Annotated in this window: 44 protein-coding genes (1 of these 44 running past the window's edge); all 44 read right to left on the bottom strand. The window is 34.3% G+C overall.

What is annotated here, in order from left to right; all coding sequences use genetic code 11:
- Positions 1-415: the beginning of a transposase gene (locus DFR79_RS04875; protein WP_133514387.1), read on the bottom strand. Its footprint begins 722 nt before the window's first position; the window shows 415 of its 1,137 coding nt (coding positions 1-415); it begins with the start codon at positions 413-415; the stop codon falls past the left edge of the window.
- A gap of 50 nt (positions 416-465) precedes the next feature.
- Positions 466-948, bottom strand: a complete 483-nt coding sequence (locus DFR79_RS04870; RefSeq protein ID WP_133514386.1) for a transposase — start codon at positions 946-948, stop codon at positions 466-468.
- A 362-nt stretch (positions 949-1,310) separates the two neighbouring features.
- Positions 1,311-1,985: a hypothetical protein gene (locus tag DFR79_RS04865; RefSeq protein WP_243727711.1), complete on the bottom strand. Its 675-nt coding sequence runs from the start codon at positions 1,983-1,985 to the stop codon at positions 1,311-1,313.
- A 177-nt stretch (positions 1,986-2,162) separates the two neighbouring features.
- Positions 2,163-2,543, bottom strand: a complete 381-nt coding sequence (locus DFR79_RS04860; protein WP_133514385.1) for an aldo/keto reductase — start codon at positions 2,541-2,543, stop codon at positions 2,163-2,165.
- Positions 2,544-2,643: 100 nt separating this feature from the next.
- Entirely contained in the window at positions 2,644-5,268 is a 2,625-nt protein-coding gene (locus DFR79_RS04855; RefSeq protein WP_133514384.1) for an endo-1,4-beta-xylanase, read from the bottom strand.
- Between the two features lie 150 nt (positions 5,269-5,418).
- A complete protein-coding gene (locus tag DFR79_RS04850; protein ID WP_133514383.1) occupies positions 5,419-6,318 on the bottom strand; it encodes a carbohydrate ABC transporter permease in 900 nt (299 codons plus the stop codon).
- 18 nt (positions 6,319-6,336) lie between these two features.
- Positions 6,337-7,257: an ABC transporter permease gene (locus DFR79_RS04845; RefSeq protein ID WP_208107496.1), complete on the bottom strand. Its 921-nt coding sequence runs from the start codon at positions 7,255-7,257 to the stop codon at positions 6,337-6,339.
- Positions 7,258-7,373: 116 nt separating this feature from the next.
- Positions 7,374-8,990, bottom strand: coding sequence for an extracellular solute-binding protein (locus tag DFR79_RS04840; RefSeq protein ID WP_133514382.1), 1,617 nt, complete (start codon positions 8,988-8,990; stop codon positions 7,374-7,376).
- 78 nt (positions 8,991-9,068) lie between these two features.
- Entirely contained in the window at positions 9,069-10,190 is a 1,122-nt protein-coding gene (locus DFR79_RS04835; protein ID WP_133514381.1) for a glycosyl hydrolase family 8, read from the bottom strand.
- Between the two features lie 102 nt (positions 10,191-10,292).
- On the bottom strand, positions 10,293-11,288 hold the full coding sequence (locus DFR79_RS04830; RefSeq protein ID WP_133514380.1) for a LacI family DNA-binding transcriptional regulator: 996 nt from the start codon (positions 11,286-11,288) through the stop codon (positions 10,293-10,295).
- 193 nt (positions 11,289-11,481) lie between these two features.
- A complete protein-coding gene (gene xylA / locus DFR79_RS04825) occupies positions 11,482-12,801 on the bottom strand; it encodes a xylose isomerase (RefSeq protein ID WP_133514379.1) in 1,320 nt (439 codons plus the stop codon).
- A gap of 159 nt (positions 12,802-12,960) precedes the next feature.
- On the bottom strand, positions 12,961-14,103 hold the full coding sequence (locus tag DFR79_RS04820) for a sugar ABC transporter permease (RefSeq protein ID WP_133514378.1): 1,143 nt from the start codon (positions 14,101-14,103) through the stop codon (positions 12,961-12,963).
- Complete coding sequence (locus tag DFR79_RS04815) at positions 14,096-15,625, bottom strand: xylose ABC transporter ATP-binding protein (protein WP_133514377.1); 1,530 nt, start codon at positions 15,623-15,625, stop codon at positions 14,096-14,098. The genes DFR79_RS04820 and DFR79_RS04815 overlap by 8 nt, the downstream gene beginning before the upstream one ends.
- Before the next feature lie 64 nt (positions 15,626-15,689).
- A complete protein-coding gene (gene xylF, locus DFR79_RS04810) occupies positions 15,690-16,724 on the bottom strand; it encodes a D-xylose ABC transporter substrate-binding protein (RefSeq protein ID WP_133514376.1) in 1,035 nt (344 codons plus the stop codon).
- Between the two features lie 224 nt (positions 16,725-16,948).
- Entirely contained in the window at positions 16,949-19,300 is a 2,352-nt protein-coding gene (locus tag DFR79_RS04805) for a glycoside hydrolase family 3 N-terminal domain-containing protein (protein ID WP_133514375.1), read from the bottom strand.
- Positions 19,301-19,339: 39 nt separating this feature from the next.
- Positions 19,340-20,164 (bottom strand): carbohydrate ABC transporter permease, encoded by an 825-nt coding sequence (locus tag DFR79_RS04800; protein WP_133514374.1) that lies wholly within the window; start codon positions 20,162-20,164, stop codon positions 19,340-19,342.
- Between the two features lie 9 nt (positions 20,165-20,173).
- Positions 20,174-21,061: a carbohydrate ABC transporter permease gene (locus DFR79_RS04795; RefSeq protein ID WP_133514373.1), complete on the bottom strand. Its 888-nt coding sequence runs from the start codon at positions 21,059-21,061 to the stop codon at positions 20,174-20,176.
- Between the two features lie 85 nt (positions 21,062-21,146).
- Complete coding sequence (locus DFR79_RS04790) at positions 21,147-22,427, bottom strand: extracellular solute-binding protein (protein ID WP_133514372.1); 1,281 nt, start codon at positions 22,425-22,427, stop codon at positions 21,147-21,149.
- Between the two features lie 279 nt (positions 22,428-22,706).
- Positions 22,707-23,603, bottom strand: a complete 897-nt coding sequence (gene dapA / locus DFR79_RS04785) for a 4-hydroxy-tetrahydrodipicolinate synthase (RefSeq protein WP_133514371.1) — start codon at positions 23,601-23,603, stop codon at positions 22,707-22,709.
- Positions 23,604-23,630: 27 nt separating this feature from the next.
- Positions 23,631-25,385: a dihydroxy-acid dehydratase gene (gene ilvD, locus DFR79_RS04780; RefSeq protein ID WP_133514370.1), complete on the bottom strand. Its 1,755-nt coding sequence runs from the start codon at positions 25,383-25,385 to the stop codon at positions 23,631-23,633.
- A complete protein-coding gene (locus DFR79_RS04775; RefSeq protein WP_133514369.1) occupies positions 25,385-27,373 on the bottom strand; it encodes a right-handed parallel beta-helix repeat-containing protein in 1,989 nt (662 codons plus the stop codon). Before DFR79_RS04775 ends, ilvD begins: the two co-directional genes overlap by 1 nt.
- 95 nt (positions 27,374-27,468) lie before the next feature.
- Positions 27,469-28,893, bottom strand: a complete 1,425-nt coding sequence (locus DFR79_RS04770) for a family 43 glycosylhydrolase (RefSeq protein ID WP_133514368.1) — start codon at positions 28,891-28,893, stop codon at positions 27,469-27,471.
- Between the two features lie 164 nt (positions 28,894-29,057).
- Positions 29,058-30,671, bottom strand: a complete 1,614-nt coding sequence (locus DFR79_RS04765; RefSeq protein WP_133514367.1) for a response regulator transcription factor — start codon at positions 30,669-30,671, stop codon at positions 29,058-29,060.
- A gap of 45 nt (positions 30,672-30,716) precedes the next feature.
- Positions 30,717-32,567, bottom strand: coding sequence for a sensor histidine kinase (locus DFR79_RS04760; RefSeq protein WP_133514366.1), 1,851 nt, complete (start codon positions 32,565-32,567; stop codon positions 30,717-30,719).
- A gap of 189 nt (positions 32,568-32,756) precedes the next feature.
- Positions 32,757-34,031 (bottom strand): family 43 glycosylhydrolase, encoded by a 1,275-nt coding sequence (locus DFR79_RS04755; RefSeq protein WP_243727710.1) that lies wholly within the window; start codon positions 34,029-34,031, stop codon positions 32,757-32,759.
- 16 nt (positions 34,032-34,047) lie between these two features.
- Positions 34,048-34,884 (bottom strand): carbohydrate ABC transporter permease, encoded by an 837-nt coding sequence (locus DFR79_RS04750; RefSeq protein WP_133514365.1) that lies wholly within the window; start codon positions 34,882-34,884, stop codon positions 34,048-34,050.
- Complete coding sequence (locus tag DFR79_RS04745; protein WP_133514364.1) at positions 34,884-35,789, bottom strand: carbohydrate ABC transporter permease; 906 nt, start codon at positions 35,787-35,789, stop codon at positions 34,884-34,886. Before DFR79_RS04745 ends, DFR79_RS04750 begins: the two co-directional genes overlap by 1 nt.
- A 110-nt stretch (positions 35,790-35,899) precedes the next feature.
- Positions 35,900-37,174: an ABC transporter substrate-binding protein gene (locus DFR79_RS04740; RefSeq protein WP_133514363.1), complete on the bottom strand. Its 1,275-nt coding sequence runs from the start codon at positions 37,172-37,174 to the stop codon at positions 35,900-35,902.
- A 240-nt stretch (positions 37,175-37,414) separates the two neighbouring features.
- Positions 37,415-38,746: a sn-glycerol-1-phosphate dehydrogenase gene (locus DFR79_RS04735; RefSeq protein ID WP_133514362.1), complete on the bottom strand. Its 1,332-nt coding sequence runs from the start codon at positions 38,744-38,746 to the stop codon at positions 37,415-37,417.
- Positions 38,747-38,913: 167 nt separating this feature from the next.
- The gene (locus tag DFR79_RS04730; protein ID WP_133514361.1) at positions 38,914-40,512 is read right to left on the bottom strand and encodes a xylulokinase; all 1,599 of its coding nucleotides are present in this window, start codon (positions 40,510-40,512) and stop codon (positions 38,914-38,916) included.
- A 398-nt stretch (positions 40,513-40,910) separates the two neighbouring features.
- Positions 40,911-41,987: an alcohol dehydrogenase catalytic domain-containing protein gene (locus DFR79_RS04725; protein WP_133514360.1), complete on the bottom strand. Its 1,077-nt coding sequence runs from the start codon at positions 41,985-41,987 to the stop codon at positions 40,911-40,913.
- Positions 41,988-42,012: 25 nt separating this feature from the next.
- Positions 42,013-42,984 (bottom strand): ABC transporter permease, encoded by a 972-nt coding sequence (locus DFR79_RS04720; protein WP_133514359.1) that lies wholly within the window; start codon positions 42,982-42,984, stop codon positions 42,013-42,015.
- A complete protein-coding gene (locus tag DFR79_RS04715) occupies positions 42,968-44,479 on the bottom strand; it encodes a sugar ABC transporter ATP-binding protein (RefSeq protein ID WP_133514358.1) in 1,512 nt (503 codons plus the stop codon). Before DFR79_RS04715 ends, DFR79_RS04720 begins: the two co-directional genes overlap by 17 nt.
- 69 nt (positions 44,480-44,548) lie before the next feature.
- Positions 44,549-45,430: an ABC transporter substrate-binding protein gene (locus tag DFR79_RS04710; protein ID WP_133514451.1), complete on the bottom strand. Its 882-nt coding sequence runs from the start codon at positions 45,428-45,430 to the stop codon at positions 44,549-44,551.
- 451 nt (positions 45,431-45,881) lie between these two features.
- Positions 45,882-46,463, bottom strand: coding sequence for an ANTAR domain-containing response regulator (locus tag DFR79_RS04705; RefSeq protein WP_243727709.1), 582 nt, complete (start codon positions 46,461-46,463; stop codon positions 45,882-45,884).
- Between the two features lie 13 nt (positions 46,464-46,476).
- Positions 46,477-48,315 (bottom strand): ATP-binding cassette domain-containing protein, encoded by a 1,839-nt coding sequence (locus tag DFR79_RS04700; protein ID WP_133514357.1) that lies wholly within the window; start codon positions 48,313-48,315, stop codon positions 46,477-46,479.
- A 20-nt stretch (positions 48,316-48,335) separates the two neighbouring features.
- Complete coding sequence (gene araD, locus DFR79_RS04695; protein WP_133514356.1) at positions 48,336-49,034, bottom strand: L-ribulose-5-phosphate 4-epimerase; 699 nt, start codon at positions 49,032-49,034, stop codon at positions 48,336-48,338.
- Positions 49,035-49,260: 226 nt separating this feature from the next.
- Positions 49,261-50,757, bottom strand: a complete 1,497-nt coding sequence (araA, locus tag DFR79_RS04690) for an L-arabinose isomerase (RefSeq protein WP_133514355.1) — start codon at positions 50,755-50,757, stop codon at positions 49,261-49,263.
- Positions 50,758-50,930: 173 nt separating this feature from the next.
- Complete coding sequence (locus tag DFR79_RS04685) at positions 50,931-51,923, bottom strand: substrate-binding domain-containing protein (RefSeq protein WP_208107494.1); 993 nt, start codon at positions 51,921-51,923, stop codon at positions 50,931-50,933.
- A 63-nt stretch (positions 51,924-51,986) separates the two neighbouring features.
- Complete coding sequence (locus DFR79_RS04680; protein WP_133514354.1) at positions 51,987-52,955, bottom strand: ABC transporter permease; 969 nt, start codon at positions 52,953-52,955, stop codon at positions 51,987-51,989.
- A gap of 21 nt (positions 52,956-52,976) precedes the next feature.
- Complete coding sequence (locus DFR79_RS04675) at positions 52,977-54,479, bottom strand: sugar ABC transporter ATP-binding protein (protein WP_133514353.1); 1,503 nt, start codon at positions 54,477-54,479, stop codon at positions 52,977-52,979.
- A gap of 10 nt (positions 54,480-54,489) precedes the next feature.
- A complete protein-coding gene (locus tag DFR79_RS04670) occupies positions 54,490-55,566 on the bottom strand; it encodes a GntR family transcriptional regulator (protein ID WP_133514352.1) in 1,077 nt (358 codons plus the stop codon).
- Between the two features lie 187 nt (positions 55,567-55,753).
- Complete coding sequence (locus tag DFR79_RS04665; protein ID WP_133514351.1) at positions 55,754-57,112, bottom strand: PFL family protein; 1,359 nt, start codon at positions 57,110-57,112, stop codon at positions 55,754-55,756.
- 68 nt (positions 57,113-57,180) lie between these two features.
- Positions 57,181-57,450, bottom strand: coding sequence for an ACT domain-containing protein (locus DFR79_RS04660; protein WP_133514350.1), 270 nt, complete (start codon positions 57,448-57,450; stop codon positions 57,181-57,183).
- Positions 57,451-57,671: the final 221 nt, after the last annotated feature.

Genomic DNA, 57,671 nt, shown 5'->3' with positions numbered 1-57,671 from the left:
TATAACACTGCTGTACTCCATTATGTTTTGTAGTCATTATTGATGATTCGGGATCAGTAAAGTTGATTTGAGTTTTATTAGGTATCTTAGTATTGCCATTTTCCTTTTTCCAGTTTTCTTCTAAAAGTTCTTTTGAATTTTTCATTTTTTCAAAACGAACAGCTTTAAATCCTATGGAGTCCATAGTTTCTTTGACATCTTCTTTATTATTACAATTTACTCTGTTCAGTATTTTTGAATCCTGTTTAGGATTATTTATAGTTGAATTTTGCTCTTGTTTTCCACTAAATAAAGCAATCTTTTCTTCTTTTAATTTTTTAAGATGTTGAGCTTTAGTATCTTGATATATTTTCTTGGATTCTGAAAGAATTAATTCTTTTAATTCTTTATCGCTAAGTTGATCATAGTTATCCATAAAAGCAAATACTTCTTTTATTAAATCAGAGATCTGTTCTTCGCTTTTATCTATTTTTTACACATATATTCATAACTCATAGCTTTATGTTTAGAAGCATTGGCCTTAGTTTTTGTTCCATCAATATACATTCTTTCTTGACCAATGAGATTAAAGGTATGGCAGAGACAGATGACCTGCTCAAAGATAAGTTCAATGTTATCAAGGATATCGGCTATCACCCGAGAAAGAGTCTTTGCAGAGGGGAGTGACATCTTCCCTAAAATCCAGATGGCTCCTAAATTTTCTTTTGCAAATTCAATCATCTCTTCAGGAGTAAACTGACCTTTGTATAAACTATACAGGATTAATGCAACCAGTGTTGGTCTGTCATATGGAGGTGTACCCTGATATTCAGTCTCATAAAAAGGAAGATATAAAACACTGGCTATGTAAAAGAAAAAGCGAGCAGCATGTGGTTTGTTCTCAATTCTATTCTTTACTAATTCAGGAATTAAAGATATTTGATTTCGAGATGGTGATCTGCGACTCATTTTAGACCACCTGCCAGAAATTTTACTGGATTTTTGTCTGTTTTATGTGATATAATTGTAATCAATGAAAACACCCCTTTTTTTGGTTTTTGCTATGATTCAATTATATCATAAAAGGGGTGTTTTTTCTATTGTTTTTAAAACTTTTTTCCTTGATATGACAGTGTTTTTGAGGTTATATCAATATATAGTATTATATATTATTTTTGTTATATTCTGGGGTTTATGACATATTATTTCTGTCTGAGGCTCCTAGGCCCACAGGACCGTCGCAGCAAAGCGAATTAATAAGCTGGCGACTAATTTTATGGTTTAAATCAGTCATCCATCTCTGCTCTTTGTCATTAATATTTTTAATAGCTTTAACCTTTTTTAGATTGACCCAGTTTTCTTCTTAACATACGATACTTTTTGCGGATAAAACCTGCCTGTTTACCATTGTGGAATTGGCGATTAATTTCTTTGCCTTGAGGGTTTTTAACACTGGCAACAGCTAATTGGCGAAGCCCTATGTCAATTCCCATTAAATTAGAGTTAGTGGTTTTCTTATCAGCAATTTTAATTGTTACAGCAAAATACCATTTGCCTCTTTTGTAGAAGAGACTGGCTTTACCCAATTTGCAACCATTATCGATATACTGCTGCAGATTTTCAAATCTTTCAGTCTGTTTAACAGGGAAGGCAAATCTTTTGCATTTGTTGGTATAAAGAGGGATTGAAATTATATGGTGATCAATTTTATAATTTTGATTATTATAGCAAATGGGCTGGTTAGCTTTGAATTCTATATTATCTTTATTAGAACCAGACTTTAAGAATAGTTTGTAGAGAGCTTTAACTTCTCTAATATTCTGATTTTTAACAGAAGAGGGGAGATTTATCTCTTTAAAGTCAGCAGAACTTAACTTAGCTTTCCCTGCTTTAAGTTTATCAGCAATAGCCTGACGATTCTTAACTACTTCAGCAATGTTATTTAAGAATATATTTTCTTTTCTTTTAGTTGGTTTTAATAACTCCAGCACATATGTTAATTGCATATCAAACACCTTTTTCAATAATTATTAATATCAATGATATTTTAATACAATGCAAAAAACTTTATTACTAAATATATTATACCACTAAAAGAACAAACGTTCAACAAATATAAAGCTTTTTCAACTATAAATTAGCCGATTCATCCCCGCCTATTAGCATAAGCGAGGCTTTCTCGGCTAAATTCGGTAAAGATCAAGAAAGTCAGTGCCCAGTCTTTCTAAACTTTTGTGACACTCTTCTTTGATCTGTTCTTTACTGCTTCCATATTCTGTGCCGGGATAGGGAAAGCCAACTTTGGAAGCTATAATTACATCCTCTCTATTATTTCTCTCCTTCAGCCATTTACCAATCATCTTTTCACTTTCTCCACCCTGAGTCTGATCACTTATCCAGTGAGAATACATATTGGCAGTATCTAAAAAATTTCCGCCAGCAGCAAGGTACTGATCCATTCTTCTAAAGGATTTCTCTTTACTGTCTCGGGCACCAAAATATAAACAGCCTAAACCCATCTGACTGACTTTAAGACCTGTCTTTCCAAGCTGAACTTTTTTCATGCTTAAACCCTCCTTTTATATCTATTATATTACATATTTGTACCCGGTCCAAAACAACCTTTTTGGACCGGGTACAAGTGAATATTATAACAACACTAAGCTATTTTACAAAAATCAGGTTCCCAAGTCCGGACATATTTCTCCAACCTTCTCCACTCTGATCATTCCAGATAGTTACTCCGTCTCTAGTGCCATCACCATTTCCATCATCATTAACCTGGAAATCAAAGCCAATAATCTGGCCTTCCTCTGCAGTGATTTCTACAAAAGGTACAGCAGCTTCAACAACATAACCGGTTTCAGTTACTCGGGTGGCTGTTTTTAAGCCTTCCCGTTCGGGATTAAATGACTGCTGATTTAAATAGTTTATTCTATACTGAGTATCATCTGACTGATATTCAGTACTTTTATCATTATTTTCGTCGACAAATATCTCAACAGAATCCTCTTCATGTACCTGCTCACCGGCCAGGCTGAGGGCTGAATCTTTTACTTCAGCAAAGATGTATAAAGTATTTTCATCCCACATGGTCTTAACTTCAGCAGTAGCTGGATTTTCACCGGAAATTATTTTCTCCGTTTTGATTGTGTTAGCATCTTCCCAGCTCTCATCCATTTCAGCATCAATTTCTGCTTGACCGTAAACTGCTTCTGTAATTACGGGTTCTTCTTTTAAATTTAAAGTCCCGTAATTCTCTGCACTTTCAGTCTGCTTTTTAGTAAAGTCATTCCAGATAATAGAAGTTTTAGATTCTGCATCATTAATTTTAAGATCAAATCCAACTTGATCTCCAACTTTTAAATCCCGACTTTCTACCGGTATAACTGCTTCAATCAGATAAGACTTATCTTTTTCTACTGCTGCAGTTTTTAAATTGGATTCTCCACTTCTTTTAATCTGGTAATGTTTTAGTCCTTTAGAATTAGCTGTTTTTGCATTTGACTCATCTACAAATATTTCTAAAGTATCTTCAGCATTTTTACTCTCATCTTCAATCTGAGCATAAAGATAGATGTTTTTTTCATCCCAGCTCAACTTAACTTCTCCACCGAGATATTCATTTTCTTCTAAATCCAGAGTCTCTCCGGTATTCTGCCAGATCAAATCACTTTCAGCATCAATCGCTGGGCTGCCCTGAGAAATATCAAATTCTTTGGTGATTACAGGTAGTCTATCCGGATCAACAACTCCCCAGAATGCTGGTTTAGCTTTTAATGACTGGTCAAATAAGAGAGGCCAGTTATTTCTTTCTACCGGGAAACCTGTTAACCAGGTATGATCATCCACAATTCCCCAGAGAGTAACATTGGTAATTGAATCAGAATATTGTTTAAAGAGATTAAAAATCTCACGGTAGCGGTGTCCCTGCTTAACAGCTAGCTCCTTACTAAAGCTGTCATAACTCTGATTATTATTTGTATAGACACTCATGTCGAGCTCAGTTATCTGGAGATCTACTCCCAGAGAAGCAAATTTCTCTAAAGTTTTCTCCATTGCAGCAATTGAAGGTGATTCAATATTAATATGACCCTGCATTCCTATCCCATCAATTGGAATCCCTTCAGCCAGCAGTTCTTTAACAACTCTATACATAATATCTCTTTTAGCCGGATCTGATAAAAGGCTGTAATCATTGATATATAATTTAGCCTCTGGATCAATTTTATTAGCATGAATAAAGGCCTCTTTAATATAATCAATTCCCGCTATCTGATACCACTTACTATTTCTTAGTCCACTGGTCTCAGTTGAAGCAGGATCAATCGCTTCATTTACAACATCCCAGCTGTCTATATCACCCTTATAATGCTCCATGGTTTTTTCAATATGTTTTCTCATTCTATCTAAAAGAACTTCTTTAGAAACTAAATTACCTTCTTCATCTTCAAAAAACCATTCTGGAACCTGACTGTGCCAGACTAAGGTGTGGCCTCTCATTACCATCTCATTTTCTTTAGTAAATTTGCGAATCTTATCACCACCAGTAAAATTAAATTCGCCTTCTTCTGGCTGTACTGTCTCTGGTTTCATTACATTTTCTGCAGTCAGACTGTTGAAGTGCTTTTTTAATATTTTGCCGTGTTCTCCCTCTAATTGATAAGGCTCAACAGCTGCTCCGATCTTAAAATAATCTGCATAAGCCTCTTTTAAAGAAGGAATGTCTGCTTCCATCTTCTGCACGATTTCACCTTCCTTTTTAATAACAAGATCGTCAATTAAAAATTCTAATTCGGCATTAGCTGATTCCGCATAGAGAGTAATCCTATCCAGACCTGAATTAATTAAATAATTTCCACTCAGTTCAACCCATTTATCAGCAGTAACTTCTGCACTGGTTACATTATCCCAGGAATTGCTGCCATCCTTATTATTTTCTGTACTTAAAATAATTGTTGACTTCTCAGAACCTTCCACAAGTTTAACCATCATTGAAAAATTATACTCTTTATTTTCTTCAACAATATTATGAATGTCAAGACTTGGTCCATTCCAATTTTGAGTTCTGCCTCTGACCAACAGACTCTGACTGCCGCTGGCTGCAGCAGAATCAGTGATTTCCAGTTCTACTCCTTCACCTCTTGGCTGCCAGTTACCAGCACCAGCTTCAAAATCAGTTTGATAGACTACTTCGGCAGCTGCTGAAGCTGAAAATAATACAGCAGAAAGTAAAATTAAAATTGTAACTAAAAACACATCCTTTTTGATTTCTCTTATAAAGTTCATTTAAATCCCCCTGATTAGAATTATTTCTTAACTTAATTTTCGCAATATTTATCTATATTAAAAAGAGAAAACTTATAAAAAGCAAATTTAATTCTGCTTCAATAAGCTTTCTCTTAAGTTGTTAAGAAAATATTAAACTTTAAATCTAATTTATTCTTTTACTCCACCAAGGGTCAGACCATGGACAAAGTATCGCTGCAGAAATGGATAAACAACTGCAATTGGCACTGTAACAATAATAGTCATGGTTGCTCTAATGGCACGCGGAGTAATCTGAGCAGATTGGGCTGAATTTGCTAAAGCCTGCTGCATTGAGCCTGACATTGAATTGGCGGTAGCCAGAACTTTCATCAGCTCATACTGTAAAGTTGCGAGAGCTGGATTGGATGAGTTATAGAGAAAAACATCCCACCAGGCACTCCAGTGATAAACAGCTGTAAAAATAGCAATTGTTGCCAGCACTGGTTTACTTAAGGGCATAATTATTTTTAAGAAAATAGTAAATTCCGAAGCACCATCAATTTTTGCTGATTCGATTAAACTTTCTGGTAGACCATTGATATATGTTCTAACAATAATTAAATTAAAGGCAGCCACCAGTCCGGGCAGTACATAAACCCAAAAGTTGTTGGTTAAACCAAGCCGCTGGTAGAGGAAATAAGTCGGAATTAGTCCACCCTGAACATACATTGTTAAAACATAGATAAAGGTAATAAATTTTCTTAAAACAAAATCTTTGCGGCTGATTACATAAGCCAGCATCGCTGTTAAAAAAGTTCCAAAAACTGTTGTCAAAACAGTTCTGGCAATAGAAACACCTGCTGCATGAAAAATTTGTTGATCTGTTAATAATGATTCATAATTAAAAGTTGTAAATTCACGCGGCCAGAGATAAATCCCACCTTTTATACTGTCTCTTCCCTCATTAAACGAAATTGCCAGTGTGTTTAAAAATGGATAGAGGGTCACAATAATTAAAGCTATTAAAAATGTATAAATAAATACATCTAGTAAAATATCATCCCAGCCTCTTTTTTTGGCTCTGATCATAAGAATGTATTCCTCCTTTTAAATTAATCTTTCCTCGCCCATCATTTTAGCTATTTGATTGGCACTAAAGACTAAAACAATACTAACTAAACTTCTAAAAATACCTGCCGCAGTAGCAAAAGAATAGCGCATCATTTTTAGGCCAAAATCAAGCTCAAAAATCCTAAAAATTCTTGAATATTCAATTACTCTTCCATTGCTGAGCAGATAAATCTGCTGGAAGCCCATATTCATCAAACGGCCGACATTAATAATTAATAAAATTATAATAACTGGTTTTAAAGCCGGTAAAGTGATATATCTAATTCTCTGTAGTCTGCTGGCACCATCAATTACTGCTGCTTCGTATAAACTTGGGCTGATTGAAACTATAGAGGCCAGGTATAAAATTGCTCCAAATCCAACTGTTTTCCAGACATGAGAGGCTCCAACTATCCACCAAAACAGTTTTGGAATCCCCATAAACATAATAGGAGAATCGACAATGCCCAAATTCAATAAAAGATCATTTACAATTCCATTAGTAGAAAGAGCATTCATCACCAGGTTAGCACCTACAACCCAGGAAATAAAATGGGGTAAATATGAAATTGTCTGGGTGATTTTTTTGAATTTAGCAAAACGTACTTCATTTAAAACCAGGGCAAGTAAAATTGAAAAAAACATCCCTGATAAAAGCTTAATTACACTCATGGCAAGTGTGTTTCTTAAAACATCAAAAAACACCGGATCTGATAAAAGTAATCTGAAATTCTCTAAGCCAACCCAGGTCTGCTCGAAAAATGAATTCCCCGGCCAGTAATTTTGAAAGGCCATTAACCAGCCCCATAAGGGTATATATTTAAATATAATAACATAAATTATAAATGGAAGTGACATTAAAACTAAGGCTTTCTGCTTCCATAGTTTCTGCCAGAAAGTATTTCCGCTGCTTTTCACAAATATTCCTCCTCCAAGATTTGTACTAGTTAATCAAAAAATAGAAAATTTTTATTTAGGAGCAGGAAGCTGAGCTTCCCACTCCAATCATTAATGATAAGCTTATAGACTGGTTTTTACCAGTTTTCCATTCTCCAGTCAATCTGTTTTTGATATTCTTTAATTTGAGCATCCATTAAACCACTAATCTGTTCAGTATAAGCATCCCAGTTAGCTTCAAACTTCTCTGTTGAATCCATAACCAGTGTTGGAACATGCTGTACTAAAGCATTAGTCATTCTTGTTGATTCAATCTGAGCTTTAGAGTTTGTAGGTAAGGTAATTGTCCAGAGTGGGAAGTATTTTCTATCTTCAAATGGCTTATTATACAAGCCGGTAAATGATTTAACACCATAAGCATCCATTACCTCTTTTTCTGCAGCTGAGCTGTTTGCATAAATTGCACTGGGCTGTCTGCTGGGCATAAAACTGTTCCCATTAGGACCAAGACCAGTTAGACTTGGAAATGCATTATAAAAATAATGACGACCAAAAACATCTCTAACCCAGTTAGGATCTCTAAACTTAGCCAGCTGTTCTTCGGTTCTGTAGAACATACCATCTTCATCTACCTGATAGTGCTTACCTTTAATACCCCACTGAATTAAATGCTGTGTTTCAATGCTTACAAGATAATCTAAGTATTTAATTGCTGCAACTGGATCTTCACAGGCAGTTGTAATACCCATACCCTGTGTAGTCTGAACATATGGTTTATCTCTCATATGTTCTTCAACAATTGGATCATAGGTTACAGGGAAAGGTACCATAATGCTGTCAGGACGTTCATTAATTAAAACTTCCTGAGCCTGCTGAACCTGCCAGTACTGGTTAAGTGTTCCTAAAACTCGGCCAGAACTTATCTTTTCTAAGTACTGGTCAAAATTAGATACAAATGCTTCCTGATCTACAACACCTTTATTGTACATTTCATTTAATTTTTTATAATAGTACTTTTCAACATTACTTCCATAATAAGGTCTTACAACATATTCTTCTCCTTCTTTTACTGGAACAAATCCACCTTCATTTGGGTAACCCATTAAGTGCATAGGACCATTGGTGGTTGCAAATCTTCTCCAACCATCAAATAAAGTAGTATACCCGATTGTTTTTTGGCCATTATATTCTGGATGTTCTTTTTGGTAATCTTCAATTAACTTAAAATACTGATCAAATGATTTTATAAATGGATAATCATTTGCTTCCAGCACTCTTTTGTTGATGAAAAATCCTACTGATGGATATCTTCTTTCAGCTGGCTCAAAAGGAATGGCTAGCTGAGGTAAATAATAAATATTCCCATCTTCCTTTTTTAAAGCATCCAGATGCTTTGCATAATATTTTTTGATGTTTGGAGCATGTTTTTCGATTAAATCATTCAGAGGAATTAAAGCACCTGCTTCAACAAATTTGTCAGTAAAATGAGCTGCTACCAGCATATCAGGATAATCCTGACTGGCAATCATTAAACCGACTTTCTGCTCTAAATCTCCAACGAGATATTCTCTGTTTAATTTGACCCCTGTTTCTTTCTGAATAATGTCACCAACAATTGATGAGCCAGAATAGTCAGGTAAGGAAACAGATATGAAAACATCAAATTCCTTTAAATCATCCTGAGCTCCTGCTGCAGCTGTAAAAGCTAAAGACAGAACCAACATTAAAAATAAAATACTTAAACCTTTCTTCAAAATAAACCCTCCTTATAATTTTGATGTATATTTGATAAAATTGAATCAATTTTATCCGAAAATTAAGAATCATTTAAACTAATAAATTCTAAAATTGCCGCTTAATGCAAGTAAGGCAAATAAATAAAGAAAATTATCATAGTAGCGGCGCTCGTCTGTTCTCAGCTCAGCTTCCCAAAAATCTTTTAGATATTTTTCTGTAAATTCATTTTCCCCGGCAAGTGATGCCGAAGCATTGGCAGCTTTAAGCCCAAGATAATGTAAATAATCAGGTTTTTCTAATTTTCTTCCATCAATCGAGTATTTTGTATATTCCTCTTTATCAGCAAAGAATTTCTGTAAATTATAGGCTGCTTCCTGCTGCCAGGGGTCTTTTCTAAACCAGAGTGAATCAACTCCAATATTAAAAGCAACCCGGTAGGCATCACTGTAAAAATCGCCATGCCCTTCTTCAAAGCGGGGACTGCCGTCATATTCTGCATATTCAGCTGATAAACCGGTTTCGGCATGGCAGGACTGCTTTATATATTTTCTGCTTGCCTCTGCAGCCTTTAACCAGAAATCCTGATCTTCTTCATTTCCCCAGCGGGCAAATAATTCATAAAAATGCGGCAGATGATAAGAAGGATCTGAGAATTCAACTTCTGGAATAAATTTGATTAAATAATTATCAGGGTTCCACATTGGGTCACCTGGTGAATCTACTCCCTTATGAACAACCTCATGCAAAATTTCTTTTGCCTGCTCTGAATAATTTAAAAGAGCTTTCCCATCTCCCCACCTGTTGGAAGCAAAAAGTAAGGCCATTGCAAAATATTCTTCACCATCTGGAGCCGGCCCTTCAGAATTCTTATTCCCTCTAAGATCACAGGACCAGGCAAAATACCCCTTATATTCCCCGGCTGGCTGATACATATATTTTTTTGTCCAGCGCCAGAGCCTGTCAAAAACTTCTTTTTGATTAAGCTGTACTGCAGCCATCATCCCATAAGACATTCCTTCTGTTCTTACATCATTATTACCTGTATCACTAATATAAGCCAGGTTATCGTCAATTTCATAATAAAATTTTAAATCTTCATCAAAAAAAAGAGAATTCCAGGTCTTATCAATTTTTATCGCAATTTCATCTTTGGAATAACCATATATTTCAAGCAAATTTTGATAATCCCCCGTTTTAAAAGCTCCTTCTTGGTCCAAGTAAGTTCCTCCTAACCTTTTGGAAACCGGTTTAAAAATTGAATATTAAAAAATTTTAACTGTAATTTGTATAGAAACCGGTTTAGTTAAAACTCAAAATTTTTATATTTTTTTGCAGGTCTCTCCTTCAATTAATCTGGTTGGTAAAATAATTGGTGAAAACGACTTTTGATTTATAATATTTAATAATAATTTAGAGGCTGCCTGCCCCAGTCCAATTTGATCCTGGGCAATAGTTGTTAAATTATAATGTCTTCCCACTTCAATGCTGTCAAAACCAATCACTGAAAAATCAGCCGGAACTTTTAAACCAGCTTCACGAATAGCTTTGATGGCACCAACGGCAATTAAATCCTCAGCAAAAATTGCTGTAGGTTTTTTATCCAGCTTTAATATCTTTTCCATTGATCTGTATCCTGTTTCCATACTGTAATCACCATCAAACATCCATTTTGAATTATAGGGAAGATTCAATGCTTTAACAGCCTGCTGAAAACCAACAAATCTATCAGTTGCTACCTTAAATCCATTAAGACCTCTAATCATTGCAATCTTTCTGTGCCCTAAACTATATAAGTATTCAACGGCTTTTTTGGCTCCACCAGTATTATCTGAAGTTACATAGGAAGTATTAGAGCCAACTAAATCTAAATCAATAAAAACAGATGGAATCTCAGAATTCAGCAGCCTATCAAACTGGGCAATATTTACCTTTCCATAACCCATCATGATTACTCCATCAACATTTCGATTCTCACATTTTTCTTTGTAGCTGTAATCAACCCAGGATTCATCCCACTGTTTATTGGTGAAATACAGAAGATCATAACCCTTATCTCCCATTACAGCTTCTATTCCCTCAAAAACTTCTCTAAAGAAAAAGTTATTTAAAATTTGAGGACCAAAAATACCAATTGTATAAGATTTTTTAGTAGATAGACTTCGGGCAACTGAATTCGGCCAGTAGTTATTTTCTTTCATAATTTTTAAAACTTTTTCTTTGGTATCATCACCAACACCCGAATAATTATTGATTACTTTAGAAACTGTTGATTTTGAAACTTTTGCTTTTTTAGCTATATCATTGATTGTAACCATTTTTTACACTTCCTTCGAAACCGGTTTATTTAATTATACTAAAAAAATCTCCAGTTTTCAATAGGAAATGATAAATTTTTCAATATTATTTTAATTTTTTGAATCTTTCTTTCCGTTAATTGTTTTAAAAATTTGTGAGATTGGCGGCTAAATTCAGCCGCCAACTCAGCTTTTAGCAGGTAAAAATTTAAATCTAGTTATTTAAAATATACTGGTTTAACCTTCCTTCCAGCATTTCCTGATGTCCTGAATGATTTTCAATTTCACCAAGTTCTAAGGCATATTCCGCTAATTCTTCCAGGCCAACTTCTTTGTTGACAATCTTCTTACCGATTCCACTTTCAAAGCTGGAATATCTTTCAGCTACAAAATCTTCTAAGACTCTATCTTCTAATAGTTTATTAGCAATTTTTAAACCTTTAGCAAAGGCATCCATTCCAGCAATATGTCCGTAGAATAAATCCTCCATTTTAAAGGAGGGACGGCGAACTTTTGCATCAAAGTTTAAGCCACCTTTACCCAGACCATTATTTTTAAGTATCTCATACATGGCCAGCGTTGTTGTATAAATATTAGTTGGGAACTGATCTGTATCCCAGCCGAGTAATAAGTCACCCTGATTGGCATCTACACTTCCCAGCATATCATTAATTCTGGCATAGTGAAGCTCATGCTCAAAGGTATGTCCGGCTAAGGTTGCGTGGTTTGCTTCCAGATTAACTTTAAAGTGTTTATCTAGATCATATTTTCTTAAAAAAGCAATAACATTTGCTGCATCAAAGTCATACTGATGCTTGGTAGGCTCTTTTGGTTTTGGTTCAATTAACAGCTGACCATCAAAACCTATTTTTTCTTTATAATCTACTGCCATCTCCAGGAAGCGAGCCAGATTATCCTGTTCTAAGGCCATATTTGTATTGAGTAGAGTTTCATAACCTTCGCGGCCGCCCCAGAATACATAGTTCTGACCACCAAGTCTTTTAGTAACTTCCATTGCCTTTTTAACCTGAGCAGCTGCCATAGCAAATATATCTGCATTAGGAGAAGTTGAAGCTCCATTCATAAAGCGGGGATTAGTAAACATGTTTGCTGTTCCCCAAAGCAGTTTAATTCCAGTCTCATCCATCTTCTCTTCAATCAGGTCAACAATAGTATCTAAGTTCTTATAACTTTCAGCAACTGTTTTTCCCTCAGGAGCTACATCCCGATCGTGGAAGCAGAAATAGGGGGCACCTAATTTCTCCATAAAAGTAAAGGCACCTTCAACCTTGGCCTTTGCTCTATCCAGAGGATCTTTAATATCAGCCCAGGGGTAATTTCTGGTTCCAGCACCAAATGGATCTTCACCAGTATCAGCAAAAGTATGCCAGTAAGCGATTGAAAACTTCAAATGCTCTTCCATAGTCTTACCAGCAATCTTTTCTTCTGGGTTATAATATTTAAACGCCATTGGATTATCTGATTCAGGTCCTTCATATTGCACTTTCTTAAAATCTTCAAAAACATTTTTCATAATTTGATTACCTCCATTTTTAATAAATATAAGTTTGATTTACTGCCAGTTACATTAATTTAGGTATTAAATTAAGTATTAAATTAACTCTCTATTTATATTATTCAAGACTAATTATTAAAATCCTGCTTTTTAATTTTATTTTTTAAAAAATTTTAATTAGGCAGCTGCTTTTTTGTTTTTGGTATAAATATCAACCCAGACAGCCAGAATTAATATTAAACCTTTAATTATCGACTGCCAGAAATTTTCCACATTCATTAAACTCATACCATTATCTAAACTGGCCATCACAATAGCACCAACTACTGCGCCTCCGACTTTACCAATACCACCAGCAAGACTGGCACCACCAATTACACAAGAAGCAATAGCATCTAATTCAGCACCATCACCAGCGGCTACAGATGCAGCACTTAAGCGCGATGTTAAAAATATTCCACCAATTGCTGCCATCAAACCATTAAGCATAAAAACAGTCAGTGTTATTTTTTTAATATCTATCCCGGATAATTTTGCAGCATCACTGTTTCCACCAATTGCATAAATATAGCGGCCAAATGTTGTTTTATTAGTTATAAACGAAAATATAGCCAGAAAAATGGTTAAAACCATCAAGGGAATTGGAATACCGCGATAGGCATTAAAAACCAGAATAAATACTACCAGTAATATTACGGATACTGCAATTTTTAAAATTTCAAATTTCAGAGGAAGTACATCAAAACCATATTTTAATTTATCTTTTCTAGATTTAAGCTGAATGAATATAACAGCCAGGCCAACTACTAGTGCAAAAACAAGGCCTGTAACATCTGAAAAATATCCTTTACCAAAATAATAAAACAAATCACTCATTGGTCCGATAGTTGTACCACCAGTAATCCCAACTAATATACCTCTAAAGATTAATAAACCACCTAAAGTAACTATAAAAGAAGGCACTTTTCTGTAAGCAGTCCACCAACCATTCCATAAACCTAAAATTAAACCTAATAAAAGTGTCAGCCCAATTGAGAAAACTGGGTTCATTCCCTGCCAGACATCTAAAATTGCTACTACTCCACCAGCTAGTCCTACCAGAGATCCAACTGAAAGATCAATGTGGCCCATAATAATAACCATAACCATTCCGATAGCCAGCATTGATGTAAATACAGACTGCCTAAATAAATTAGAAATATTTCTAGCTGTTAAAAAATCTCCTCCTGTTGTAAAAGAAAAAATAATCCAGATTGATACAAGAGCAATAATCATCATATATGTTCTAAAATCTAGTTTAATTTTTTTAGTATTAGCCATTCATTTCTCCCCCTGTTGCATAAACCATTATTTCTTCCTGACTGACATCCCGATTTCTATTATCAAACTCTTTGGTTATTTTCCCTTCATGCATGACAACAATTCGATCACTCATCCCCAGTATTTCTGGCAATTCTGAAGATATCATTATAATTCCCATCTTATTTTGAGCAAAATTATTCATTAACTCGTAAATTTCCTGTTTAGCTCCAACATCGATTCCGCGTGTTGGCTCATCCATTATTAAAACTCTGGGCGTTTCTACAAGATTTTTAGCTAAAATTGCTTTCTGCTGATTACCTCCACTTAAATTAACAATTTTTGTATTTAAAGATGCCGTTTTAACATTTAATTTATCTACCAGTTCAGAAGTTGTTAAAATTTCTTCATTTTCATCGATAACTAAGAAATTCTTAAATTTTTCTAAAAAAGAAATTGAAATATTTTCTTTAACACTCATGGGAGGTATAATACCGAATTTTTTCCTATCTTCTGAGATTAGTGCAATTCCTTTGTGTAAAGCTTCTTTTGGAGACTGAATATCTACCTTTTCATTATCTAAATAAATATCTCCTTTTTTGCTTCCGGTTAAATAGCCAAAAAGTGTATTAGCAATTTCCGTTCTTCCGGCACCAATTAGACCAAAAATACCTAAAATTTCTCCTTCAGCCAGCTCAAATGAAATATTTTCTAATATCTGATCCCCCTGATAGTCCCTCAAATTCAAATTATCAACTTTTAAAATTTCTTTACCTGCCGTATTATTTCTATCAGGAAACATCTGCTCAATTGAGCGACCGACCATCATTTTAACTACTTTTCTTTCGTCTAAATTTTCTTTAAAATCCCCACCAATATATTCCCCATCTCTTAAAACAGAAATATAATCAGCAATCTCAAAGACTTCATTTAATTTATGAGAGATATAAATACAGGTTACTCCTTCTTCTCTTAAGTCCCTGAGAATTTCCATTAACAAATCAACTTCACTATCTGTTAAAGACGCAGTTGGTTCATCTAATATTAAAAGTCTGGAATTTTTAGATAGAGCTTTTGCTATTTCAATAAGCTGCTGTTTTCCAACCCCCAGCTGACCAACTTTAGTTGTCGGGTTTACTCCCTCCAATTTCATCTTCTTAATCCATTTATTTGTTTGATTGTACATTTCGTTCCAGTCAATATAACCGTTATGAGAAATTTCATTTCCCATAAAAATATTTTCAGCTACATTCATCTCTTCAAAAAGTGTTAATTCCTGATGAATCACTGCTATGCCATTTTCTTCAGCCTGATGAATATTTTCAAAATTTTTTTCTTCACCTTTTAAAAAAATTTGACCTTCATAACTACCAGCCGGATAAACTCCGCTGAGAACTTTAATCAAAGTTGACTTGCCAGCTCCATTTTCTCCGCAAAGGGCGTGAATCTGATTCTTTTTGACCTGAAAAGATACTTTATCTAAGGCTCTAACTCCAGGGAAATCTTTTATAATACTTTTAGTTTCTAATAAAACTTCTTCCAAATTACTCAACTCCTTTCATGAAGGAAATAAAAAGGGGCAAATTAATGCCCCTTATTTTTTATAATTATTGTTCAGGCCATTCAGATTTAGGTACATTTTTATATACTTCTTCCATCTCATGGAATCCATCTGCAATTACTGTCTCAACCATATTGCCTTTATGAACCTGAATCGGTGTTAGTAAAACTGAAGGTACATCATATTCACCATTATTTATTGCACCATTAGTTTTTACTTCTTCACCCTTAGCCATTTTCACTGCAATTTCTGCACCGCGTGTAGCCAGATCCTGAATTGGTTTATAAACTGTCATTGTTTGAGTACCTTCTACAATTCTCTGACAGGCAGCAAGATCTGCATCCTGTCCAGAAACTAAGACTTCTCCGGCAAGTCCCTGTTCAGCTAATGCCTGAATTGCTCCACCGGCAGTACTATCATTGGAAGCTACAATAACATCAATGTTATTATTATTAGCTGTCAGGGCATTTTCAACAATACTTAATGCTTCCTGTGGCAGCCAATCTTTTGCCCACTGGTCACCGACAATGTTTATCTTTCCTTGATCAATATAAGGCTGTAAAATATTCATCTGACCCTGACGGAATAATTTTGCATTATTATCAGTTGGTGATCCGCCCAGTAAAAAGTAGTTTCCTGTAGGCTGTCTTTCAACTAAAAATTCAGCCTGTAGTTCTCCTACTCTAACATTATCAAAAGAGAGATAATAATCAACTTTCGAATCCATCAGCATTCTATCATAAGCCAGTACAGGTACATCATTTGCATGGGCTTCTCTAACAATACTACCCATTACCTTTCCATTATGGGGAACTACAACCAGCACATCAATACCCTGAGTTATTAAGTTTTCTGCCTGTGACATCTGAACCATATCGTCACCATTAGCAGATTGAACTAATACCTTTGCTCCCATTTCTTCTGCTCTTTTTACAAAAATATCACGGTCATGCTGCCATCTTTCCAGTCTTAAATTATCCATTGATAATCCGATTACCAGTTGATCATCCTGAGCCATTACCCCAAAAGAACCTAAAAATAGCAACACTAATAATATTGAAATAATAATACTTTTTCGCATTAAATTAATCCCCCTTAATTTTTTTATGAAATTAAAAATAAAAACCAAAATTAGTTACCTTTATCTACTTGCACCTCCTTTAATTTAAGATTTAATTTAAGTATTAAATTAACCCGCTAATTATATCTTTCTCCATAATTCGCTAAATTCCTGCAATTAATTATAATTTTTTTAAATTTTTCAAAATGTTTTGTTGATCAGTAGCCAGGTAGGCAGAGTCATCATTATTTAACTCTGACTTCAGTAAAATAATCTCTCTCCGCTGTTAATTCAATTTTATCACCTTTTAACTCAATAACCTCTTCCAGTCTAATGTCAGTTGAGGAACTGCCGAGCATTATTTCAAACTCACCTGGCTCAACCACTAAATTCATATCTTTATCGTAAAATGACAGCTGTTCGGCTTTTAATTTAAATTCAACCGTTTTAGTTTCTCCTGCTTTTAGTTCAATCCTCTTAAATCCTTTAAGTGACTTAATCGGTCTGGTTAAAGATGCAATCCTGTCATGAATATATAATTGAACTACCTCTGCTCCCTCAACCTGACCTGTATTTTTGATATCTGCTTTAACCCTAATTGTCTTATTTCCTTTAAACTCCTCTGGTGTGACTTTTAAGTTAGAGTATTCAAAATTAGTATAACTTAAGCCAAAACCAAAGGGATATAGGGGTCTGTTACCGGTAAATACATAATCTCTATAATGAGACATATGGCGGCGATTATAATGAATTGGTGTCTGTCCTACATTTTTTGGAATTGAAACCGGAAGTTTTCCGGCTGGGTTATAATCTCCAAATAATACATCTGCAACACCATTTCCACCTTCTTCTCCCGGCAGCCAGGCTTCTAAAATTGCATCCGCATTTTCTGCAGTCCATTCAATTGATAAAGGTCTTCCATTAACAAGTACGACTACAACTGGAGTACCTGTCTTTACAATCTCTTTAATTAATTCTTTCTGCACTCCCGGTAAGTCCAGGGAAGTACGGTCATGATGTTCGCCAGTGGTATCAGTAGTATCCTGCAGCTCACTTAAAAAAGCCCCTCCTTCAAAATCAACTACATCATCATCACTATTTTCGTTTTCTCCCATTCCGGAAAGTCCAGACTTACCGCCAACAACAACTACTGCAACTTCCGATTCTTTGGCTGCCATAACTGCTTCAGCAAAGCCATCCTGATTTGTATCCATAATACCACAGCCATAGGCATAATTAATTTTAATATCCTGAGAAATTTTACTTTTAATTCCATCCAAAATACTTATTACCTCAACTGCATCTTCCTTACTGTCAACATGCGCACTGTAAGCATAATCACCAAGTAAATTACGGGTACTGTCGGCAGAAGGTCCAATTACAGCCAAAGAAGATATGTTTTTAGCTAAAGGCAGTAAATTGTTTTCATTTTTAAGTAAAACCATAGATTTTCGGGCTGATTCCCGGGCCAGCTCTCTCTGTTCTTCTGTCTCAAATAAATCTTTAATTTTATCTATATCGACATAGCGCTGATCAAAAGCATTGACCTTAAACTTATAGCGCAGGTGTCTTCTCACTGACTGATTGATAACAGCTTCTGAAATTAAACCATCATTTACTGCGTCAACAAGCTTCTGTCCATAGCATTCTGTTTCAGGTAATTCAATATCCAGGCCAGCTTCTAAAGCTTTAATTCCTGCTTCCTGCATAGAGCGAGCTACCTTATGTTCATTATGCAGCATCTTAATACTCCAGTAATCAGAAACAACAATTCCGTCAAAACCCCATTCTCCTCTTAAGATATCAGTTAATAATTCTCGGGAAGAAGCACAGGGAATACCATCAATATCATGATAAGCATTCATCACTGAACCAGCATTTGCAGTTTTAATTGCTGCTTCAAAAGGAAACAGAAAACTTTCCCGCAGCTCTCTTTCAGAAATATTTACCGGTGCATGATTACGGCCACCTTCTGAATAACTGTGACCGGCAAAATGCTTGAGAGTTGCCACAATCCCATCTGACAATTTATCTCCCTGCAGTCCTTTAACATAAGATGTTACCATCTCTGCTGTCAGATAGGGATCTTCTCCAAATGTTTCTTCTACTCTACCCCAGCGCAGATCTCTTGCCACATCAGCAACCGGTGATAAAGCCAGATGAGCTCCAATTGAGCGCAGCTGTTTTCTAATTACATCAGTCTGTCTTTCCAGTAATTCCGGTTCCCAGCTGCTGGCAACTCCGATTGACTGGGGAAAAGTTGTTCCCCCCTTACCCATGTACCCGCTCAAACACTCTTCGTGAACAATTGCTGGAATTCCAAGCCGGGTATTTTCGGCAATATATTTCTGCATCTTATTTGCTGCTTCTGCTGCAGCTTCAGGTTCCAGGGCGCTGGCACCGGCAATTCTTGTGATCTGGCCGATCCCATTTTTTAAATATTTAGCTGCTTTCTCTTCTGAAAACTTGCCCTTTTCTAAAATTTTATCAGGACCAATCGATCCCAGCTGAGCTACTTTTTCTTCTAAAGTCATCTCTGCCAGTAATTTATCTACTTTTTCCTCTAATGAATAATCATCTAAATTAAACTTTGCCATAAAATATCTCTCCTTCATCTTAAAATATTATCTATATTTTTATCCTTTTAACGCTCCAGCTGTCATTCCTTTAATAATATGCTCCTGTAAGAATACATAAAGGATTATCAAAGGCAAAACTGATAAGAAAAGTGCTGTTAAAGTTAAAGGAATATTAATTCCATGCTGGCCCTGAAATTCAAATAAGCCAAGGGTCAAAATTCTTTTACTGGGACTTGAGGTTAAAACAAGAGCGTAGGCAAACTGGTTCCAGAGTAAAGTAAGATTATAAATAGCAACCGTAGCAATTGCCGGTTTAACTAAAGGTAAAATTATATCTTTAAAAATCCTGAACCTGCTTGCTCCATCTATAATCGCTGCTTCTTCCAGTTCATAGGGAATATCATTTATAAAACCTGTTAAAATAAAAACAGAAATTGGAAGACTAAAGGCAACATAAGGACCAATCAAAGCTGAAAGTTTATCATATAAGCCCATTGAAAGTGTTATCTTGTAGATTGGAATCAGAGTTGAATGAATTGGAATCATCATTCCAGCCAAAAATAAAATATAAACAAGTTTATTAAATTTAAAGTCTATTCTCGAAATTGCATAACTCGCCAGAGCAGAAACAATAATTATAATTGCAACTGAGATAAAGCAGACTATAATACTGTTAATAAAATATATATAAAAGCCAGATTCCATTACATCAATATAATTTTGAAGTGTGAAACTCTCTGGTAGTGACCAGACAGGATTGCGGAAAAACTCCATCCTGATCTTAAAGCTGTTCTGTACTAAAAATACAAGTGGGTAACCTGTTATTACTAACCAGATCAGCAAAAACAAATAAATAACTAACTGCTTTAGTTTATTAATCATTATTTTCACCTAATTCCTGACATCTTTTTTACTGAATCGTAAAAATACAACTGATACAATAAGTGCAACTAAAAATAAAGCTACAGAAATTGTACTACCATAACCCATATTCATTTCTGTAAAGGATTTAGAATAAAGATAGGTGGCCATTAATTCGGAAGCGTGATTTGGCCCTCCACCTGTTAAAGCAAAAATCATGGCAAAATATTTAAGTGAACCAACAATAATCAAGACAGAGGCATTAACGACCGTGGACCTTAACATTGGTAAAGTAACAAAGAAAAAACTCTGTAAATTGCTGGCTCCATCTATTTCTGCTGCTTCATATAACTGTTCTGGTATATTGGAAATACCAGCCATAAAAATAATCATATAAAGTGGTATAAAACGCCACTGAATTGGAGCTGCTACAGAATAAAAAGCAATATCAGGATTTCCCAGCCAGCTCCGCGTTAACTGTTCTAAACCAACTAAATTTAAAACTCCATTTATCAAACCAAAAGTCGGATCATACATATAACGCCAGAGAAATGCTACTGCAATTGACGATAATAACATTGGTACAAAATATATAGTTTTAAAGAAATCAGCACCCTTAATTTTACGAGTTAATAATACTGCTAAAAACAGAGCAATTGGTATCTGGACTACCAGAGATATTGCTACAAGTTTAAAGTTATTGGCCATCGAAGACCAGAATATTGGATCATTCAACAATTCTGCCCAGTTTTCCAGGCCTAAAAATTTCATTGCCCCTATACCATCCCACTTAAAAAATGAATAATAGGCAGAAAGTGGAATGGGAATAATTAAATAAACCAGAGAAAAAAGGACTGCCGGCAGTAAAAATAATGCTGCAATAAAATATTTATTATTCATTAATTCTTTTTTATTCATTAATTATCCACCTCTCAAATTAGAGCAGAGAGGAAAAATTCCTCTCTGCTTATTAATTCTAGTTCCATTACTTTATTCTTCTTATTTATTCACCATAATATTTTTTGGCAGCTGCTTCCATCTTATTAGCTGCTTCTTCTGGTGTCATTTCCAGTCCAAATAAAGCCTGAGTTGTGTTTAGATGAACCTGTGCCAGTTCTAATGGTAATGTTTGATCATACCAGAGCTGAATATGGTTTGCTTTCTGACTTGTATTATAAATTTTCTTCATTATTGGATCCTCTATTTTTTCACCTACACCTCTAAATGGAGGAATATTTCCGATTGCAATTAATTCTTCTCCCATTTTTGAGTCAGTTAGATAATGTAAGAACTCAACTGCAGCTTCTTTATTTTCTGCTTTTGTTGAAACAGAATAATAGTTATCTCCAGGTGTTCCTACCAGATTAGAAGGATCCCCTTCGCCAGATTTGATTTCCGGGAAGTTAAAGAAATTAAACTGATCTACCATATCAGGAGCTTCATTTTTAAAGCCAGAATAAGCCCAGCTGCCCATAAGATACATTGCTGCCCGATCAGTATATAATAATGTTCTAGACTGGGAGGCGTTTTCATCAAGACCATTAACACCTCTAGGGAAAGCCCCCATTTTTACTAGTTCCTGAATTCTTCTACCTGCTTCAATAAATGGCTGATCGTTAAAAGCACCCTCTCTGCTGATTGCTTTCTGCAGTGCATCCGGACCGCCAATTCTATCAACTAAATACATAAAATACATTGATCCAGGCCACTTATTCTTATTGGCCAGAGCAAAAGGTGTAATTCCATTTTCCTTAAATACATTTACAACATTTACTAGTTCTTCGTAGGTCGCTGGTACTTCAAGTCCGTGTTTCTCAAATAAATCTTCTCTATACCAGACGAGGGCAGGTGACACATTTGTAACTGGTACACCATATACTTCACTGTCTACTATACCCAAATCCATAGCAGCTGGCATAAAATTATTTCTCCAGTCTTCTGTCATATGTGGCTGTAGGGAATAAACTTTTCCTGCATCTACATATCTTTCTAAACTGGCACTACCCCAGGTCATAAATAAATCTGGTGCATTGTCAGCCGACATTGCTGTTCTTAATTTTGTTTTATAGTTATCATTTTGGGTTGGAACATGTTCGATATTCACATTTGGATTATCCGCCTCAAAGCGTTTAATTGCATCTTTTACTGCTGGAGTAGCCTGATCAGCAGCAGTTCTAATATCCCAGAGAGTTAAAGTTACCTCATCCTGAGCCATAACTGTACCAGCAAAAACAAGAGAAAATACCATTAATAAAGCAAGTGATAAAATTGAAACATTTTTCATAAAATTATTCCTCCCTTTTAATTTGAAATTCAAAGACTTTTCAACTTTCAAAGTTAATAATTAAAACAAGAGAACAATTATCCCCTCCTTTAAATATGACATTGTAAAACAGGATAATAAAAATTCTTAATTTAAGTATTAATTTAAGCGATAAATTAACTCTCTAATATTAATATTCAACACTCAAGCAAAAATTCCTGCAAGAAATTTCAGATTTTTTTAATAAAAAAAAGAAAAAGCCACCATTTTACCGGCAGCTTTTTCTATAATTAGATTATTTTAGATTAAATTAACTTTAGTTAATGTTTGTTTAATTTTATTGCTCTGTTCATCTGTCAGCAGACCAACCGGTTCTTTGCAGACTGCATTTAAATTGCTGCCGCTGAGAGAAACTGCCTTTTTAATTGCCGGGAAAAAGGGATTAGAAATACTGTAGATATCCATCATTAGATTGATTTTATTGTCTAATTCTTTTATTTTATTAAAATCTCCTTTTTGATAGGCGCTATAAAAATCTGCAAATAACTCTGGCAACACATTAGATAATCCACCGATCAAACCATCTCCTCCATTTAATAAATTAGGAAGAAAATATTCATCAAATCCGGAATAGACAGCAAAATCTTTTTTTAATGGTATTTTTACTCTTTGAATTAATTCGCGAGTGTGGCTGATTGTATCCATTGTATCTTTAATTCCTACAATATTATTGTGGTCCCGGGCCAGCTTATAAACTGTCTCCGGAGAAATGTTGACTCCACTGCGGGCGGGAAAATTATAAATATAGAAATCCAGATCAACATTCTGAGCAATGTGGCTGTAATAATTATAAAGAGTCTGCTGGTTAAATTGAAAGAAATAAGGAGTAATTACAGCTGCTCCGTCAACTCCCTCATCCTGGGCAAAATTAGTTAATTCTATTACATCCTCTGCTGCTGTTCCTCCAGTACCAACTAAAACCGGCACCCGCTTGTTAACAGTTTTTACAGCAAAAGAAATCAGCTTCTTCTTTTCTGCTGAAGTCATGGCGAAAAATTCTCCAATACTACCTAAAAACAAAATACCGTTTACTCCAGCCTCTATTAATTTTTCTATATGTTCTTCTGTGGCCTCAAAATCAATCTTTTGATCCTGATTAAAGACTGTAATTGTTGGTGTTATAATTCCTTTAATCAATTTTATCCTCCTCACATTTTTAAATTACTATTTAGTACTATTATTTATTAATTCAGTTAAATATTCTGTATCAATATAGGCACCCTTCATTGGAGAAGCAGCAAGCTGGCTGAAGATTCCCAGTACACCATTTAAAAAACCTGATTCTGGCTTTTCCCACCTATTTGAGCGCTCTTTTAAAATCTTGCTGATTTCTTTCTCTGTTTTTACTTGACCATTAACTCCAACAATATTTAATCCTCTTTTCTCGATATTAATTTCTATTAAATCATTTTCTTCGACTAAAGCTATTGGTCCCCCTGAGACAGCCTCTGGTGAAACATGACCAATCGCCGGTCCTCTGGTGGCACCAGAAAATCTGCCGTCAGTTATCAGAGCAGTTGTTTTATTTAATTTTGGATCAGAAGCAATAGCCTCTGTTGTATAATACATTTCAGGCATTCCACTGCCTTTAGGACCTTCATAACGGATAATTACGGCATCACCGGAAACTATATTTCCATTTAAAACAGCTTCCATCGCTTCCTCTTCGCGATCAAAGACTCGGGCCCGGCCGACAAAGTTCTTCATTTCCTCAGGTAGAGCAGAATGCTTGACCACTGAACCTTCTGGAGCCAGATTACCCTTTAATATTGCAATCGCTCCCTGGTTATTAATCGGAGAATCAACCGAGAAAATTACTTTTTCTTTTTCAGGCATTAATGCCGGTTTGGCCTCCATTCCTTTGAGGTAGGAAAAACTTTCTAAAGTTTTAAGATTTTCTGCCAGAGTCCTTCCTGTAATAGTTAAAACATCAAGGTGAAGATGTTCTTTAATTCTTTCCATAATTTCCGGCACTGCACCGGCATACCAGAAATACTGAGTGGGATAGTCACCACTCGGAATTGTATTCACCAAAAATGGAACTCTGCGGTTAATTTCATCAAATAAGTTGCCGTCAATTTCTATTCCCAGCTCATGAGCAAAAGCTGGTAGATGCAGCAGGGCATTACTTGAACCGCCTATGGCAGCATGAACTGTAATCGCATTTTCAATTGACTCTTTAGTTACTATATCTTTAACTTTGAAATCTTTCTTTACAGCTTCAGTTAAATATGAAGAGGCCAAATCAGCCATTTCTTTTAAGTAGGGACCGTTGGCTGGAATTAAAGCCGAACCGGGTAGTGCCAGACCAAGGGCTTCAGCCATAACCTGCATTGTAGAGGCGGTACCCATAAACTGACAGGCTCCACAGGAAGGACAGGCCAGCTTTTGAGTTTCTAAATACTTTTCTTTACTGATTTCTCCCCTTTTATATTTTGCATAATCACTGGCAGTCATATCAACAGTTGTATTTTTCTTACCCAGGGCCATTGATCCACCAGGTACGTGAATTGTTGGCAGATTTAATCTGGCTGCTGCCAGTAAATGAGCCGGTATTGCCTTATCACAGGCTGAGATCATAATCATTCCATCATAAGGAGCAGCCTTAGCCTGAACTTCTACCATATTTGCGATCATCTCTCTAGAAACCAGGGAATAATTCATCCCATCATGTCCCTGGGCAATTCCATCACAGATGTCACTGACTATCATTGAAGCACCTTTTGCTCCCCTATTTTTTAAACTCTGCAGGGCCTGCTCAACCAGCTGATCAAGATGAAAACTGCCTGGATGACCATATCCGTAGGTGCTGCTGACTATAATTTGAGCTTTAGATAAATCCTCTTCTTCCCAGTCCATCCCCATTTTTAAAGCATCAAGTTCTGGACTACTTTTTCGTATTTTTTGACTTTTTAACATTAAGATCGCTCCCAGACTTTAATATTATTTTCTCCCTGCTTAAATTTAGTTAAAGGACCGACTGGACTTTCAGCAGTGTTTTCTTCTCCTAGATAATCTCTATTAATCTTTAAACTGCTCCCATCCTTATTTTCAAAGTCAGCATCAGCGATTCTAACTTTTGCCAGACTTTCTGTACTCAGGATTTGAGTTTTGATTTCAGCAAATTCTTCCGGCAGTTTACAGTTTAGATAAACATCATTATTTTTTTCTTCAATATTTAATTCAGGATCAAAATTATCCAGAACTACATTATTTTCTTCTCGTTCAAAAGGAATGGCTCCTTTTAAATAAAGATTATTATTAATATAGACCGGCTGGTTGGTATCCATAAATATCTCCACATCTCCCGGCTTTTGGTGTACTTTTTCAAAATATTCCTCTAAAGAAGCTGTATAATCATCAAAATGGGCAGTTCCTACACCTTCTCTAGCTTTGTCATTAGAGGTAGCTCCGTGATCAACGTTAATAATATCTTCCAAATCAGCAAGACCAATAAAGATATTATTATAAAACCGGTCATCTCCCCCTAAAATCACTGTAAAACCTTTAATTTTAGTACTGTGCGGCTGATGGTAGGGAGTTGATCTCTTTAAAACTTTACGCTGGACCATCTTCCCTGCAATTAAATTGTTTACATAGGCTCCACCCTGAGAAAAATTATCCAGTGCATAATCTGAAGCCAAAATATTATTATCAACTATATAAGGACCGTGGCTGACTTCAATAAATAAATCCCGGTTATTATTATAATAAAGATTACTGCTAATTCTGGTTCCCTGTGTCTGCCAGTCCATCCAGGTACCTAATGAGCAGTCATTAATCCGGTTATCATGAATTTCTACATCAATAGGAGCATGAAGCTTGATTCCAGCAATTTCATGACCATAAAATTCTCTTTTTAAAGCAATATTATAGATATGATTGTTGTAGATTTCACTGAAGATACAGCCTAAATGACCAACAACTCCATTCTGACCACTATCATGAATAGTATTATTTTTGATAATATGAGATCCAATATTATCTTTGTTCCAGCCATAATCTTCTGCTTCAAAAACTGATTCAATCTGATATTTATAACCTGGTTTATCCTGTCTTTTACTGCGAAAATTATCTCCAGTTGCTGCAGTTTTACCAATACTAACTGCACTGCATTTTGCATCGTGTATATCATTATCTTCAATAATCCAACCTTTACTCCAGTTAGGACCAATTAAGCCAGGCTGGTCTGCTGTAGGAGGTGTCCAGGGAGTAGCTGCCTGGGCCATTTCAAAGCCCTTAACAGTAATATAATCAATACCAGTAGTTTCTGGATAAAAACAGGCTTTACGGACATTTATCTCAACTAGCTCCTCAGTTGGATCTGCCTGATGAAAATTAGCATAAATAGTAGTCTTTTCATGATCAATCTCTACATACCAGAGATATTTTGTCTGCTCCGGATTTTTAACTTTGTCTATTTTACCAGTCCAGTCATCTTTGATTTCAGTTTTAACTCCTGGATCAACTAATTTATCATATGAATCAACCTCATAAAAAGACATTCCATTTAGATAAACATCTCCCAAGTGTTTAGTTTCCTGACCACCAGTATGGATTAGCCAGTCACCAAAAATTTCTTCCTGATAGGGATTATAATCTCCAAAAAATTTATTATCTATTTCTGTTTTCCAGATTGAAGCTTCAACATTCTCCCAGTCTTTTATTCTTTCTGAACCCTTAATCACTACTTTTTCATTTTCAGCTGTCTGATAAGTAATTCTCCTTCGGTCACTCAAACCTCTATTCTTTGGTTTAACCCACTCTCGGTATGTACCTTCGTGAACAACAACCGTATCTCCAGCTTTTGCAATTTGTGCAGCTTTATTGATTGTTAAAAATGGTTCTTCTTTAGTTCCTCGATTAAAATCTGAGCCTTTTTTTGAAACATGATATTCAGAACTCATTTATTATCCCCCTATTAAATTATTTTAAAAAAATAAATACCGCTACATAAATAGCGGTACGAATATTATATTTTTCTGTGACAATTCAAATTTTTTTAGTTTCCTGGCAGCAGAGTAAACGAAGCTAAACTCGCACTTCCTTCCCCTCTGTAGGTAAAATATAATGACTGTACTCCAGCTGGAATTTCAACAGATGTTGAATATCCCTGCCAGATATTCGAAAATCTAACCGGGATTTCTGCCAAAGCTTCACCATCCCAGGCTGTCTTAACTTCAAATCTGCCGCTGCAGTAACCTCGAACTTTTATTTTAACTTTATTTATATTATTAATCTCAAAGTATTTAAAACCTGCAGTTGCAGAATCTTTCATATTCTGGATATAGCCTGTCTCTTTATCTCCGTCTTTTCCAGCCTGAGTTATCTTCGGAAACTGATTATCCATCCAGGCACCGGTAAAATCAGTATAAACTGATTCTTCATCTGTAAATAAATTGCAGGCAAGATAGGCCGGATATTCTCCTACTCCAATTAACTGATTATCTTTAGAGCCAGAAGAAGTCATCTCTACCTGGGGAATATTTCCCTGATCTGTAAATTCAATTTTTTCCAGACAGGCCTGTCTGCTAAAATTGGTTCCATTCGTATGCCGGTGATAAAAGATATACCACTGTTTATTTATTTCAACAATGCTGCCGTGATTATTGCCGCCATAATACATTGGTTTATCAGCCGCTTTATAGCTGTCAATACCAATATCAGCATTGCTGACAATAGTACCCTGATATTTAAAACCTTCAGTTGGCATCTTACTGGTAGCATAACATAATTCATGCATTAAAATTGAGGAATAAATTAAATAATATGTATCTCCTCTTTTTCTAATTGATGGGGCTTCAAAAAACTCATGTCCTTCAAAACCTGTTCCTTCACTATAAGGTTCACTTGGAATTACAAATTTAGGTTCTTCAATAATTGTCAGCATATCTGAGTCTAAAACTGTGCCCATCGCTCCATTTCTTGATTCATCACCTTTCTGACAGAAGCCAGTATACAAATATGTTTTTTCACCTTCGGTAATGACACCTGGATCAAACTGAGGCTGATCTCCTTCTTTTTCACCCAGGCGAGTGCCATCCTGATAATGGACATAACCATAAAACTCATATTCTCCAGCCGGAGTATCAGAGACAGCCACTGAAACTATAGAGAGCTTATCAAGAACATAGTAAAGGTAATAGCGACCATCTGGGCCAACAGTCACATCCGGAGCATATAAGCACATGCTGGCATCTGGATTAAGAGGATCTTCTGTTTTTTTATAAATTACTCCTTCATAACTCCAATCTGCCAGGTCATCAACTGGAGCTGACCAGCAGACATAATCATTCAGACAGTAGGCATGACCGTTAAATTGGTCATGAGAACCGTAAATATAAACTCGGTCATTAAAAACATAAGGTTCAGCATCAGGGATATACTCCCATGATGGTAAATACGGGTTAACTTGCTGTTTTTTCATAAATCAATTCCTTCCTATTTTTTAAGAGTTAATTTAAAGTTTAAATTAACTCTCTATTATTATATTCACGACTCAATTAAAAAGCCCTGCAGAAATTTTGTTTTTTTATTTAAAATTAAAAAAGCCACCATTTTAATGGCAGCCTTTTACTTTATTATAATAACCTATCTTTTTTTCCTCTCATACTCACTGGGAGTCATTCCCTCTGAATCTTTGAATACCTTAAAAAAATAATTGTAATTATTAAACCCAACCAGATTAACAATTTCTTTGATATTTTTATCGCCAGATCGAATCATTTTTTTAGCTTTTTTAATTCTCAGCTGATTTAGATAATCACTAAAACCCTGTCCACATTCTTTTTTAAATTTTCGACTGAGATAAGAATAACTGACACCGATTTCGGCAGCTACCCGGCCTAAAGTTAGATCCTGATCATAGTTTTTATCTATATAAAGTAATGTCTGATTAATTAAATTTGAGTAATTATTTTTATCTTTCAATTCTTCAACTAAATTAAGATAAATGGTTATTATCCAATCTTTAAATTCTGCCAGAGAGTTTAGTTTTTCTAATTTTTGATAGGGATTACCTTTTTCCTCAAAAATATTTTCCCCATTTAAGCCCTTATCTTTAATACTGCTGTTGATAATATTGATCAGTGAAATAAGAGTCATCTTTAAAACAGATAAGCCGGGTTTAATCCGAGCTATATCATTAAATAAATCTTCCAGTTCATTTTTTAAAGCTGCCGCATCTTTTTTTTCTATATATTTTAATAAAAGCTTTTCTCTTTTAATATCAAGATTAAATTTTTGATTATCAATTCGATTATTCTGATTTTGATAAATAATCATATCTTGACCCTGATAAAATTTATTTTCAAGTAATTCTGATGTTTGATTATAGTTTTTTGCTATCTCCAGGGGGCTCTGCAGAATATTACTTACTGCAAAACTGGCTGTGATATTCAAATAGTTTTTTAAAGCGGATTTAATCCTATTGATAGCAGAAGTGGTGCTGTTGTTAATTTTCAATTCACTATTTTCCTGAAAAGAAAACAAAAAGAGAAAGTTTTTCTCATCTTTTAAAACTGCAAAAGATTTACCATTCTCTTTTAAAATTTCATCTGCCATATTGATAAAGGAGCGTTTAATATTCAAAAGTTTAGCAGCAGAATATTTTTGCTGTAATTCCCGATAATTATCAAACTGACCAATTGTAATTACTATATTTTTAAGGTCAAAATTAATAGAAAGTAATTCAATTTGTTTTTTTAAATCTTCTTTATTAGCAAAATGACCCCGCACCAGCTTTTCAGCAAAATTTTGAATTAAAATATTTTTTTGATCGACAAAAAAACTTTCTTCAAAAATATCACTATTTTTATCTTCTCTATTCTGCTTGATTTTTTTACTTAGCGCGGTAAGCAGGCTGGTTAAACTATCCTGTCTTAATTCATGTTTTAAGATATAATCCTCTGCTCCGGCCTTTAAACTTTTTTTGACATAATCAAACTCTTTATATCCACTTACAGCAATTGTTTTGATTTCTGGATAATTTTTAGCTGCAAATTTAATCAATTCAGCTCCACTTTTACCGGGCATCTTCATATCAGTAATCAAAATATCAAAATTTTCTTCTGCTAATTTATTTTCAGCCTCTTCTACATTTTTAATCTGTTCCGATATTTGAAAACCCTCTTGATTCCAGTCAATTATATTTTTTAGATGTGTATAATCAAAAATATCATCTTCAACTATCATTACTTTTAACATTCTGAATATCCTTTCTAAAATAAATTGATAATTACCTACTTAATTTTAATTGATTTCAGGTAAAATAATTTTAACAGTGGTAAAATAACCTTTTAAACTTTCAATTTCAATTCCATATTCTCTGCCAAAATAAAGTTCAATTCTCTCTTTTACGTTATTAATCCCAATACCAGAAAATTGATTTTTATTCTCCTTCTTTTCGTTTAATAAATTTTCTATTTCAGATTCTGACATTCCTATCCCATCATCTGTAATTGTAAAAATAACCTGGCTATTTTGAGTAAAACCTTTTATTTCAATCATTCCCTGTCCACTTTTAGCACTAATACCGTGAATAATAGAATTTTCTACAACCGGCTGCAGTAAAAAGCGAGGTATTTTATAATCCATTAGATTTTCTTCTATTTCAAATTTAACATCAAATTTATTGTGCAGTCTAAACTGCTGGATATTTAGATAACTCTCAAGATACTCTACTTCTTTCTCAACCGTAATGAAGTCCTCTTTATTATTCATGCTCAAATGAAGCAGGTTGATTACTGAAGAAAGAAAGTTTTCCAAATTGTCTGCATTCTGCATATCTGCCAGCAGTCGAGCAGTGTTTAAAATATTAGAAAGAAAATGAGGATTAATCTGAGCCTGAAGTGCTTTAAATTCTAAATTGCTTTTTTGTTTTTCTTTTTCTTTAACATCCTCCACAAGTTCTTTTAATTCTTCAACCATCTGATTAAAATTAGAACTGGCTTCAGCAAGCTCATCCTGTGCCTGATCATCAATTTTAACTTCTAAATTTCCTTCTTCAACCTGATTCATGGCTTCAACTAAATTATTAAGCGGATCTGAAATACTTTTAGTGAATATATATGATAAAAATACTGCCAGCAGAAAAATAATCAAACTAATTCCCATAATATCTTTAGCAATCTGACCTGTTTCTTTATTTAAATAAGAGAAAGGAATAGTACTGACTACATACCAATCAACACCTTTTATTGGAGAATAGGCAGCCATATTTTTTTCCTGTGCAATTGCTAATTCGAAACTTTCATTAGTAGAACCTGCATCTTCCCTAATTTTTTGAATCAGCTCAGCTTCTGGATATTTTTCATTAAACCTGATATTATTATTTCTGGTAGAAACAACAGTACCTTCTGTATTAACAATAAAAATTTCAGTTCCCTGACCTAAATCAATATTACGGTAGATATCAGAAAAAAGATTTTCATTTATTCTGATAATAATAGTGCCCAGCTCTGTTCCTTCATATAATTCTTTAATTGTTCTTCCAATAATTATTCCATATGACTTTTCAGGAGTATTTTCGGGATAAACACGGCTGATCTGATGCAGCTCATCTCTAAAATCTACCGCCTTCCAGACAGGCGCCCCATTTTTTTCCTGAATTTCTGCAAGTAAATTTTTTCTAAAATTATCCTTAAAAGTTAAAGTAAAGCCGGTATCACCATAAGCAATAATTTTATCTCCTTGATCAGTAAATAATTGAACATCAGAGATATATTCGGAAAAAGAAAATTTGCGTACCATCTCAGCTCTCATGCGATATCTGGCATCATAGACTTCCCACTCACTCAACTGCTCATAATTACTGAGAGTATTTTGTACAAGTTCCGAAAAAGCAATTTCTATCGTCTGATATTCCATTCTGGTTAATTCTTCCTCAATATTTTTTGCCACCTGATTAACTACTTCCACGGAATAGGTATTAATTTTATCATGAATCGCCTGACTTGATTTCTGATAGGAGTAAATACCTGTAATTAACATTGGAAATAAAGAAAGAATTAAAAATAGAACTATTAAACGATTCTGGATATGGGTTTTTCGAAGATAACGGTATAATTTTATTTTGATTTTAAGCAATAAGTTTTCTTTCATAATATCGCTACTTTCCTGTATAGTCTACTTATATTATAACATTTTAATACTAATTAAACAGCCTTTTTAATAAAATTATAGTTATAATAACAAAAGAACTCCCAAAAAGAGAGCTCTTCTGTTAAAAATGTTATATAGAAATAATTATTTAAATTATTAAAATCTAATCTTCACAACTATATAGTTAATTTAGTCAATTATAATTTCTGCAGTGACATCTTTACTGCCTTTTATTTCATAGCCTGGAATACCATACACAGGATTATTATTTTGATCCCAAAAAATTCGCTGGACTCTGGTATGTCGGTTTGGATCATAAAGTGGATCTCCACTAATCTCCTTATATGATCTGGAATGGTAAACTAAAATATCATTTCCATTTCCATCGACTGTAAAAGAATTATGACCAGGTCCATACTCATCGGTCAGCTCACTACTTTTGAAAATAGGAGCACCATACTTTGACCAGGAATCAGGATTTAATAGATCATCATCCTGACTGGCTGTCAGCAGTCCTACTGCATAATTAGAATCAGTAGCACTTGCAGAATAAGAGATGAAAATCTTATCTCCTTTTTTAATTACAGCCGGACCTTCATTTACATTAAACCCTTTTCTCTCCCAGCTGTGTACCGGCTCAGCAATTAACTTCTGGCTCCCCTTAATTTCCCAGGGGGTTTTAAGTTCTGCAATATATAGATTTGAATCTCCATATTTTTTCTGAGCCCAGACCAGATATCTCTGGTTTTGATGAGTAAAAGTAGTGGCATCCAGGGTGAATTCTTCAAAATTCATTTCTATTTTTCCTTTTTCTACCCACTTACCTTCCATTGGATTAGCAGAATCATTTTTTATAACATACTGTCTAATCGCCCAGATCGCGTCAGTTCTGGAAGCTGCAAAATAGATATACCAGCTGCCGTCAATAAAATGAATCTCTGGAGCCCAGATATGTTTGCTCATTTCCTGATCCGGATGCTTCCACCAGATAACCTTTTCTTTAGCCTCTTTTAAGCCAGATATTGTTTTAGCTCTGCGCATAATAATCCGATCATATTCTGGATAAGAAGCAGTAAAGTAATAATAGCCATCCTGATGTTTATAAATAAAGGGATCAGCCCGCTGCTCAATTAAAGGGTCAGGGTAATCTTTAACAAATATTTTACCTTCAATTTGATAATTTCCTTTTTCCTGATAATTCGGCTGATCATTTAACATCCAGTCAACAGGAAACTCAGCTCTAATTCCACTTTCAAACTCAACTTCCAGCTTTTTTGGTAATTTTATCTGCTCGCCAGCTTCTGCTCTAATTTCAACCGCTTCAATTTTTTTAATCTGAAAATGATCTTCCATAACAACTGGAGCTGCTGCCAGAACTGAACTCCCATAAACTGAAATGATCAGTAATGTGAGTAAAAAAATAATCAATTGATTTTGCTGTCTGAATTTGGATTTAGATTTCAATATCAATTCTCCTTCTCTAACCTTTTACTCCTCCAACTGTTAAACCAGAAATAAATGAATTCTGCTTAAACATGAAAAGAATAATAATTGGAACAACCGAAATTACTGCACCGGAAAATAACATATCATAACTATTACCATAAGGAGTGATCAAAGAAGCAAGTCCTATAGGTAAAGTGAAGTTTTCATTTGAGCGTAAAACAATCAGCGGCCAGACAAAAGCATTCCAGCTGAACATTGCCTGCAGAATTATCATAGCTCCAAAAGCTGGTTTCATTAACGGCATCATTATTTTAAAGAAAATAGCAAACTCTGAAGCTCCATCAATTCTTGCTGCATCAATTAATTCTGTTGGTAGACCAACCGCAAACTGCCGGAAAAAGAAAACTGCTACCGGTGGTACAATAAAGGGCAGAATTACCCCGGCATAACTATCCAGAATTCCTAAAGTAATAGACAGTTTATAAAGGGGAAGTATTAAAATTTCGATTGGGACCATCATTAAGACTAGAACTAAAATAAAAATTAGATTTTTACCTTTAAACTCATAAACAGCAAGTCCATAACCAACCCAGGAACTTAAAAACACCGCTGCGGCTGTCTGAATTGTGGTTATTAAAACACTGTTTTTATACCAGTGAAGATATATTCCACTTCTTTCTGTAAATAATGTCTTATAATTTTGAAAGGACATTATATCAAAATCTATACTTGCGCTTATTCCATTTTTAATTATCTGATCACCTGGTTTAAAAGAAGAAATCAGCATAAAGAAAAATGGAGCCAGAGCAAAAAACGCGAAAAATGATAAAACTAAAATTATAGCTGTAACCTGAATCTTATTTTTTGACATTACTGTTCCCCCTTTTTGAATAATCCGAATAAATTAAGCTGTATTATATTAACAATTAATACAATTAGCAAAAGAGTTATTCCGATTGCAGAAGCAAATCCCATATTAAAGTTATTAAAACCAGTTTGATAAATATAGGAAACTATTGTCATCCCAATATCATTTGGTGTTGCTGTCTGCCAATAGGCATAACTTTCGGCAAACATTTTATAACCACCAAAAACACTGATCGTAATTACATAGATGATAACAGGTTTTAAAGAGGGAATAGTAATGTATTTAAATTTATCCCAGCTGCTGGCACCATCAATATCTGCTGCTTCATAAATTTCTTCGGGAATACTCTGCAGACCTGATAAAAAATAAATTATATTTACTCCCAGCCAGCGCCAGACACATAAAACAACCAGAGCAATCATAGCGGGAATAGAATTCTGCAGCCAGGTAATGGGTTCCAGACCAAAAACTCCAATAATGGAATTAGCTAAAGTAGAAGCCTGTTCTCCAAAAGCATATCTAAAAAACATACCTGCCACAATTACAGAGGTTAAAGCCGGCATAAAAATTGATGAGCGAAAAAAGTTAGTAAATTTTGTTTTGTCACTATTTAAAAGTACGGCCAAAACAATTGGTAAGGGTACTAAAACTAAAATTGTCCAGAAGGTATAATTAGTACTTGTTAATAATGCATTTTTATAATGAACATTAAATAAATCCCTGTAATTTTCTAAACCAACAAATTTAGGCTCTCCAAAACCAATTTCCTGAAAACTCATAATAATAGTGGAAATCATTGGATATAAATAAAAAACAAGAAATACAATTATAAAAGGAGCCACAAAAATATATGGAGCCACTTTTCTCGAGTTAATGTATTTTTCATAGAAATTTTTAAGTATCTGCATAAAAACTCTCCTTAATAAAAGGCTAAAAGACCCAACTTAATCATTTGATTTGCTTAAGATTAGAGCCGAACCTTTTAGCCTATTTAGAAATTATTTTAATAATTAATCTTTTACTGTCTTAACTCTTCTGCCGCTTCTTCTAAAGCTTCTGCAGGAGTATGACTCTGCTGTTTAATAACCTTAAATGAAACATTTTTCTTGAGTAAGTCAATTGCCTTTGGATACTGCTCTGTAACCATAGTAGGATTGATTTCATCTCTAATTTCTAATAACATTCCAAAAATATCATCATTTCTAAAGTATTCAGTATACTGATTTGGTTCTGACATAATTGGATCATCCCAGACTCCCCATCTTACAGGGTCAAAGCCAAGTTCTGTCCAGAGCTTATGCGAAGCTTCAACTGATAATTTTGCTTCTGCTAAAAACTCTTTTGCCAGCTGCTGCTGATCACTCTGAATTGTTACAACTGTACCTGTACCACCCATACCGGCTGATCTGTTTCCGCCTTCATCCCAGACAGGTAAAGGACGAATAGCCATCTTTCCTTTTAGATCAGGCATATACTGCACAAATCTACCCATATACCAGAGAGGCATCATTAAAGTTGCAGCACCTTCATTATTCATAAAGTTCCAGTATTCTTCTGAATGATGGAATCCACCAGGGGCAGGAATTGCTATTTCGTGTTTATGAACCATATCATTAATAAATGTTAAAACTCTTTCGTTCTTCTCATTATCTAAAATAACACTGCCATCTTCTGCAAAAATATCAGATCCAATCTGACTGATCATAGGATATAGGGTCCAGTGTTCTGTTACTTCAACTGTAGTCATTGGTTTACCGGTAGCATCTTTAACTTTTTTACCTGCTTCTACAAAATCGTCCCAGGTTACTATTTTGTTAATATCAACACCAGCTGCATCCATCATTTCCATGTTATAATACATCACAGTTGCTCCAACATGGTAAGGAATACCATAATAGTTACCATTTTTAGCATAGTTGGCGAATCTAGCCTCAATCATTTTATCCATATTCGGTTCTACTACATCATTCATTGGAACTAACTGAGGATTACTTCCCTTTAAATAATTGGCAAATTTACTGATTTCAATATCTGCCATATCAGGTGCACCAACACCGGACTGGAGAGCAATTAACAGTTTATTATGCATCTGGTCATAAGGATAAACTGTTGCTTCGAGATTAATCTGATTGTCAGGATTGTTTTCATTCCAGCGGGCAACTTCTTTTTCTAAAAACTGCTGGTGTAATTCCTGAAAAGTCCAGAAAGTCAAAGTTGTGGTCTCAGCCGCAGCAGAGACAGTAAAGATAAGAAGCATTGTTGAAACTAAAAGAATAAGCAAAGATTTTTTCATAATAATTATTCCTCCTATTTTTTATTTTATTAACTTAAGTTAATTTTAAGACAATTTAGATAAATAGTCACTACATTATTTTTACCTCTTACTACAAAATTTTTCACTTTTATTTTTTTACCCTATTTAAGCAGTAAAAAATCTACATAATACCCTATAAAAAATAGGCTGAAGTAATATTTCAACTTCAGCCGTAAACTACCGAAATAGATAAAATTTATAAACTGCTTCTTATTCCTTTTAATCACTCAATTTTTCATCAAGTTTTGACAGTACGTGATCTCCCCATTTTTCTAATAGACCTGCCTGTCTTAAAAGTGTGGAAATAGTATAGCGGAATCTGAGTTCAAAGCCGTGATTCACTGCTTTTTTGAGCCAATCCCGATTTAAATTTTTAACATCTTTTCTTTCGAAAAAACCAAAATCAGCTAAAATTCCTTCTACACTTTCCAGGTAGTCTTTAAATTCTCTGATATTTGATTTGATCTGCTCTTCCTGATTCAACAAGTCATCTTTAGTAATTAAATCATGTTCCCAGCGCTGATCAAGCAGTTCTAAAATACCATCCGCTTTATCTAAATATGCTTCCCGGATTTCTTTTTCTCTATCCTCTCGATTATGCTCTAATTCAAATTCATTAAAATCAGTTTCCAGTAATTTTAGGTAAAAATTACTGCTGATAAAGGAAGCAGTTCCCACTTTAATACCGTGAGTTGGCACTGACTTCTGGAAAATACCGGCATACATATCAAAAAAGTGAGAAATATGATGTTCAGTACCCGAGGCAGGCCGTGAACTACCGACCATCATCATTGAAACTCCAGAATATATTAATCCCTTGGTTAAAATCTCAATACCCAGCTCTTCTCTGGCAATAATTTTTTCCGAGTTATTTATTAAATCATTCAGCACATTTTCTACTAAATCAAAAGCTTCCTGACAGAAATATTCATCAAAAAGAGCTACTCCTAATTTCCATTCCAGGAGTGAAGAAACTTTACCCAGAAGGTCGCCCAGCCCGGATTGAATTAATTTCCAGGGTGCAGCTTTTAAAATATTTAGATCAGCAATAATTAATTCTGGTGGAGTTGTGCTGTAGGTTTTTTTAACTCCATCCACAGTAATTGATGAGACAGAAGAAGCATAGCCATCCATCGATGGCGCAGTTGCAAAGACTGAATAAGGCAGCTGCATTTTATGAGCAGCATAAGCTGTTAAGTCGTTTATTGATCCTGAACCACAGGCCAGCACATAACCGTCAGGCTCAACTTTTTCGATAATTTTAAAAAGCGCTCCTGGTTCTGGAACTAAATGATCATCTTCTTCTCTTTCTTTCAGCATAATTTCAACTACCTCAAAATTTGCTGCTAATAATTTTTCTTTTAATTCTGCTCCAGCTGCCTTTTTGGTGTTCTGATCAACTATCAGATATATTTTCTGCTCCTCAGTAATCTCTTTAATCAGAGCAGTGGTTCTGTCTAGAGCATTTTCTGCTATAATCACATCTTCAATTGGAATCTGATGGACCTTTCCACAGGAACATTTTTCTCCTGATATTTTTTTAATATTCATTTTAATTTTTACCTCCCGGTTGCATAAAATTTAAACAAAAACTTTTTTCAAGTCCTGAATTATCTTATGTTAATTATAATTAACTGTTACCTTGCTTTTTCCTGCATTTAGAATTAAATTAACCCCAACCAATTAGTTGAGGTTAATTTAGAGGTTATTCAGTCAAACTATTTTAAGTTTTCTACAGCTGCTCTTTCAATTGGCAGTCCAGCTTTATATCTCTCCATAAATTCTTCAAAACCTTTAACATCTTCCTGATCTGGTTTAACAATTTTTTCATTCTGGTTTTTGAAGATTTCCTGATTAAGAAATTCTTCCAGGCTCTGTCCTTCTTCTTTATTTAAATGATAGGAAGCCAGTAAAGCAATTCCCCAGGCACCACCTTCACCGGCTGTTTCCATTACTGATACCGGTGCATTAACAGCTGCTGCCATATAACGCTGTGCAACTCCTTCAGTTTTAAACAAACCTCCGTGGCCCAGCATTTTATCAAGTTGAACATTTTCCTCCTTTAAGAGAATATCCATCCCAATTTTCATAGCACCCAGTGCACTCTGAAGATTGACCCTCATAAAATTAGCTAAATTGAAATTACTTTCAGAAGATCTAGCAAATAGTGGTCTTCCCTCTTCAAATCCAGTAATATGTTCTCCAGAAAGATAACCATAGGCTAAAAGTCCACCACAGTCTTTATCTCCTGCAAGAGATTTAGTATATAAAGTCTCATAAAGGGTATTCATATCTACATCAAAACCCAGAGATTCAGTAACTTCTTTAAAGAGATTGATCCAGGAATCTAAGTTTGAAGTACAGTTATTTGAGTGAGACATTGCAACTAAGTTTCCAGATGGTGTTGTAACCAGATCTATTTCAGGATGAACTTTTTTGAGTTCATCTTCTAAAACAACCATTGCAAAAATAGATGTACCAGCAGATACATTACCTGTGCGCTCTGCAACACTGTTTGTTGCCACCATTCCAGTACCAGCATCTCCTTCAGGGGCGCACATTAGACTACCAGCCTCTAAATTACCAGTAGGGTCTAATAATTTTGCTCCTTTATCAGTTAGTTTCCCAGCTTCATCACCAGCAACTAAGGTTTTTGGCATAATATCTTCTATTTTCCAGCTGTAATTTTTATCTTCAACTAAGTTATCAAACTGTTCAAACATTCTTTTGTTAAATGAAGCAGTTTTTATATTTATTGGAAACATTCCCGATGCATCTCCAACACCTAATACTTTTTTTCCTGATAACTGCCAGTGTACATAACCGGCTAAAGTAGTTATATAATCAACATCACTTACATGTTCCTCCCCATTAAGTATTGCCTGATATAAATGGGCTACACTCCATCTTTGCGGTATAGGATAATCAAAAATTTCTGTTAATTTTTCACTTGCCTCACCAGTAAAATTATTGCGCCAGGTTCTAAAAGGAACCAAAAGTTCATCATCTTTATTAAAAGCTAAATATCCGTGCATCATCGCACTAAAACCAATTGAATCTATTTTTCTAAGTACCACATCATATTCTTCTTTAACATTATCAACTAAATTTTTATAACTACTTTGAAGCCCCTTCCAGACTTCTTCTAAACTATAGGTCCAGACCCCATCCTCATAGCTGTTTTCCCAGCCATGACTTCCTGTTGCAATAGTTTCATTATTTTCATCTAATAAAACTGATTTGATTCTAGTTGAGCCTAACTCAATACCTAAAATAGTCTTGCCATTTTTAATAATTTCCTTTTTTTCTGCTTCCATAAATAAACCTCCAAAATTATTTTTTTCTTTTACATATCTCCTTCAAAACAGCTAATATAACTTGTATTTATATATTTCAACATTTATTCAGTTATTCCTGCAATCAATTTTAATTATATCTAAATCTATTTAATCAAAATTAAAACAGTTGGTTAATCTGAATGTCCAGAAGTTGCCTTTTCTGCAATGTCTGCAGATAATCACCTTACTGCATTTGCAACTTCTTTTAGCAAAATTAATCCATTTCTTCTCTATATATTTATGTGATTTATTATTCAATTTAAAAAATTTAAAGGAATCTTTCTAAGTGTTGAAAAATTCATTATAATTAGTCATCATAATAAACCACTAAAGAAAGATTCCTCTAAACAGTAATATATATTAAATTAATATCATGCTTACGGTTTTAATAATACTTTAATATTATCTTTATCATGCGCTTCTTCTAATGCCTCTTCAAAATCTTCTAAATGATATGTTTTTGCAACATAACCTTCTGCAGATAATAAACCTCTATCAAGTAAATCAATGACTATTGGATAAGTATATGGTCCCAGATGTGAACCTCTAATATCAAGTTCTTTACGGTCACCAATAACACTCCAGTCGGTGGTGGTTTCTTCCCCAAATACACTAAATTCTACGAAAGTACCCAATTTTCTAACCATTTCAAGACCCTGCTTTACTCCTGCTGGAGAACCTGTAGCTTCAATATAAACATCACAGCCATAGCCATCAGTTAGATCTTTAACAATTTTAATTGCATCCTCTTTTGCCGGATTTATTACCATGTCAGCCCCGTGTTTTTTAGCTAATTCTAAGCGTTTTTCATTTAAATCTAGGACAATTAATTTTTTTGGAGTTTTCATTTTAATTAATTGAGTCATGCTTAAACCCAGAGTTCCAGCTCCTGCCAGAACAACTACATCCTCAAATTCTATTTCTGCTCTCTGAACTGTATGCACAGCACAGGCCATAGGTTCAATTAAACTTGCTTCTTCAAAAGTTACTGAATCAGGTATTTTATAAATTTCAGAGTTAGGATAAATCTTCATGTACTCTGCCCAGCCACCTTCAGCTATATCTTTCTGGAATCCATACATATCATGGACTTCACACATCCAGTACTTTCCACTTTTGCAGAATCGGCATTCTCCACAGGGTTTTATCTGATCTGTTGTAACTCTATCTCCAATTTCTACTTTATGCATTTCTGCTGCACCTTTGCCAAGTTCAACAACAGTACCAAAGAATTCGTGACCTGGAGTAACAGGTGATTTTAACCAGGGATCATCTCCACCCCAGAACATATCACTTCCGTGATAAGCTTTTAAATCACTACCACAGATTCCACAGGCACTAATTTTAATAATTACTTCTCCTGGATCTGCTTTTGGACGATCAACTTCCTCAACTTTGTAATCCTCTGGTGCATAGGCCTTTACAGCTTTCATTTTTTCTGGTAATTCACTCATTTAATAACTCCTCCTAATTTTTAAATTATTTTTTCTTTTTAGAACTAAAGTAGATAGCTAATAAAATAATTAACCCTTTAAAAACTCTCTGAACATAGGGGGAAACTCCTAAAAGATTAAGACCATTTGTTAATACTCCAAGAGTAAAAGCCCCAATGATTGTACCGATAATACTACCTCGACCACCAGCTATATCTGTTCCACCTAAAACAACTGCAGCAATTGCATCAAGTTCAAATCCAGTACCTGCCATTGGCTGACCGGACATTAAACGAGATGTTATAACTATACCACTGGTTGCTGCTGTCAAACCACTGATCACATAGGCAAATATTTTATATTTTTTTACTTTAATACCGGATAATCTAACAGCTTCTTCATTACCTCCAATTGCATAAATATATCTGCCGAATGGAAGCTGGGTCAGCAAAATATAGGCAATTAAATAGACCACAGCCATTATCAAAACAGGTACAGGTAAAAATCCAAATACATAACCTCTACCGAGAACAGAAAAAGAACTTGGCAAACCTGAGAGTGGATATCCACCTGTATACAATAAGGCCAGTCCCCTTGGAACTTCCATCATTGCCAGGGTTACGATAATAGGTGGCATATTAGCATAAGAAATTAAAGTACCGTTAATTAATCCAAATAGACCACCAACTAATAAAGCAAAAAATATAGCTAAAACAGGGTGTAAGCCCCAATCTGCCATTCCTGCAGCCAGCATTGTTCCAGAAAAAGCCATAACCGACCCTACTGAAAGGTCAATACCAGCTGTTAAAATTACAAAGGTCATCCCAACAGCTATAATGCCATTAATTGAAATCTGTCGAGCTACATTAACCAGGTTTCTACCTGTAAGAAAAGTATCTGTAAAAATCGACATAAATAAAGAAAGTAAGATTAAGCCGGCAAAAGTTAAAACTTCTGGTTTTTTAAGTAATTCTTTAAAATTGTTATTCTTAATTTTATCACTAAGTTGCCCTGTCATATTGTTCCCCTCCAGTAGCGTAATACATTATAGTCTCTTGATCTACATCTTCATTGTTATCTAAAACAGCATTAATTTTATTCTTATGCATTATCATAATCCTATCACTTATTGCTAGAACTTCTGGTAATTCAGAAGAAATCATTATTATTGAAATTCCCATATCTACTAACTCATTCATCAATTTATAAATTTCTAACTTAGCACCGACATCTATACCTCGAGTTGGTTCGTCAAATATTAAAACATTACTATCAGTACCCAGCCATTTTGCCAAAACTACTTTTTGCTGATTACCACCACTTAAATTTTTAACAGTTTGTTTTAAGCTCGGAGTTTTAATATTTAAATCTTCAACTAATTTTTGTGATCTTTTTTTCTCTTCTTTTTTATTGATAAATAAATTGCTTTTTAAGATTTTATCAAGACTGTTAATCGAAATATTGTCTTTAACACTTAGTCCTAAAATCAGGCCCTGAGATTTTCGATTTTCAGGAATTAATCCAATTCCATTATCTAAAGCATCTGAAGGAGAATTTATTTCAACTTTTTTTCCATTAATATATATTTCTTTACTTAAAACTTTATCTGCCCCAATTAATGCTCTGGCCATTTCAGTTCTCCCAGAACCGACTAAACCAGCTACCCCCAATATTTCTCCTTTTCTTACCTTAAAATTAATAAACTCTTCTTTTTCATTTCTTTTTAGATCGTTAACTTCAATCATAATTTCTTTTTGATATTTTCCTTCTCTATCGGGGAAAGTATCACCTATATCTCTCCCAACCATCATCTTAATTATCTTCTTTTCGCTTAAATCAGAAATGTTTTCTGTTCCTACCCATTTTCCATCTCTTAAACAGGTAAGTCTATCTCCAATTTCAAAAGCTTCTTCTAAATGGTGAGAAATGAAAATCATCGTAACTCCCTTTTCTTTTAAGTTTCTAATTAAATTAAATAAAATTTCTGTTTCTTGATTGGTCAAAGTAGCAGTTGGCTCATCTAAAATCAGAACATTGTCATTTATAGAAACTGCCTTAGCAATCTCTATAAATTGCTGTTCTGCAACACTCAATTGATTAACCGATTTTTCTAAATCAATTTCAACCTCAAATGTATCAAGTAAGTCTTTTGCTTCTTCAGTCATTCTTTTTTTATCTAAAACACCATTTTTTTTATATTCTCTACCCAAAAATATATTTTCAACTGCATTTAAATAAGGAATTAAACTAAACTCCTGATAAATAATACTGATACCGGCTAACTGAGCTTCTTTTGGATTACTAAAATCAATTTCATCACCATTTAATAAAACCTTACCACTATTAGCCTGATAAACTCCAGATAAAATTTTCATTAATGTTGACTTCCCTGCTCCGTTTTCTCCAATTAAAACATGGACTTCTCCTCTTCTGATATTAAAACTAACATTATCTAAAGCCAGAACTCCAGGAAATTCTTTAGTAACATTTTTAATTTCTAATATATTATCCAAATTAAACACCTCATTTTTGAGGATTCTCCCTTTAAAGGGAGAATCCTCTTAAATAATATTACAAATTTATTACCAGCTAAATCCTTCTGCATTTTCATCATTAATTAATTTAACAGGTACTGGTATTTTTTCTGGCATTTTTTCTGCTCCCCAGTATTTAGCTAAACCAATGCCAATACCGATCCTAACCTGATCTCTTGGAAACTGAGCACTTGTCGCCTGAAAAATATCTCCATTAAGAATTGCTTCTATAGCTTCTGGATGTCCATCAACACTGTACAATTTAATATCTTCATTAGCACTTTTAATTGCTGCTAAAGAACCTAAAGCTCCAGTATCATTTACACTAAAAATAGCATCTAAATCAGGATTAGCCTGCATCATATTTTCTGTAACTGACATCGCTTTGGAACGTTCCTGCTGACCATTCTGTACATCTACAATCTCAATATCAGGATATTCAGAAATTGCGGCTCTAAATCCTTCAACTCTTTCTAAGATTGGTACTACTGGAATACCATCTAAAATAGCAACTTTACCTTCACCATTCAGATCCTTTGCCATTTCTTGACCTGCTTTATAACCTGCATCATAGTTTTTAGAACCAACAAAAGCATCTATTGGACCTTCAGCTTGAGCATCAATCGCAATTACATAAACTCCCTGATCTTTTGCATATTGAACGGCTGCTTCAGCGCCTACAGAATCAGCGGGATTAAGTAATAGGATGTCAATGCCTTTTGTTACCATATCCTGCACATCACTGATCTGTTTATTTACATCATGTCTGGCATCTGTATACATTACTTCCGCTCCAATAGATTTAGCAGCTGACTCTAGAGCTTCTCTCATTACTATAAAATACTCATTATTCATTTCCTGAAAAGACATCCCAATTGAAATTTGATCATCATCCTGCGCAAAACTTACTCCGCTAAATACAGAAACCATTAAAACCAAAGTTAATAATACTACTAATTTTTTCAAAATAATAACCTCCTATAATTTTATGAATATTTTAAATATGAGAGGAATAGTTATTTATTTATAATATTATATTATTCCAGTCAACATAATCCCAAATGCAAAATTATTTTCCCTCCCTTCAAAATATATTTGCTTATTTACTTATAAAAATCTTAAAAATTTATATAAAAACATAAAAAGCCCTGCATTATATCTTTAGATAATGAACTAATTAAATATAGTTCACCCAAAAATATAATACAAGGCTCCATCACCTTAATACAATGTACCCCCATCAGCACAAAGTATTTAATATTTATTATTTTCTAAAAACATTATATTCAATAAATTATAATTAATCAAGTTGAATTTTGGTCAAAAATTATCATTAGAAGAATTTAAACTCTTCATGCTTTCTTATACTCTTTTTTTGGCCTCAGTTTAAATATTCATTCATTTCAATAATGTTTTTTGCCACTTCAACCAGTTTGGAATTTTCTTCCTGACTTTTCTGCTGTAATTTTTTCATTGCTTCGGCTTCAGTCAGAGAAAGTGTATCCATTAGTATCCCTTTAGCTCTTTCAATAAGTTTTCTGTTTTCTAAAGCCTTCTTTTGATCTTTTAATTCTCTGTTAACTTCTTTAAATTCTTCGTATTTATTCATTGCAATTATTATTGAAGCCTTCAGTTCTTCCAGGCCGACTGGCTTAACTAAATAGGCAAAAACTCCTACCTTGCTTGCTTTTTCAATTAGTTCGTCATCAGAATACCCGGTTACAATAATACTTGGAATTACCTGATCTTTATTAATCTGTTTAACAGCTTCTATGCCATCAATCTCAGGCATATTTATATCTGCAATGATCAGGTCTGGAGATTTTTCTTTTGCTAGTTCAATAGCTTCTTTACCATTCATAGCCTCTGCAATGATTTCATGTCCCAGTTCTTTAAGATTGCTTTTCAATCCCATCAGAACCAGATATTCATCTTCAGCTATTAGAATTTTCAACTTCTTCATTATTATCAATCTCCTAATATTTAAATGGAATTTTAATTGTGACTTTTGTTCCTTTGTCTAAAGCGTTAAAATCTATTTTACCATTAAATTCATTATTAATAATCGAATAAACAATACTTAAACCTAAAGTTGTAGAGTTTTCAACATCAAAATCTTCCGGCATTCCCTTACCATTATCCTGAATAACTAGCGATATTCTATCATTTATTTTTTTGCATTTCACAATTATTTTTCCAAAATCCTGATCTGAAAAAGCGTGTTCATAACAATTAGCTACCAATTCATTAACTATTAAGACTATCGTAGTAGCCTTATTATATGGAATAAATATATCTTCCAGTTCCTTTTTTATTTTTATTTCTCTATTCAATGATGGATAGGCAGCAAAATCTAATACTTTATTAATAATTTCTTTAATGTTAATTATACTTCTGCCCATTTTGTCTTTTGATAAAAGATCATGTACTGCAGCAATACTTTTTATTCTCGACATAATATCATTTAAGATATTAATTACTGAATCATAATCTACATCCTCTTTTAAAAAGTCTTTTTGAATAGATATCAGACTAATAATAGACTGCAGATTGTTTTTTATTCTGTGATGACTTTCCTGTAATAGGGCTGATCTTCCCATTAATCTTGTGTCTTCAATGGCAATAGCTGCCTGTCTGGCGAAGGTAGAAAGATACTTCCATTCAATCTCAGAGTAGACATAAATATTTCTATAATGCAGTTTTATTACACTTGCCAGCTGTGATCTTATCAGAACTGAAGACATAATGACAGTATTAATTCCATAACTGTCACCATCAAATAGGAAATTAAATCCCTTTTCCCTGGAATTGGTATAGAATAATTTATTATCTTTTGTTATCTCAAATATTTTATCTTTTTTGATTTGTGGAATCTTATTCTGAGTTTTTTTAAATTCAATTCTATCAATTATTGTTTCAGTCTTTTCATCAACTAAATTAATAACACAGGAATCCGCTCCCATAATTTCTGTAACTTTTTCTGCTAAGAATTTAAGTACGTCCTTTAATTCATATTCAGATGTCAAAAACTCAGCTGCTTTAAAAATTGAGTCAATAACATCAGGAGTCTCATCTTTTTTTACTCTTTCATCATAAATTCCCAAAAATAAATTTAATAACTTTTTAGGATTCTTCTTTGCTTCTTCAGCCTCTAAAACTCCTGCAATTTTCCCTTTAGTTAAAACAGCAATTTTGTCAGCTACTTTCAGTCCCTCTTCCCACTGCTTTGTTACATAAATTATTATTTTGTTTTTTTCTCTTAATTTTTTGATAATACTGTATAATTTATCTAAGCTGTCAATACTTAAATTTGTGGTAGGCTCATGTAAAATAATAATTTCGGGATCTTTTATAAATACTTTAATAAATTCAATTATTTTCTTTTCCTCTGAAGTTAAAACTCCCACATTTTTATTCAAATCAAAGTCAATATCAAAATAATCCAGGTATTCTTTTGCCTTTTTCTTAACCTGCTTCCAGCTGATAAAAGGACCTATTTTTCTGGTAGGAAAATCCACAAAAAATAAATTTTCTGCAATTGTCATCTTATTTATTAAAGTTGATTTTTGATAGATAAAACCAAAAATATTCTTTTGCTCTTTTTTAGTTAACAATCTATTCTTGTAAATAATTTCACCATCATAATCATCAATTATACCGGCTAAAACATTGACAAAAGTTGTTTTGCCAGCTCCAGTTTCTCCAACCAGAGCAAAAATATTGCCGCTTTCTAATTTTAAATTGACATCCTCTATCTTAGACCAGTCATCATCAAAAGTGGTTAATTTATTAATTTCAAAAATACTTTCACTCAATTTTTTCACCTTTTTAAAAACTATTTTTGTCCATAATAAGCATTTTTACCGTGTTTTCTTAAAAAATGTTTATCCAGTAATACCTGATCAATCTGTTCTAAGTCAGGATTTAAATTGACTGCTCTGTAGGCCATTTTTGCAACTTCTTCCATTACAACTGCATTGTGCACAGAATTAGCTGCATCTGTTCCCCAGCTAAAAGGACCATGATTATTTACTAAAACTCCAGGTCTCTGAGTCGGATCAATATCTTTAAATCTTTCTACAATCACTTTTCCAGTATTTCTTTCATACTGGCCTTTAATTTCTGCAGCTGTCATTTTGCGGGTGCAGGGAATCTCACCATAAAAATAGTCTGCATGGGTTGTACCAAAAGCCGGGATTCCTCTGCCTGCCTGTGCCCAGCTGGTGGCCCAGGAAGAATGAGTGTGTACAATCCCTCCAATTTCTTGAAAATGATTATATAAATAGAGGTGGGTTGCAGTATCTGAAGAAGGATTTAACTCACCTTCAACTTTATTACCTTCAAGATCAACAACAACCATATCTTCAAAAGTCATTTTTTCATAGTCAACTCCACTCGGCTTAATAACAAATAAGCCTTTTTCTCTATCGATACCACTTACATTACCCCAGGTATATGTGACAAGATTTTTTTTAGGAAGTTCTAAATTAGCTTCCAGAACTTCTTTTTTAAGTTTTTCAAGTTTTTCAAGCATCTATTAGCATCTCCTTCATAGACATTTATTACCTTTTTATTCACCTAAAATTATGACTTTTATAAATTATATCAGAGAAAATATTATTTAACAAGAATTATTAATTGATAAAAGCTCTGCTTAAATTTATAATAAAAGTAAAAATGGTGAAATGAAATTCATTCTCTTAAAATAAATTTTCATCTCACCATCTATAATACTAAGTATTTAAAATAAAGATTTCTCTTTATTTCAGTTTATAATAAACATCATTCCATTTTAATTCTTTCTTGAAACTATTGACATCTGTATCCTGGTCAATTGTAACAATTTCTATATCGGCAATTTCTGCGAAATCCCTTAAATGTTCAGCTGTAACATCTTTTGAAAAACCTGTATGGTGTGCTCCTCCTGCATAAATCCAGGATTCTACAGCTTCTCTTAAGTTTGGTTTTGGCTTCCAGAATACTCTGGCTACCGGCAGCTCAGGCATTTCTTTTTCTGCTCTGTCAACTTCAACTTCATTAACTATCAATCTAAATCTATTACCCATATCAATTATAGTAGCATTAACCGCAGGACCTGCAGCAACATCAAATACAAGTCTGGCTGGATCTTCTTTGCCGCCTATTCCTAAAGGATGCATTTCTAAATTGGCCTTGCCATCAGCAATACTTTCACAGACTTCCAGCATATGAGCACCCAGAACCTTTGTATCTTTAGGATCAAGATGATAGGTATAGAATTCCATAAATGAAGTACCACCTTCTAAACCAGAACCCATAACTTTCATCGCTCTTACCAGGGCGGCAGTTTTCCAGTCACCTTCACCACCAAATCCATATCCTTCTTTCATCAATCTCTGTACAGCAAGTCCCGGAAGCTGTTTCATACCGTGTAAGTCTTCAAAATTGGTGGTAAAACCTTTAAAATCTCCATCTTCTAAGAATTTACGAAGGCCAATTTCAATTCTAGCAGATTCTTTAAGAGACTCTTTTCCTTCTCCATCCAGTAAATTCTTTTGGACATTATATTCCTGTTTATATACTTCTATTAATTCTGCAATTTCTGCTTGATCAACATCATTGATGTATTCAACTAAGTCACCAATACCGTAATAGTGAACCTCATAACCAAATTTCATCTGAGCTTCAACTTTATCTCCCTCAGTAACTGCAACATTACGCATATTGTCACCAAACCGAGCAAACTTTGCACCCTGTGCATCAGCCCAGGCTGCAGCAGCTCTGGTCCAGACACCAATACGTCGCTGTACTTGCTCATTCTGCCAGTGGCCGACTACAACTTTGCGATTTTTATCCATCCGGCTGACCATAAAACCATACTCACGACCACCATGTGCAGCTTGATTTGTATTCATAAAGTTCATATCAATTTCATCCCATGGAATATCTCTATTAAACTGAGTGTGTAAATGTAAAAGCGGTTTTTGCATTGCTTTTAAGCCTGCAATCCACATTTTAGCAGGTGAGAATGTATGCATCCAGGTAATAATCCCGATACAATTATCATCACTGTTAGCTTCCAGGACAACTTTTCTAATTTCTTCAGCTGTTGTAACCACACTTTTAAATCTAATTTCTACTGGAATCTCGTCAGCAGCAGAAAGTCCTTCTGCTATTTTTTTACTGTTTTCTTCTACTTCTTTTAAAACCTGATCCCCATATAAATGCTGACTTCCTGTAACAAACCATAATTCTTGTGTTTCAAAAATATTTTTCATTATTTTCCTCCTTATTACTTTAGTATATTTTATTAACTCTAAAGTATTTTATTTATAATCAAAAGTAAAGCTAAAAATTTTTGTATTAATTAAATTTTTAAGAAAAAAGTTTCTGACTAAAAATTTAATTAATAAGGAGAGGCAGTAAAACCTCTCCTTATATTATAACTTATTTAGTCAGCCATATAAAATTCAACATTTTCCTGAGTTACTAAGTTTACGCCAGTATCTACATAATCAGGTAGAGGATTGATTCCTGCTTCCTTCCAGTCTCCGTTTTCAATTGGATCTAACAGACCTTCAGTTAAATGGAAGAGGAACATCTGTCCCCAGTAACCCATATTCCAGGTACCCTGAGCTAAAGTAGCATCAATAACGCCAGCTTCGACAAAATCCAGTGTTCCAGGATCAGTATCAAAACTAACAATATCAATATTCTCAACCATACCAGCCTCTTCAACTGCAGTCGCTGCACCTACACCAGTAGAAGCTTCAGTGGTAAACACTCCTACTAAATCCGGGTTAGCCTGAATCATTGAACCCATTGCTCTTGCAGAAGCAGACTGATCAGACTGACCATCCTGAACTGAAACAACTTTCATATCTGGGTAGTCATTAGCAATTGTTTCCTGGAAACCACGGGCTCTTTCTTCGTGATTTAACTGACCAGGTATAGTAATTAAACCTAAATTACCTTCTCCATTATTTAGATCTGCCAGATAATTAGCCGCTTTAACACCAGCTTCATAGTTAGAAGTAGCTAAGAAAGAATAACGATTGGAATCTGGTGCATCTGCATCAAAAGTTACTACAGGAATACCAGCTTCCATTGCTCTATTTATTGGGCCAACTAAAGCATCGGGATTAATAGCTGTTAACAGAATACCAGCTGGCTGCTGAGCAATAACCTGTTCTAAAACTGTTACCTGTTGATTAATATCATAATCAGTAGCTCCAGTATAACGAGTGGAAACCCCTAAGTTCGAAGCAGCATCTTCCATACCTCTGTATGCTGGTTTCCAGTATTCAATACCAGAAACAAAGGTTACCATAACATACTCATCTTCCATACTTCCCTGCATTGGTGATTCATTCTGTGCCGCTGCCATTCCAACAAAACTGAGAGTTAAAGCGAAAACCATGACTAAAACTAATAATTTTTTCAAAATAAACCCCTCCTGTTTCTTTTTTTATTTAAAATGTGTATAATACACACTTAAATAATCAAATTACTTATTACTGTGAACTTTCATATCAATAATTACAGCACTGAGAAGTACTAGACCAACAACTAACTGCTGCCAGTAAACAGAAACCCCAAGCAGCACCAGTGCATTGTTAACCAGACCAACTAAGATGATACCTAAAAAGGCACCCAGCACTGTACCTTCTCCACCGGTTAAACTGGCTCCTCCAATAACTGCACCCGCAATAGCTCTTAATTCAGCTCCGGTACCTGCTGTTGGAGTTGCCACCCCAAAGCGAGCTAAGCTTAAAATACCAGCAAAACCAGCTAAAGTAGAACACAGTATGTAAACCATTATTTTAATTTTATTTACATTAATTCCGGAAAATTTAGCTGCCTCTTCATTTGAACCAACATAATAAATTTTTCTAAATGTTTTAGAATTCCTCATTAAAAAGTCCATAACTATTACTAAAACTATTAATATTAGACCAGGATTTGGAATACCGAATGTTTTTCCTCCTCCGATAAAGTCAAAAGTCTGAGAAATATTACCTATACTCACAGGAGAACCTTTTGTAATAATATAGGCCATCCCACGACCAATTGACATCATACTTAATGTTGTAATAAAAGGACTTAAATGAATTTTAGTAATAAATTGTGAAATACTAAATCCAATTAGAACAGATAAAGCTATTGAAACTAGTACAGCTACCCAGATATTCAAACCCAGAGTTACCATTGTCATACCAGCGAGCACATTGGCAAAAGCCATAACTGAACCAACTGACAGATCAATTCCTCCCACAACTAAAACCAGGGTCATTCCTACTGCCAGAATTCCATCCATTGATAAACCAATTAAAGTTGTGTTAATATTATAGGTACTTAAAAACCCAGGAGCCATAAAACTAAGCAAAGCTGCAAAAACAATAATTATAAGTGCAAGCGAAGCTTCTCTTAAACCAAATAACTTTTTAAGAATACTAGAACCTTGAGAATTTTGCATTCTTTTTTATCCCTCCATTTATTAATTTTTAAAATCATTTTTTCTACCTGAAGCATACATCATTATTTCTTCTTCAGTTGCTGTCTCAGCATCAAGTTCTCCTACTAATCTTCCCTGATGCATGACTAGAATTCTATCACTTAAACCAAGAATTTCCGGTAATTCAGAAGAAATAAACATTACTCCATGGCCGTCATTTGCCAGTTCTCTTAATTTAGTATGAATTTCGAACTTAGTACCAACATCAATACCCCTTGTTGGCTCATCAAGAATCAAAATTCTTGGTTCAACGGCAAGCCATTTGGCGAGTAGAACCTTTTGTTGATTACCTCCACTTAAACTTCTAACCGGCTGATCTAAACTTGCATATTTTGTATTCATTATTTCTACAAAATTTTCGCCAATTTTTTTAACTTTTCTCTTTTTTACAAGATTGTTTTCAGATACCTGTTCCAGGTCAGCTGCAACAACATTAGCATTTAAATCCATGTCTAAAAATAATCCCTGCTCTTTTCTATCTTCAGAAATATAAACTAATCCCTGATCAATATTTTTTCTGGTATTATTAGCGGTTATATCTTCATTAAAAAGTTCAATTTTCCCACTATCAGGCTGATTAATTCCAAAAACAGTCCGCATTGTTTCTGATCTTCCAGCTCCAATTAGACCAAATAAACCTATTATTTCTTTTTCATTAACTTCAAAGCTGATATTTTCAAATTCATCTTTTCGGCTAATATTTTTGACTTTAAGTATATTTTTTCCAACCTCAGTCCCTTTGTCAGGATAAGCTTGATCAAGTTCTCTTCCAACCATCATTCGAACAATATCATCTGGGTCAACAGCTTCAATTTTTCCATTACCAACATGTACACCATCTCTTAAAACTGTATAACTATCACAGACCTGAAAAATTTCCGTTAGCCGGTGACTTATAAAGAAGATTGCAATTCCTTCTTTTTTTAGTCTCATTAAATTTTCAAACAAAATCTGGGATTCAGTATCTGTTAAGGAAGATGTGGGCTCATCCAAAATTAATATTTTAGCATTAATTGATAAAGCCTTTGCTATTTCAACCATCTGCTGTTCTGAAATACCTAATTTCCCAACAGGTTTTTTAACATCAATCTCCAGGTTTAATCTGTTCAATACTTTTTCCGCTTCCTGGCGCATCTGCTTAAAATTGACCATTCCCCGTCTTTTTTCAGGGACTCTTCCCATAAATATATTTTCCGCAACGCTTACTTCCGGACAGAGACTTAATTCCTGGTGAACAATACTGATCCCCTTTTCCTGAGCTGTACGAGGATTTAAATCACTTAATGTTTGACCTTCAAAAACTATTTCACCTGAATCAGGCTGTAAAATACCGGTCATAATATTCATCAGTGTTGATTTCCCGGCCCCATTTTCTCCACAAACTGCCTGGATTTCTCCTGGCTCAATTTTAATATCTACATCTTTTAAAGCCTGAGTACCATAAAATGATTTGCTTATTCCGTGCATTTCTAAAAGTTTGCTCATTTAATTTTAACTACCTCCTTCTTAACTCTTTACAAGAATCTCTAACTACTAATTCTGGATTATATAAAAATCTGGGCTTTTCAACCCCGATTTCCAGCATATTAAATAATAAACGGGCAGCATGTCTTCCCAGTTCTTCCTTTGGATGTCTGACAGTTGTCAATTTAACATTTGTTGCTGTAGCTAAAATTGAATCATCAAAAGAAACAACCGAAATATCATCTGGAACCTTTAAACCATTATCAATAATTGCTTTGACAATATCAACTGCAATTTCATCATTATAGCAGACAACCGCTGTCGGTCTATTTTTATGAGACAGCATCTTATCCATCCAGTGATAAGGATAAGAGGAAATTTGACTTGTTATATAGGTGCCAATCTCTGCTGATTCTGGATCAATTCCATAATCAGTTAAAGCCTTTTTGAAGCCTTTTTGTCTAAAAATCCCCTGCAGATCATCTTCTTTAAAAATACCAGCAATATTTGTATGTCCTAACTGCAGCAAATACTGAGCCGCTTTATATCCACCTTTGTAGTCATTGACAATTGCATAAGATGGATTTAATTCTCTATAATAAGCATTTAACATAACAAAAGGAATTTTTTTGGCTTTAAGTTCTCTGTATAAATCCATATTATGAGTGTCTAATGCACTTTTGGTAGGCTCAATGATTAAGCCGTCAACACCATTGTCTATAACTTTTCTTAAATGCTTTCTTTCTTTATTGGGATCATTATCTGTATTAGCAAGATTTAAAGTATAATGTTTTGAACTAACCACTTCTTCAATCCCGGAAATTATATTTGGGAAGATATAATTTGATAAATAAGTAGTTATCACAGCAATTCGCTTTTCTTTAACAGTATTTTTAGAATCACGATAAAATGTTCCTTTTCCTCTTTTTCTGGAAACAATCTTTTCTTTCTCCAATTCCTCTAAAGCTCTTCTAACTGTATCTCGACTGTATTTAAATTTATCAGCTACCTCAGATTCTGAAGGCAGTAAATCCCCATCAATTAATTCGTGATGTTCTATGTAATTTTTATAATAATCAATAATTTCTCTGTATTTAGCTTTTTTCATACAACAACTCTCCCTACTTTTAACCAAGTTGTATGTTAACTTGTTGGTTATATTGTATACTATTATATTTTAAAAATCAAGTAATATTTTAAATTTTCTCTTATTTTCTGAAAATTATTCAAATCAAAAAAACAGCACAATCCCGAGTTGAAATTCAGGAAAGTACTGTTTTATAATTATCAGTATTCTAATTTTTAAGACTCTGTAGTGGTGCCGGGATTCTGCCACCTCTGGCAATAAAATCACTGCTAGAATAATCACTAACTTTCATAATTGGTGCTCTGCCAAACAGCCCACCATAAACTACTTCTTCCCCGACATCCTTACCAGGAACTGGAATTAACCTTACAGCTGTTGTCTTATGGTTAACCATTCCAATTGCAGCCTCATCTGCAATTATCGCAGAAATTGTATCTGCTGTAGTTTTTCCAGGGACTGCTATCATATCCAGACCGACTGAGCAGACTGCAGTCATCGCCTCTAATTTTTCCAGATTTAAAGCTCCTTTTTCTACTGCTTCAATCATACCAGCATCTTCACTAACTGGAATAAAAGCTCCACTTAAGCCCCCAACATGGGAAGAAGCCATTACGCCTCCTTTTTTAACAGCATCATTTAATAGGGCAAGAGCAGCTGTTGTTCCATGAGCACCAGCTACTTCTACTCCCATTTCTTCTAAAATTCGAGCAACACTATCTCCAACTGCCGGTGTAGGAGCGAGTGATAAATCAACAATACCTGCAGTTACACCGAGTTTTTCTGAAGCCTCTTTTGCCACCAGCTGACCCATCCTTGTAATTTTAAAAGCTGTCTTTTTAATAGTTTCTGCAACCAGATCAAAAGGCTCACCTTTAACTTTGGTTAAAGCCGCTTTTACAGCACCCGGGCCAGAAATACCTACATTTATCATACATTCACCTTCACCAACTCCGTGGAAAGCACCTGCCATAAAAGGATTATCTTCGGGAGCATTAGCGAAAACTACCAGCTTACTGGCTGCTACTCCACCATTATCAGCAGTTAGCTCAGCACATTTTTTAACTACCTCTCCCATTTTAGCAACAGCATCCATATTTAATCCGGCTCTGGTGGTACCAATATTTACGGAAGAACAGACTCTTTCAGACTGAGCCAGAGCTTCTGGAATCGAATTAATTAATTTTTTATCAGCCTCTGTCATTCCTTTATGAACCAGAACTGAAAAACCACCAATAAAGTCCACTCCTACTTCTTTTGCTGCCTTATCCAGAGTTTTAGCAAATTCTATGTAATCTGAATCGTTACTGGCAGCTGCCACAAGTGAAATTGGAGTTACAGAAATTCTTTTATTGATAATTGGAATATCATATTTAACTTCGATTTCTTCTGCTGTTTTAACTAAATTACCTGCATATTTAGTAATTTTATTATATATTTTTTCTCTTGCTCTGGCTCCATCACTATCTGCACAATCACTTAAAGAGATACCCATAGTAACTGTTCTAATATCCAACTTTTCTTCTTCCAACATTCTGATTGTTTCCATAATCTCATATGTATTTAACATTTACTCACTTCCTCTCAAACTTTAAACATTAAAATCAATAAAAATAATTTTAACCAAAAACCCCGACTTTAAATTCTGTGCATGGAGCGGAAAATATCTTCATGCTGTAATTTAATCGATACTCCCAGCTTTTCTCCTTTTACCTTTAATTCTTTTTTTAATTTTACTAGAGGGATTTCTAGAGAATCAAGTTCAACAAGCATTGTCATTGTAAAATAATCATCAAGAATTGTCTGGCTGATATCTACAATATTTACTTTTTTCTCTGCTAGAAGTGTACTTACTTCAGCAATAATACCGATCTGATCAACACCAATTACACTTATAATTGCTTTCACATAAATCTTCCTTTCTTTTATAGAATTAATACTCAAAGACTCTACTGCTTTAATTTAATAAATTATAATTCTTATCATTTATCTTATCACTTATTTTATTTCTTTACAACAAAAACCGCCGGCACACAGAGATTCCGCAAATGATTTTTAAAAAATAAAAAAGATAAAATATTACTCTAAACAGTATTTTCTACACTAAAATCAGCTCAAATAAGATACAG

The sequence above is a fragment of the Halanaerobium saccharolyticum genome, assembly GCF_004362045.1.
Lineage (GTDB): Bacteria > Bacillota > Halanaerobiia > Halanaerobiales > Halanaerobiaceae > Halanaerobium > Halanaerobium saccharolyticum_C.
Note: the sequence above shows the minus strand (reverse complement) of the source record. Positions and strands in the feature narration are given on the sequence as shown.

Excerpts from the sequence above, each read along its gene's own strand:
- DFR79_RS04870 (WP_133514386.1), bottom strand. The coding sequence starts at position 948 with ATGAGTCGCAGATCACCATCTCGAAATCAAATATCTTTAATTCCTGAA.
- DFR79_RS04865 (WP_243727711.1), bottom strand. The coding sequence starts at position 1,985 with ATGCAATTAACATATGTGCTGGAGTTATTAAAACCAACTAAAAGAAAA.
- DFR79_RS04860 (WP_133514385.1), bottom strand. The coding sequence starts at position 2,543 with ATGAAAAAAGTTCAGCTTGGAAAGACAGGTCTTAAAGTCAGTCAGATG.
- DFR79_RS04855 (WP_133514384.1), bottom strand. The coding sequence starts at position 5,268 with ATGAACTTTATAAGAGAAATCAAAAAGGATGTGTTTTTAGTTACAATT.
- DFR79_RS04850 (WP_133514383.1), bottom strand. The coding sequence starts at position 6,318 with ATGATCAGAGCCAAAAAAAGAGGCTGGGATGATATTTTACTAGATGTA.
- DFR79_RS04830 (WP_133514380.1), bottom strand. The coding sequence starts at position 11,288 with ATGGTTACAATCAATGATATAGCTAAAAAAGCAAAAGTTTCAAAATCA.
- xylA (WP_133514379.1), bottom strand. The coding sequence starts at position 12,801 with ATGAAAAATGTTTTTGAAGATTTTAAGAAAGTGCAATATGAAGGACCT.
- DFR79_RS04820 (WP_133514378.1), bottom strand. The coding sequence starts at position 14,103 with ATGGCTAATACTAAAAAAATTAAACTAGATTTTAGAACATATATGATG.
- xylF (WP_133514376.1), bottom strand. The coding sequence starts at position 16,724 with ATGCGAAAAAGTATTATTATTTCAATATTATTAGTGTTGCTATTTTTA.
- DFR79_RS04805 (WP_133514375.1), bottom strand. The coding sequence starts at position 19,300 with ATGGCAAAGTTTAATTTAGATGATTATTCATTAGAGGAAAAAGTAGAT.
- DFR79_RS04800 (WP_133514374.1), bottom strand. The coding sequence starts at position 20,164 with ATGATTAATAAACTAAAGCAGTTAGTTATTTATTTGTTTTTGCTGATC.
- DFR79_RS04795 (WP_133514373.1), bottom strand. The coding sequence starts at position 21,061 with ATGAATAAAAAAGAATTAATGAATAATAAATATTTTATTGCAGCATTA.
- DFR79_RS04790 (WP_133514372.1), bottom strand. The coding sequence starts at position 22,427 with ATGAAAAATGTTTCAATTTTATCACTTGCTTTATTAATGGTATTTTCT.
- ilvD (WP_133514370.1), bottom strand. The coding sequence starts at position 25,385 with ATGTTAAAAAGTCAAAAAATACGAAAAAGTAGTCCAGAACTTGATGCT.
- DFR79_RS04775 (WP_133514369.1), bottom strand. The coding sequence starts at position 27,373 with ATGAGTTCTGAATATCATGTTTCAAAAAAAGGCTCAGATTTTAATCGA.
- DFR79_RS04770 (WP_133514368.1), bottom strand. The coding sequence starts at position 28,893 with ATGAAAAAACAGCAAGTTAACCCGTATTTACCATCATGGGAGTATATC.
- DFR79_RS04765 (WP_133514367.1), bottom strand. The coding sequence starts at position 30,671 with ATGTTAAAAGTAATGATAGTTGAAGATGATATTTTTGATTATACACAT.
- DFR79_RS04760 (WP_133514366.1), bottom strand. The coding sequence starts at position 32,567 with ATGAAAGAAAACTTATTGCTTAAAATCAAAATAAAATTATACCGTTAT.
- DFR79_RS04750 (WP_133514365.1), bottom strand. The coding sequence starts at position 34,884 with ATGTCAAAAAATAAGATTCAGGTTACAGCTATAATTTTAGTTTTATCA.
- DFR79_RS04745 (WP_133514364.1), bottom strand. The coding sequence starts at position 35,789 with ATGCAGATACTTAAAAATTTCTATGAAAAATACATTAACTCGAGAAAA.
- DFR79_RS04740 (WP_133514363.1), bottom strand. The coding sequence starts at position 37,174 with ATGAAAAAATCTTTGCTTATTCTTTTAGTTTCAACAATGCTTCTTATC.
- DFR79_RS04735 (WP_133514362.1), bottom strand. The coding sequence starts at position 38,746 with ATGAATATTAAAAAAATATCAGGAGAAAAATGTTCCTGTGGAAAGGTC.
- DFR79_RS04730 (WP_133514361.1), bottom strand. The coding sequence starts at position 40,512 with ATGGAAGCAGAAAAAAAGGAAATTATTAAAAATGGCAAGACTATTTTA.
- DFR79_RS04725 (WP_133514360.1), bottom strand. The coding sequence starts at position 41,987 with ATGAGTGAATTACCAGAAAAAATGAAAGCTGTAAAGGCCTATGCACCA.
- DFR79_RS04720 (WP_133514359.1), bottom strand. The coding sequence starts at position 42,984 with ATGACAGGGCAACTTAGTGATAAAATTAAGAATAACAATTTTAAAGAA.
- DFR79_RS04710 (WP_133514451.1), bottom strand. The coding sequence starts at position 45,430 with ATGGTTTCTGTATTTAGCGGAGTAAGTTTTGCGCAGGATGATGATCAA.
- DFR79_RS04705 (WP_243727709.1), bottom strand. The coding sequence starts at position 46,463 with ATGAAGAAGTTGAAAATTCTAATAGCTGAAGATGAATATCTGGTTCTG.
- araD (WP_133514356.1), bottom strand. The coding sequence starts at position 49,034 with ATGCTTGAAAAACTTGAAAAACTTAAAAAAGAAGTTCTGGAAGCTAAT.
- araA (WP_133514355.1), bottom strand. The coding sequence starts at position 50,757 with ATGAAAAATATTTTTGAAACACAAGAATTATGGTTTGTTACAGGAAGT.
- DFR79_RS04680 (WP_133514354.1), bottom strand. The coding sequence starts at position 52,955 with ATGCAAAATTCTCAAGGTTCTAGTATTCTTAAAAAGTTATTTGGTTTA.
- DFR79_RS04675 (WP_133514353.1), bottom strand. The coding sequence starts at position 54,479 with ATGAGCAAACTTTTAGAAATGCACGGAATAAGCAAATCATTTTATGGT.
- DFR79_RS04670 (WP_133514352.1), bottom strand. The coding sequence starts at position 55,566 with ATGAAAAAAGCTAAATACAGAGAAATTATTGATTATTATAAAAATTAC.
- DFR79_RS04665 (WP_133514351.1), bottom strand. The coding sequence starts at position 57,112 with ATGTTAAATACATATGAGATTATGGAAACAATCAGAATGTTGGAAGAA.